Genomic DNA, 54824 nt, shown 5'->3' on the forward strand with positions numbered 1-54824 from the left:
CGCCTCGGCTTCGGCGCGCGACAGGTCGCCCACCAGCGCAATCACCACGTTGCCGGCGGCGTAGGCTTTCTGATGGAAGGCTCGCAACTGTGCCAGGGTGATCGGTGGAATGCTCTTCGCCGTGCCGTCGCTGGAGTGTGCGTACGGATGATCGCCGTACAAGCGGTTCATCAGCTCCAGGCTGGCGAGTTTGCCGGGGTTCTGTTTTTGGTATTCGAAGCCGGCGAGCATCTGGTTCTTGATGCGCGCAAACGAATCGGCGGGGAAGGTTGGCTTGCCGACGACTTCAGCGAACAGCTTCAAGGCAGGCGTACGTTTGTCCACGGCACTCAGGCTGCGCAAGGAGGCAAGCGCCATGTCTTTGTACGCGCCGTTGCTGAAGTCGGCGCCCAAACCTTCGAAGCCCTGAGCGATGGCGCCGACATCCTTACCGGCCACGCCTTCGTTGAGCATGGCGTTCGTCAGCAGTGCCAGGCCGGGTGCGTCGCCGTCCTGGCTGCTGCCGGCGGCGAAAATCAGGCGCATGTCGAACATCGGCAGTTCACGGGCTTCGACGAACAGCACCTTGGCGCCTTCGGCGGTGTTCCAGGTCTGCACGTTCAGCGAGCGATGGCTTGGGGCCTTGCCGTCGAGTTCTGCCAGCGATTGCAGTTTCTGGCTGGACTTGGCCTTGTCGAGGGCTTCGCTGGCTCTGGATTCGTCGGGTTTCGAAAAATAGAAAGCACCAGACCCGATCAGTGCGACAGCGATCAGGCCGATCAGGGCCAGACGTGATTTTTTACGCTCACTCATGAGTCGTCTCCTGTGGCAGTACATGGGCGACGCTGAGACGTTCGCGGGTGAAGTACAGCTTGGCGGCCTTCTGGATATCTTGCGGGGTCACGCTTTCCAGGTCGGCGAGCTCGGTGTCCATCAGTTTCCAGGACAGGCCGACGGTTTCCAGTTGGCCGATGGCGGTGGCCTGGCTGGTGATCGAGTCACGCTCAAAGACCAGACCGGCAATGACCTGCGCGCGCACCCGTTCCAGTTCTTCAGTGGACGGCGCGGTGGTTTTCAGTTGTTCGAGCAGTTTCCAGAGGCCGGCTTCAGTCTGGGCCATGGTTTTCTTCTTCTGGGTGTTCGGCGTGGCCGACAACGTGAACAGACTGTCGCCACGGGTGTAGGCGTCGTAGCTCGACGAGCCGCCGGACACCAGCTCTTCGCCGCGCTCCAGTTGGGTCGGGATGCGGCCGCTGTAGCCACCGTCGAGCAGGGCGGAAATCAAACGCAGGGCGCTCACCGAGCCTTTGTCTTCGGCGGTGGCGATGCTCGGTACGTTGAAGGCCAGCATCAGGCTCGGCAATTGGGTCTGCACATGCAGGGTGATCTGGCGTTCGCCGGGCTCAGCCAGTTCCAACGGGATTTTCGCCGGTGGCACGTCGCGCTTGGCAATCGGGCCGAAGTAGCGCTGGGCCAGGGCCTTGACTTCGTCCGGGGTCACATCGCCGACCACCACCAGAGTGGCGTTGTTCGGCACATACCAGGACTGGTACCAGTGGCGCAGTTCTTCGACCGTCATGCGATCGAGGTCGGCCATCCAGCCGATGGTCGGCGTGTGATAGCCGCTGGCGGGGTAGGCCATAGCCATGAAGCGTTCGTAGGCCTTGGACATCGGTTTGTCATCGGTACGCAGGCGCCGTTCTTCTTTGATCACCTCGATTTCGCGGGTGAACTCGTCGGCCGGCAGGCGCAGGTTGGCCATGCGGTCGGCTTCCAGTTCGAAGGCCACGCCGAGACGGTCGCGGGCCAGCACCTGGTAATACGCGGTGAAGTCGTCGCTGGTGAAGGCGTTCTCTTCGGCACCGAGGTCGCGCAGAATCAGCGAAGCTTCGCCGGGGCCGACTTTCTCGCTGCCCTTGAACATCATGTGTTCCAGCGCGTGGGACAACCCGGTCTGGCCCGGGGTCTCATAGCTGGAACCGACCTTGTACCAGATCTGGGAAACAACGACTGGCGCACGATGGTCTTCGCGCACGACAACCTTCAGGCCGTTGTCGAGGGTGAATTCGTGTGTCGGTTGTGGATCGGCAGCCAGGGCCGAGAGGGGCAGACAAACTGTGCTGAGCAGCAGGCCTGCAGCGCGGCGGGCTAGAGCATTCATTCGTTTTTAAACCTGTTGGGCTGCCCGCTTGGTCTTAGCGTCGGCGGGCGAGAGGGTGCTAGGATACTGATCCGTTTTACTGGCGGCCACGCCTATCAGGCCTTTGATCGGCTTGCAGGTTGTATGGGTTACCGGCAGAAGCTTTGAGTTTGTCAGCTAAACTCTGCGTTTTCGCCGACGATGCCGTTCCAGTCCTTCGTATTAGTCGACCTTTGAGGCGCCGTTGGCTCCTCGACAAAATGTTGCGCATGAACAAGCTGGATGAATCGCAGTCTGTTCAGCATCGAATTATTTATTTGCCGAGGCGCCTTTTGGCGCGTCGCTACCGTGAGATAGCCGTCCTCCATGTTTGGTTCCAATGACGACAAGAAGACCCCAGCTGCGGCTGGTGAGAAGAAAAGCCTGTTCGGATGGCTGCGCAAAAAGCCGCAGGAACCCGTTGTCGAACAGCCACAGCCACTTTCTGAGCCAACCCCGGCAGCGGTCATAGAGCAAGAGCCTGCGCCGATTGCCGGGCCGGTACTACAACCAGCGGCCGAGCTTGCACCTGAATCCGAAGTCGCGGCCCCATTGCCGCTGACGCCTGTTGCCGCGCCGTGGCTGACCTTGCCGGTAGCGGAAGAGCCGGTGGCGCTGGTCGAAGATGAGCAAGCGCCGCACATCACGCCACCGATCCCGGCCCCGATTACGTTTGCTCCGGAGCCGATTCGGGCACCAGTGGTTGAACCCGCAGCCGTTGCGCCCGTGTTGGTGGCCGAACCTGCGCCGGTGGTTCCAGAGCCTGTAGTGCCAGTATTTGTTGCTCCAGTTGCTCCAGTTGCTCCAGTTGCTCCAGTTGCTCCAGTTGCTCCAGTTGCTCAAGCGCCTGCGCCCGTCATCGCTCCAGTTGCCGCCACACCGGTTGCGCCCGTCGAAACTCCAGTCGAGCCTGTGCGTACCGAAGAGACCAAAGCCGGTTTCTTCGCCCGTCTCAAGCAAGGCCTGTCCAAGACCAGCGCCAGCATTGGCGAGGGCATGGCCAGCCTGTTCCTCGGCAAGAAGATCATCGATGACGAACTGCTCGAAGACATCGAAACCCGTCTGCTGACCGCCGATGTCGGCGTCGAAGCGACGTCGGTGATCATTCAGCGCCTGACTCAGAAAGTCGCCCGCAAGGAGCTGGCTGATGCCGATGCGCTGTACAAATCCCTGCAGGCCGAACTGGCAGCGATGCTCAAACCGGTCGAGCAGCCACTGAAAATCACCTCGCAGAACAAGCCGTTCGTGATTCTGGTGGTTGGCGTCAACGGTGCCGGCAAAACCACCACCATCGGCAAACTGGCGAAGAAGCTGCAACTGGAAGGCAAGAAAGTCATGCTTGCCGCCGGCGATACCTTTCGCGCCGCGGCAGTCGAGCAATTGCAGGTCTGGGGTGAGCGCAACAAGATTCCGGTGATCGCCCAGCACACCGGCGCCGACTCGGCTTCGGTGATCTTCGACGCCGTGCAGGCCGCCAAGGCCCGTGGCATCGACGTGCTGATCGCCGATACCGCCGGTCGCCTGCACACCAAAGACAATTTGATGGAAGAGTTGAAGAAGGTTCGTCGGGTGATCGGCAAGCTCGACGCCGACGCGCCTCATGAGGTGCTGCTGGTGCTCGACGCCGGTACCGGCCAGAACGCGATCAACCAGGCCAAGCAGTTCAACCAGACCGTCGAACTGACCGGCCTGGCGCTGACCAAACTCGACGGCACCGCCAAGGGCGGGGTGATTTTCGCCCTGGCCAAGCAGTTCGGCTTGCCGATCCGTTACATCGGCGTCGGTGAAGGCATTGACGATTTGCGTACTTTTGAAGCAGAACCCTTTGTCCAGGCATTGTTTGCCGAGCGGGAGCGTTCATGATTCGTTTCGAACAGGTCGGTAAACGCTACCCGAACGGTCACGTCGGCTTGCATGAGCTGAGCTTTCGAGTCCGTCGGGGCGAATTCTTGTTTGTCACCGGCCATTCCGGCGCCGGTAAAAGCACCTTGTTGCGGCTGTTGCTGGCCATGGAGCGTCCGACCACCGGCAAATTGCTGCTGGCCGGGCAAGACCTGAGCACCATCAGCAACGCGCAGATTCCGTTCCTGCGCCGGCAGATCGGCGTGGTGTTCCAGAACCACCAGTTGCTGTTCGATCGCACGGTGTTCAATAACGTCGCGCTGCCATTGCAGATCCTTGGCCTGTCCAAGGCCGAGGTCGCCAAGCGTGTGGACTCGGCCCTGGAGCGCGTGGCGCTCTCGGACAAGACCGATCTGTACCCGGGCGATCTGTCCACCGGTCAGCAGCAACGCGTCGGCATTGCCCGCGCCATCGTTCACCGTCCGGCCTTGCTGCTGGCGGATGAACCGACCGGTAACCTCGACCCGCGTCTGGCGGCCGAAATCATGGGCGTGTTCGAAGACATCAACCGCCTGGGCACCAGCGTGCTGATCGCCAGTCACGACCTGGCGCTGATTGCCCGCATGCGGCACCGCATGCTGACCCTGCAGCGCGGCCGATTGATTGGCGACGGGGAGGCCGGCGTATGAGTGCGACACGTAGCCCCAAGGTTTCCGAGCGCGTGGCCCCGAAGGCCGCCGATCCGCAACCGCAACAGAAGAAAAAGCGCGACGATGACGACGGCCCGGATTTCGCCACGCTGTTCCGCGCCTGGGTCGAAAGCCATCGCGCCAGTCTGCTGGACAGCCTGCGCCGCTTGGGCAAGCAACCGATCGGCAGCTTTTTCACCTGTATGGTGATGGCGGTTGCCCTGAGCTTGCCGATGGGGCTGTCACTTTTGCTGAGTAACGTCGAGCGTCTGGGCGGTTCCTGGCAACGTGCGGCGCAGATTTCCCTGTACCTGCAGCTTGAGGCCAGCCCTGCCGAGGGTGAGTCGTTGCGTGAGCAGATCAAAGGCATGCCGGGCGTAGCGGATGCCGAATACGTGGGTCGCGATCAGGCACTGGAAGAGTTCCAGCAGCAGTCCGGACTGGGCGAAGCCCTTAAGGAACTGCCGGAAAACCCGCTGCCGGGCGTGGTCCTGGTGACTCCGAAAGAGGTCGATAAGTCCGCGCTTGAAGCATTACGACAAAAACTTTCCGAGTTGCCGAAGGTACAACAGGCGCAACTTGATCTAGTCTGGGTCGAGCGTCTGGCAGCCATCCTCAAGCTGGGTGACCGTTTTGTCTTCGGTCTGACCGTGCTTTTGGTTTCTGCATTACTTTTGGTGATAGGCAATACCATTCGTCTTCATATTGAAAACCGCCGCACAGAGATAGAAGTGATTAAACTCGTCGGCGGCACTGACAGTTATGTGCGCAGGCCCTTTCTGTACATGGGCGCGCTTTATGGCTTTGGTGCAGGGATTCTTTCCTGGGGCGTATTGGCGTTCGGCCTGAACTGGTTGAACGACGCGGTGGTTGGACTGGCCGGTTTGTACGGCAGTGATTTTGCACTGGCCGGAGTGCCAGTTGCCGACGGTCTGTCGCTCTTGCTTGGCGCGGTGCTGTTGGGGTATATCGGTGCATGGATTGCAGTCGCACGCCACCTGCGGGAGCTTGCGCCAAAGTAATATCATTTTGCTCGTATTGACCTTTCAGCCTTTATGGGAACTTGTTTTTTGGTTTCCGGTCAATTTTCGCAGTGCTGAACTGCACGAGTTATGTAAGTCGGAGGTTTTTTCGTATGACCAATTCTTTGCAACCTGCATATGCTCTGGTCCCGGGTGCGAACCTGGAGGCCTATGTGCACACGGTGAACAGCATTCCATTGCTGACGCCGGAGCAGGAGCGTGAACTGGCCGAGAGTCTCTATTATGAGCAGGATCTGGGGGCGGCTCGGCAGATGGTGCTCGCCCACCTGCGTTTTGTCGTACACATTGCCCGTAGCTATTCCGGCTACGGCCTGGCCCAGGCTGACCTGATCCAGGAAGGCAACGTCGGCCTGATGAAAGCGGTCAAGCGTTTCAATCCGGAGATGGGTGTACGCCTGGTGTCCTTTGCGGTGCACTGGATCAAGGCGGAAATCCACGAGTTCATCCTGCGCAACTGGCGGATCGTCAAAGTCGCGACCACCAAGGCTCAGCGCAAGCTGTTCTTCAACCTGCGCAGCCAGAAGAAACGTCTGGCCTGGCTGAACAACGAGGAAGTCCATCGTGTGGCGGAAAGCCTCGGCGTAGAGCCGCGGGAAGTACGCGAGATGGAAAGTCGCCTGACCGGCCATGACATGGCCTTCGACCCGGCCGCGGAAGCGGACGACGACAGTGCCTTCCAATCGCCGGCCAACTATCTGGAAGACCACCGGTACGATCCGGCTCGTCAACTGGAAGACGCCGACTGGAGCGACAACTCCAACCACAACCTGCACGAAGCGCTTGAAGTGCTGGACGACCGCAGCCGTGACATCCTCTACCAGCGCTGGCTGGCAGAGGAAAAAGCCACGCTGCACGACCTGGCGCAGAAATACAACGTGTCGGCCGAGCGTATTCGTCAGCTCGAGAAGAGCGCGATGAACAAGCTCAAGTTGTCGATCGCCGCGTAACCGGCGCGAAGGCATAAAAAAACGCCCCGATCATTTGATCGGGGCGTTTTTGTTTCTGCCCATTTTTCAGCTTCACCTTGGCCCCTGTGGGAGCGGCGGTGCGGCGATCCGACTTGCCCGCGATGACGGCTGCTCATTCAACATTGATGTCGACTGATACTACGCCTTCGCGGGCAAGCCCGCTCCCACAGGGTTCTGTAGTGCCCGAAAAATCGTGAGCGGTTATTGAGCCCACGGCGCCCGGCGCGAATCGTTGAGGTCGAGCAGATAACTGTCACCGCCTAATTGATTCATCTGCTGGCGAATCCACCCGGCACGCCTTGCTACGTAAGAAGTCGGATGGCTGGCGCTCCACACCCGCGGGTTCGGCAGTACCGCCGCCAGCAAACTTGCCTGCTGTCGGGACAGCGAACCAGCGCCCACGCCAAAGTGATGCCGGGCCGCCGCTTCGGCGCCAAACACGCCTTCATCCCACTCAACGCTATTGAGGTACACCTCAAGAATTCGCTGCTTGGGCCAGAACACTTCGATCAACCCGGTAAACCAGGCTTCCAGGCCTTTACGCAGCCAGCTGCGGCCAGACCACAGAAACAGGTTTTTCGACACTTGCTGGCTCAGGGTGCTGGCGCCGCGAATCGAGCCGCCACGCTCGTTATGCTCAAACGCCGCTTGAATCGCGCTGAAATCAAAGCCCCAATGTTCGGGAAACTTCTGGTCTTCACCCGCAATCACCGCGACTTTCAGGTCGTCGGAGATTTCATTCCAAGGCTTCCAGGTGCGTTGCAGGTTGATGGGTTCGCCGTCGAACCAGGATTCGATCTTGCGCTCGACCATCAATGCCGTTCCCGGTGGCGGCACCACCCGAAACAGTAGAACCAGCAAAACACTGCCGACTGCGAACCAGAGCAGGGCCTTTGTGAGGCGGTGGAAAATTAACTGCAGCATAGAGATGGCTTGGCCGAACCCGTTGAGCCGGCCATTATACAGACCCTGTTGATCGAGTCTGACTGGAGTTCTTCATGCTGCGTGGCTTTCTGATGCTGGCCGCTTTCTTCGGCTTCACCGGCGTTGCCTTGGGCGCATTCGCCGCCCACGGCCTGAAAAGCCGCCTGACGCCGGAGTATTTGGCGATTTTCCACACGGGCGTCACTTATCAGCTGGTGCATACCCTGGCGTTACTGGGTGTGGCGCTGTTGGCGACACAGATTCCCGGTCGTCTGATTACCTGGGCCGGCGCGTCGTTTGCCATTGGCATTGTGTTGTTTTCCGGCAGCTTGTACCTGCTGACGATGACGGGCGTCAGCAAGCTCGGGATCGTTACACCTTTCGGTGGCCTGGCGTTTCTGGTCGGCTGGGTTTGCCTGGGGCTTGCCGCCTGGCGTTTGTAGGATCGGGTTTCAAGACGAATGGCTTGGGTCGGCCTGACTGATCGGGCTAGAATGCCTGCCCCTAAAAATGATGGCGGCATTCGGTATGCGCATTCAATTGAACGGCGAATCCCTTGAACTGCCCGACGGTGAAACCGTTGCGGCCCTGCTGACCCGTCTGGAACTGACCGGGCGCCGGGTGGCGGTCGAGCTCAATCTGGATATCGTCCCGCGCAGCCAGCACGCAGCAACCACTCTAAATGATGGTGACTCCGTAGAAGTCGTGCACGCCATCGGCGGCGGCTAGTCGCCGGGCCCGAGAGGCCACAGAATCATTGTGCAAGAACCTCACCCCAACAGAGGATTTCCCATGAGCATCGTTCGTAGCGACAAGCCCTTCGTCCTGGCCGGTCGTACTTACCAGTCGCGTTTGCTGGTAGGCACCGGCAAATACCGTGACATGGAAGAAACCCGCCTGGCCATCGAGGCTTCGGGTGCCGAGATCGTCACCTTCGCCGTGCGCCGGACCAACCTCGGCCAGAACCCGGGCGAACCGAACCTGCTCGAAGTCCTGTCGCCGGATCGCTACACCTTCCTGCCGAATACCGCCGGTTGCTTCGACGCTACTGAGGCTGTGCGCACCTGCCGCCTGGCCCGTGAGCTACTTGGCGGCCACAACCTGGTGAAGCTGGAAGTGCTGGCGGATCAGAAAACCCTGTTCCCCAACGTGATCGAAACCCTCAAGGCCGCCGAAGTGCTGGTCAAGGAAGGCTTCGACGTGATGGTGTACACCAGCGATGACCCGATCATTGCCCGTCAACTGGCGGAAATCGGCTGCATCGCGGTCATGCCGCTGGCTGGTCTGATCGGCACCGGCCTGGGGATCTGCAACCCCTACAACCTGCAGATCATCCTCGAAGAAGCGAAAATTCCGGTGCTGGTGGATGCCGGTGTCGGTACTGCGTCCGACGCCACCATCGCCATGGAGCTGGGCTGTGAAGCGGTGCTGATGAACTCGGCCATCGCCCATGCCCAGCAGCCGATCATGATGGCCGAAGCCATGAAACACGCCATCGTGGCAGGTCGTCTGGCCTACCTCGCCGGTCGTATGCCGAAAAAACTCTATGCCAGCGCCTCTTCGCCGCTGGATGGTCTGATCAAGTAAGAGCCATTGATGATTGAATCAAACGACACGCCTATCCAGCAGGAAGAAGGCGAAGAGCGCCAACACCGCCGCATCAAGAGTTTCGTGATGCGCGCCGGGCGCATGACCGAAGGCCAGCAACGTGGTCTGGAGCAGGGTGCTCCGCTGTTCGTACTGCCTTTGGCCGATGCACCGGTGGATTTCGATCAGGTGTTCGGTCGCTCCGCGCCACGCTCGCTGGAAATCGGTTTCGGCATGGGCCATTCGCTGCTGGAAATGGCCGCGGCTTCGCCGGAGCAGGATTTCATTGGCGTTGAGGTTCACCGTCCGGGTGTCGGCGCGCTGCTCAATGGCGTGCTGACTCAGGGCCTGACCAACCTGCGTGTCTACGATTGCGACGCGATCGAGGTGCTCAACCGTTGCATCGCCGACAACAGCCTCGACCGCCTGATGCTGTTTTTCCCGGACCCGTGGCACAAGAGTCGTCATCACAAGCGTCGTATCGTTCAGGCGTCGTTCGCTGAGCTGGTGCGCAGCAAGTTGAAGGTCGGCGGTGTGCTGCACATGGCCACCGACTGGGAACCGTACGCCGAGTACATGCTGGAAGTGATGAGCGTCGCCCCGGGCTATCGCAACCTCGCCGAAGACGGCAAATGCGTACCGCGCCCGGCCGAACGCCCGATCACCAAGTTCGAACGCCGCGGCGAACGTCTTGGGCATGGCGTGTGGGATCTGAAGTTCGAAAAACTGGCTTAAGTACGGCGCTGTAAAAACTGTGGGAGCGGGCTTGCCCGCGATAGCGGTCTAACAATCAACGCAGAGGTTGAATGTTATGGCCTCATCGCGGGCAAGTCGAATCGTCGCACCGCCGCTCCCACATTGTTTTGTGTGCTATTCGAATTTAGCGGCGGTCGGCTACGACGCCAATCAACACCAGCACCACCAACAACACCGGTGCCAGGCTGTAGTTGTTGAACTGGCTCAGGCCTTTAATGATCCATGGCGTGGCATAGATCAGCGCCACGCCGCTGCCGACCATGCACAGCAGGGCCATCAGCGGGATGCGCAAGGCGCCGGCGATGCTGCCCAGGCGTTGGTCGACCCAGCCCTTGAGGTAGGCGCCAAACAGCACCAGCAGGCAGCCCACCAGCGCCAGAGAGATTTCCGACAGGTTGCTACGGCTCCAGCGGGACACGGTGGCGAGCAGGTCGAGTACCAGATCCATTCGATTTCCTTATGTCAGAAAAGTCTGCAGCAAGTCATTGAGAAAGAGTTGTCCGCGCATCGTGGCCGCCAGACGTGACGGTTCGACCTGCAACAAGCCACTTTGTTCGGCCTCGCGGCGGCCTTCGGCAAGGCTTTCCAGGGGCATCCCGGTGCGCTCCGGATACAACCGTGCTTCGACGCCCTCGGTCAGGCGCAAGGCATTCATCAGGAACTCGAACGGCAGTTCTTCATTGGTCAGCGCCTTCTCGCCAGCCTTGAAGCTTTTGGCCGGGTTGAGGTAATCCTTCGGCAAACGGGTCTTCCAGGTGCGCACGATGCGCCCGTCCGGATGACTGAGCTTGCCGTGGGCACCGGCGCCGATGCCGATGAAGTCGCCGAAACTCCAGTAATTGAGGTTATGCCGCGCCGGACGGCCGGGCTGGGCATAGGCCGAAACTTCGTATTGCGCGTAACCGTGCTCGGCCAACAGCGCCTGACCGGCCTCTTGAATGTCCCACAGGGCGTCATCTTCCGGCAGCGTCGGCGGCTGGTTCCAGAACACCGTGTTCGGCTCCAGCGTCAGCTGATACCAGGACAGGTGCGTCGGCTTCAGGGCGATGGCCTGGCGCAGGTCGCTCAGAGCGTCGTCCAGAGACTGATCGGGCAAGCCGTGCATCAGGTCCAGGTTGAAGTTGTCGAAGCCAGCCTGACGGGCCATGCCGGCGGCCCGCACGGCTTCATCGCCGTTGTGAATCCGCCCCAGGGCCTTGAGCTTCTCTTCCTGGAAACTCTGGATACCGATCGACAGGCGATTGATGCCCAGCGCCCGGTAGGCACGGAATTTCTCCTGCTCGAACGTCCCGGGGTTGGCTTCCAGGGTGATTTCTATGTCGCTGGCAAACGGAATGCGTTGCTCGACACCCTTGAGCAAACGGCCCAACGCCTCAGCGCTGAACAGGCTCGGCGTACCGCCACCAAAGAAGATCGAGCTCAGCTCGCGACCATGGACCGCATGCAGGTCCTGATCGAGGTCGGCCAGTAAGGCGTCCACATACTCTTGTTCCGGCAGCACCGGGCTGGCGGTGTGGGAGTTGAAGTCGCAATAAGGGCATTTGCGTACACACCACGGGATGTGGATGTACAACGCCAGAGGCGGTAGCACTGGCAGGGCCGCCCGAGGCGATTGCGCGCCGCCGAAAATCAGCGGCGACGTGGAGGATTCAACGGTCATTTCAGGCCCAGACGCTGGCGCAGCAGATCCATTGCACGGGCGCGGTGACTGATCTGGTTCTTGTCGCTCGAGCTCAGCTCGGCGCTGGAGCACTCGCGTTCCGGCACCCAGAACAGCGGATCGTAGCCGAAACCGTGTTCACCACTGGCCTGGGTCAGGATGCGCCCATGCCACAGACCTTCGCAAAGGATTGGCAACGGATCATCGGCATGACGCACCAGCGCCAATACGCAGACGAATTGTGCGCTGCGCTCGGCTTGTGGCACGTCTTTCATGACGTCGAGCAGTTTGGCGTTGTTCGCCGCATCGCCCTTGCCATCAGCGTAACGGGCCGAATAGATACCCGGCGCACCGCCGAGGAAATCCACCGCCAGCCCCGAATCGTCGGCCAATGCCGGCAGACCGGAAATGCGCGAGGCATTGCGGGCCTTGAGAATGGCGTTTTCGACGAACGACAGGCCGGTTTCTTCAGGCTCGATGCTGCTGAACTCGCCGATCGAGCGCAAGTGCACCGACTCGCCGAGCATGGCCTGGAGTTCCTTGAGTTTGCCGGCGTTATGGCTGGCCAGTACGAGTTGCGTGAAATTCATCATTCGCCGGGGAAAAGCTCTTGGTTGAAATTGATGGTGTTGATTTTGTCGCCGGTCTGCACCTTGATTTCAAAGGTGCGGATTTCCTGCTGATCCACCGGATACTGGGCGATGTAGTAGACCGCGCCTGTTTCGGTGATTTGTTTGAACTTCAATGGGACGCTTTGGCTGGTGAGGTCTTTGACCGTCCCGCTGACTTGCGCCGTTTGCGGTTTGCCGTCCTTGAGTACCGAGACGTTGATCACACCCAGGTTTTTGCTGCGAGTCAGCTCGGCTGCCTTGGCGATGTCCGGTGTCAGATATGTCGAGTTGAAGGTGTTGTAGTGCACCGTCACGTCGCCGAAGGTTTCCTGGCGTTCGCCTTTGATGACATCGGCGGCCATGGCGGTGACGCTCAGGCAGGCAGTAAGTACAAACAGCGCTAGACGACCCATGATCATTCTCCTCGAAGTGTCGTGATTCAGACCGCGACCTTGTGGTCCGGCAGACCGGGGCTGCTGACGCGATAGATGCCGATCTCACCTAACAGATTAGGCCATAGCTTACTGGCCCACCCGTGTCGATGCTGTTGATCCACGGCAAGTCGATCAATGACCTTGGCTTCACGTTCGCGACACAGCGCTTCAAAGTCTTCGAAGGTGCAGAAGTGAATGTTTGGCGTGTTGTACCAGGTGTACGGCAGAAACTCCGAAACCGGCATCCGGCCCTTGCTCGCCAGGTACCAGCGGCAGCGCCAGTGGCCGAAGTTGGGGAAGGTGATGATGCACTGGCGACCGACCCGCAGCATTTCGTCGAGGATCTTGTCCGGGTAATGCACAGCTTGCAGGGCCTGGGTCATGACCACGATGTCGAAGCTGTTGCTGGCAAAGTTGCCCAGGCCCTTGTCCAGGTCCTGCTCGATGACGTTGATGCCCTTGGCCACGCACTCGGCAATGTTGTCCGGGTCGTTTTCCAGGCCATAACCGGTGACCTGCTTGTGGTCACGCAGCCAGGTCAGCAACTCGCCGTCACCGCAGCCGAGGTCGAGCACGCGGCTGCCGGCGGGGATCCATTCCTGGATGATTTCCAGATCGGCTCTCATGTCTTCCTCAAAGCGATATGCGGTTCATGTAATTGCTGAAGGCCTGCAAGTAACGCGGGATCGGAATCAGGAAGGCGTCGTGGCCTTGCGGAGCGTCGATCTCCAGGTAGCAGACGTCTTTCCTGGCCGCCATCAGCGCGTCCACCAGCTCCCGCGAGCGGGCAGGGGAGAAGCGCCAGTCGGTGGTGAAGGACATCACGCAGAACTTGGCCTGGGCGTTGGCGAAGGTTTTCGCCAGGTCATCGTCGAAATTCGCCGCCGGGTCGAAGTAATCCAGCGCCTTGGTCATCAGCAGGTAGGTGTTGGCGTCGAAACGTCCGGAAAACTCCTCGCCCTGATACCGCAGGTAGCTTTCGACCTGGAACTCGACGCTGTGGAAGTCGTAGTTGAGCTTTTCGCTCTTCAGGCCGCGACCGAATTTCTCGCCCATGGAATCGTCGGACAGGTAGGTGATGTGCCCGACCATCCGCGCCAGCATCAGCCCGCGCTTGGGGATCACCCCGTGCTCCTGGAACGAACCGCCGTGGAACTCCGGGTCGGTGAGGATCGCCTGGCGTGCGACTTCGTTGAACGCGATGTTCTGCGCCGACAGTTTCGGCGCCGAGGCGATGGCCAGGCAGTGCCGCACGCGGTCCGGGTAGGTGATGGTCCACTGCAAGGCCTGCATGCCGCCGAGGCTGCCGCCGATCACCGCTGCCCATTGGCTAATGCCGAGCAGGTCGGCGAGGCGTGCCTGGCTGTGCACCCAGTCTTCCACGGTCAGTACCGGGAAGTCGGCGCCGAACGGCCTGCCGGTTTCCGGATTGATGCTGCTGGGGCCGGTGGAACCGTTGCAACCGCCGAGGTTGTTCAGGCTGACCACGAAGAATTTGTGGGTGTCGATCGGTTTGCCGGGGCCGATGCAGCTGTCCCACCAACCGGGTTTGCGGTCATCGGGGCTGTGGAAACCGGCGGCGTGATGGTGACCGGACAAGGCATGGCAGATCAGCACGGCATTGCTCGCCGTGGCGTTCAGCGTGCCGTAGGTTTCATAGATCAGGTCATAAGCTGGCAGCGAACGGCCGCAGGCCAGGGCCAGGGGTTCACTGAAGTGCGCCAGTTGCGGCGTCACCAGACCAACAGAATCGGGGGGGAAGGCAGCTGGCATCGACCCTGCTCTCGTTGAAATGAGGCGTAAGTCTAAAGACCGCTGTGGCTAGCGGCAAGCAAAGGCCGGGCCTGATTGCTTTCCCGTCAGACCGAGGCGCGGCCATCGCGGGCAAGCCACGCTCCCACACGGCAATGCGTACCCTGTGGGAGCGTGGCTTGCCCGCGATGAACGATGACGCGGTCAACCTGCTGGACGCGTTAAATCCGGCAACTCCGGCAACTTCTTCGGCGAACAAATCCGCACCCGCTTCTGCCGGTTCAGCTCTCCGCTGATCAAGCTCACTTGACTCTTTGGAACGCCGAACGCCTTGGCCAGAAACGCCATCAGGTACGCATTGGCCTTGCCCTCGACCGGCGGTGCGGTCAGGCGGATCTTCAGGCGATCCCCGTGCAGCCCGCAGAAATCATCGCTGCGGGCCGCAGGTTGCAGGTGACATTCCAGAATCAGGTCATCACCGTCCCAGCGAAAGTAGCTCACCGGGTCAGATCAGCAGACGCAGGATTTGCGGCATCATGGTCAAGGCCGCGAGGTTGTTGATCACCAGCATGTCGATCAGCTTGAGCACCATGAATGCCAGGATTGGCGAGATATCCAGGCCGCCGAGGTTTGGCAGAATCTTGCGGAACGGTGCCAGGGCTGGCTCGCAGATCTGGTTCACCAGTTCGGCGCCGGGGTTGTGGCTGCCCGGTGCGACCCAGGACAGGATCACGCTGATGATCAAGGCATAGAAGAAGATATTCAGGAACAGCGCCGTTACGCCGATCAGCGACCAGATCAGCAATTGCAACGGATTGCCGGTGGTGCCGAAGGTCAGCAGCAGGGTCAGGGCCATCAGCGCCAGTTGTACGAGAATCGCCAGCACCAGCGAGGACATGTCCAGGCCGAACAGGCTCGGGATGATCCGGCGCAGTGGTTTGAGCAGTGGCTGGGTCGCTTTCACGGCGAACTGGCACAGCGGGTTGTAGAAGTTTGCGCGCACCAGTTGCAGCACGAAACGCAGCAGCACGATCAGCAGGTACAGGCTGCCGAGGGTTTGCAGCACGTAAATCGCTGCAGTGTTCAATCCAATCATGTAAGGCTCCTTATTTGCCCAGTTGTTCGGCCATCTCGGCCGAGCGGTGCGCGGCGGCGCCCAGTGCTTTTTCCACCAGGGCTTCGAAACCGCCGGCCTGGAACGACTTGATCGCCGCTTCCGTGGTGCCCGCAGGCGACGTCACGCGGCGACGCAGTTCAGCGGCGTCGACATCGCTGGCGACTGCCATGTGTGCAGCGCCCAGCGCGGTTTGCACGGTCAATTGTGCGGCGATTTCGGGTGGCAGGCCGAGCTTCACGCCTGCGGCGGTCATGGCTTCGATCAGCAGGAAGAAATAGGCCGGGCCGCTGCCGGAAACGGCGGTGACCGCGTCCAGCTGCTGTTCTTCGTCCAGCCACAAAGCAATGCCGACGGCCGACAGCAGCTCTTGCGCCTGCTGGCGTTGCTCGGTGCTCACTTGGGTCGTGGCATACAAACCGCTCACGCCCTGACGCACCAGAGCCGGGGTGTTGGGCATGCAGCGCACGATGGGTTGGGCGCCCAGCCAGTTGTTCATGCTGGCGCAGGTGATGCCGGCCGCAATCGACACCACCAGCTGATTCGGCTTGAGGTTTGGGCGGATGGCTTCGCAAACGGCTTTCATCGCCTGGGGTTTGACCGCCAGCACGATTACGTCCACGCCCTCGATGGCTTGGGCGTTGTCGGCAAACATTTCGATGCCGTGTTCGGCGTGCACGCGGGCGCGGGTTTCTTCACCCGGATCGCTGGCGCGGATCTGCGCGGCGTCCAGACCTTTGGCGCGCAGGCCGCCGATCAGGCTGGCGGCCATGTTGCCGGCTCCGATAAAGGCAATACGAGTCTTGCTCATGTCAGGTCCTTATAGAGAGGTGAGTCAGCCATGTTCATGGTCGACTGTAATCGCGGGCGCCAAACAGGGCCGTACCGATGCGGACCCAAGTGGCGCCCTGGGCGATGGCCGACTCGAGGTCGTGGCTCATGCCCATGGAGAGTGTGTCGAGTGGCAGGTTCAGGCTGGCCTGCAGGTGCTGCACGGCAGCAAAGGCGGCGTCCTGGGCGGCGCGATCTTCAGTCGGCTCGGGAATCGCCATCAAGCCGCGCAGTTTCAAACGCGGCAGCGCGCTGATGGCATTGGCCAGGGCGGGCAGGTCGGCCGGGGTGCAGCCGGATTTGCTGGCTTCACCACTGACGTTGACCTGGATGCAGATGTTCAAGGGTGGCAAATCGACGGGGCGTTGTTCGGACAGGCGTTGTGCGATTTTCAAACGATCCACGGAGTGCACCCAGTCGAAGTGCTCGGCGATAGCACGAGTCTTGTTCGATTGAATGGGGCCGATGAAGTGCCAGATCAAGGGCAGGTCGGCCAATTCGAGCTGTTTGCCCAAGGCTTCCTGCAAGTAGTTTTCGCCAAAGTCGCGGAGCCCGGCGGCATAGGCTTCACGCAGGGCCTCGGCGGGCTTGGTTTTGCTCACGGCCAGCAGCTGGATGCTGTTCTCATCGCGGTGGGCGGCTTTGGCTGCTGCCTGGATGCGTGAACTAACCTGAAGAATGTTGTCTGCTATCGTGGACATCAAGAGGCGCCAGCGGTCTGAAGGTTCGCGGCATTCTACTGGAATTGAGGAGCGCTATGGATATCACTGAGCTGCTGGCTTTCAGCGCCAAACAGGGCGCGTCCGACTTGCACCTGTCCGCCGGTCTGCCACCGATGATCCGTGTCGATGGCGATGTGCGACGCATCAATTTGCCAGCCCTGGACCACAAGGAAGTGCATGACCTGATCTACGACATCATGAACGACCTCCAGCGGGTGGACTTCGAGAAGCATCTTGAAACCGACTTTTCCTTCGAGGTGCCCGGCGTGGCGCGTTTTCGGGTCAATGCCTTCAACCAGAATCGTGGTGCGGGCGCGGTATTCCGGACCATTCCGTCGAAGGTCCTGAGCATGGACGACCTGGGCATGGGGGAAGTGTTTCGCAAGATTACCGAATCCCCCCGAGGTCTGGTGTTGGTGACCGGCCCGACCGGCTCCGGCAAGTCCACCACGCTGGCGGCGATGATCGATTACCTGAACAATCATCGCCATCACCACATCCTCACCATCGAAGACCCCATCGAGTTCGTCCACGAATCGCGCAAATGCCTGATCAATCAGCGTGAAGTCCATCGCGATACCCGCAGCTTCGCCACAGCCCTGCGCTCGGCCTTGCGTGAAGACCCGGACGTGATTCTGGTGGGGGAGATGCGTGACCTGGAGACCATTCGGCTGGCGTTGACCGCCGCAGAGACCGGCCACCTGGTGTTTGGCACGCTGCACACTACCTCGGCGGCGAAGACCATCGACCGGGTGGTGGACGTGTTTCCGGGTGACGAGAAGTCGATGGTGCGCTCGATGCTCTCCGAGTCGTTGCTGGCGGTGGTGTCCCAGACATTGATCAAGAAAATCGGCGGCGGGCGGGTTGCTGCCCACGAGATCATGCTCGGCACCTCGGCGATCCGTAACCTGATCCGTGAAGACAAGGTGGCGCAGATGTACTCGTCGATTCAAACCGGAGGGTCGCTGGGCATGCAGACGCTGGATACGTGTTTGAAGGATCTCGTGACCAAGGGCGTGATCAGTCGCGAGCATGCGCGGGAGAAGGCGCGGTCGCCGGATAATTTTTGAGGGTTGGAGCGCGACCTGTGGCGAGGGGGCTTGCCCCCGTTCGGCTGCGAAGCAGTCGCAAACTCGGGCGATGCGGTCTTTCTAGTAACGCTTGGTGGCAGGTTTTGGGGCCGCTCCGCGGCCCAACGGGGGCAAGCCCCCTCGCCACAATCGGATCAGCGCTGTACGACGCGCAGTTGATTCGGTTCTTTCGGCAGAACCCGCTTGGCAACCACGTAGTGGTTATCCCAATACGGCTTCTTCAGGGTGTCGATGCTCACCGACTTGCCACGGCGTGGGGCGTGGATGAAGCGGTCGTTGCCCAGGTAGATGGCAACGTGATTGACCCGACGGCTCTTGATATTGAAGAAAATCAGGTCGCCTGGCTTCAGATCATTGCGGTCGACTTTCTCGCCGTGACCGCTGGCCATGGCGTTGGAGGTACGTGGCAGGTCGAAGGTGGCGTCGTTGAACGCGTATTTCACCAGGCCGCTGCAATCGAAGCCTTTACTTGGGCTGCTGCCGCCCCAACGATAAGGCGTACCGAGGACGTTTACCGCGCGGCTCAACACGTTGCTGCTTTCCCTGGTCGCCATCGACGGGACTGGCTTGCCATTGGCACTGCTCAGATGGGGGGAGCGTTTTACGGCCTGATGGTTTTTGCTCGAAGGAGCAGAAGCATGGGATTTGGGGGTGTAACCATTAACGTTGGGAAGACGTTGCTCACGATTGGTGGCGTGGGCGGCCAGGGGCAATAATAGGCAAATGGTTAGCCATGTCTTGAAAAATGGACGCATTAGGCAAGGCTCGTATGGGTTGGCGCGCAACTTTATAACAGCTTTTTTGGCCCTTCCGAGGCCGTTGGTCGATTCAACCTTGGGGTCAACGGAACCAAATAAGCGAAAAAAGGACGCAATTGTCTGACACAAGTCAGGCGGTACAGGGCTTTGACGGAAGTGAAGGTAGCATTTGCCGTATGTCGGCTGCCTGTAAAAAAGTCACAAAGAATTCAAGAATATTTCTCTATCGCGTGAATCGAGGCTATCCATGAACACCTATCGACAACCCGTTTCACCGCAAGACACGCACAGCAAAGTAATCGGTTACCTGCTGTGGATTTTCGGTTTTACCGGGGCTCACCGCTTCTATTACGGCAAGCCGGTGACCGGGACGATCTGGTTTTTGACTTTGGGCTTGCTGGGTATTGGCTGGTTGATCGACGTGTTCCTGATCCCGGCCATGGATCGTGAAGCGGACCTGCGCTTTACCGCCGGACCTATCGAATACAACGTTGCATGGATCCTGCTGACATTCCTGGGGGTGTTCGGTGTGCACCGGATGTATCAGGGAAAGTGGATCAGCGGGTTGCTGTACCTGGTCACGGGCGGGTTGTTCTTTCTGGGAGTGTTGTATGACTTCTGGACGTTGAATGACCAGGTTTCGATTCGCAATGCGCAGAGCCGCTGATTAATTGTGGCGAGGGGGCTTGCCCCCGTTCGGCTGCGTAGCAGTCGCAAATCAGCAATGGAGTTCTATCTGAAGGAATCCGGTTGCCAATAATGGGGCCGCTTCGCAGCCCAACGGGGGCAAGCCCCCTCGCCACAGGTCTTACGCCTGGTGGCTGATCCGTCCGTCCACCAGGGTGTAACGCACCACGCCCGGCAGGCTGTGGCCAATGAACGGGCAGTTTTCGCCCTTGGACAGCCAGGTTTCACCGGCCACGGTAGAGGCCGCCGGGTCGAACAGCACGATATCCGCCGCACCACCCACCGCCAATTTACCCGCCGGCAGGCGCAACGCCTCGGCAGGGCCGGCGCTCAAGCGTGCAAGCAGGGTCGGCAGGTCGAGCAAACCGTCTTCCACCAAGGTCATCGCCAGCGGCAGCAGCAGTTCAACGCTGCTGATGCCTGGCTCAGTCGCGCCGAACGGTGCCAGTTTGGCATCGCGCTCGTGGGGCTGGTGATGGCTGGAGATGGCGGATACCACTCCGGACTTCACCGCTGCCCGCAGGCCGTCGCGGTCGGCGCGGGTGCGCAGCGGCGGCTGGACGTGATAGAGGCTGCTGAAATCGATCAGCGCTTCGTCGGTGAGGATCAACTGATACAGCGCCACGTCCGCCGTGACCTTCAGCCCGCGGGCCTGGGCCTGAGCGATCAGCGCTACGCCGCGCGCGCTGGTGAGCTGGCTGAAGTGCGCACGCACGCCGCTTTGCTCGACCAGCAGCAGATCCCGGGCCAGGGCCACGGTTTCGGCCGTTTCCGGAATGCCCGGCAAGCCGAGGAAACTCGCGGTCGGGCCTTCATGGGCGAGGCCACCTTCGGCCAAGTCATGATCCTGCGAGTTGAAAATCACCGTCAGGTCGAACGTCGCCGCGTATTCCAGCGCCCGGCACAGGGTGCGGGTATTGCGGAAACTCTCCAGACCGTTGCCGAAGGCCACGCAGCCTGCATCACGCAAGGCAACGAGCTCTGCAAGCTGCTCGCCGTCCAGGCCTTTGCTCAGGGCACCGATCGGGAACACTTTGGTGTTGCCGGCTTCGCGGGCGCGGTCGAGGATCAATTCAGCCACGGCCGAGGTGTCCAGCACCGGTCTGGTTTTTGGCGGGCAGCACAGGCTGGTCACGCCACCGGCGGCGGCCGCGCGGGTTTCGCTGGCGATCGAGCCTTTGCGGCTGTAGCCCGGCTCGCGCAGGGCGACGTTCAGGTCAACCAGGCCCGGGGCGGCCACCAGGCCCTTGGCGTCGATGGTGTCGACGGCAACAAAACCGGCTGGAGCGGCGCCCAGGGCGACGATCTTGCAGGCTTCAACGTGGATATCAGTCACTTGATCCAGGCCGCTGGCTGGATCGATAACGCGTGCGCCGAGAATGCTGAGCTTCACTGGGCGTTCTCCTGCTCGAATTGGCGCTGGGCTGTTTGCCCGCTCATGGCCATGGACAGCACGGCCATACGAATCGCGATCCCGTAGGTCACCTGATTGAGAATCACCGAGTGCGGGCCGTCGGCCACCGCCGACTCAATCTCCACCCCACGGTTGATCGGCCCCGGGTGCATCACGATGGCATCGGGTTTGGCGCCGGCCAGGCGCGCGGTGGTCAGGCCGAACAGGCGGTAGAATTCGCCTTCGCTCGGCAGCAGGCCCCCAGTCATGCGTTCACGCTGCAGGCGCAGCATGATCACCACGTCGACGTCTTTCAGGCCTTCGGTCATGTCGGTGTAGACCTTCACGCCGTATTGCTCGATGCCGATCGGCAGCAGGGTTTTCGGCGCGATCACGCGGATGTCCGGGCAGCCGAGGGTTTTCAGGGCCAGCATGTTCGAGCGCGCCACCCGCGAGTGCAGGATGTCGCCGACGATGGCCACCGAGAGGTTTTCGAAACCGCCCTTGTGCCGACGAATGGTGAGCATGTCGAGCATGCCCTGGGTCGGGTGCGCGTGACGGCCGTCGCCGCCGTTGATGATCGCCACTTGCGGGCAGACATGCTCGGCGATGAAGTGCGCCGCGCCGGAATCACCGTGACGCACGACGAACATGTCGGCGGCCATGGCTTCGAGGTTGCGCAGAGTGTCGAGCAGGGTTTCGCCTTTGCTCGCCGACGATGTGGACACGTTCAGGGTAATCACGTCGGCCGACAGCCGCTGGGCCGCCAGTTCGAAGGTGGTGCGGGTGCGGGTGGAGTTCTCGAAGAACACGTTGCACACGGTCTTGCCGCGCAACAACGGGACTTTCTTCACCGCCCGGGCGCCGACTTCGAGGAACGAGTCGGCGGTGTCGAGGATTTCCGTCAGCAGCTCGCGGCGCAAACCGTCGAGCGAGAGGAAGTGGCGCAGCTGGCCCTGATCATTGAGCTGCAGCGGGCGCTTGGTTTCTAGAGGCGTCATCGCGAGGGGGACTCTCAATAGGGCGAATTAAAGGGCGAGGTCTTGAAGTTCGAGCTTGAGTTCCGGGCCGGACAACTTCACCCGTTCATGGGCTGCCAGCGACAGCGTCGCGCCAACCACGTTCGGGCGGATCGGCAGCTCACCGGCGTCCAGGTCCAGCAGGCACACCAGCGTTACGCTGGCCGGGCGGCCGTAGTCGAACAGTTCGTTCATTGCGGCGCGGATGGTCCGACCGCTCATCAGCACGTCGTCGATCAGCACCAGATGCTGGCCTTCGATCTCGAAGGGCAGCGCCGAAGGGCGGACTTGCGGGTGCAGGCCGTTCTGGCTGAAGTCGTCGCGGTAGAAGGACACGTCCAGGGTGCCCAGAGGCGCGTCGCTGCCCAGCTCATCGAGCAACGCCTGAGCGACCCAGATGCCACCGGTCCGTATGCCGATGTAACGCGGTTCGCTGATGCCACGGTGTTCCAGATAAGCCTTGAGGCGGATCGCCATCTGGCTGATCAGTTCGGCGGGATTGGGCAGGCTCATGGTTTGCTCCTTCTTTGTCCCGAGCCGGATGCTGCTTGAGTGGTGGCTCGGGTTGTCGCTAAGGGAGACGCCGCAGCGGCTCTTCAGAATTAGGTGCGGTCAGGATTCAAACAGTGCGGTGTTCTCGTCGAGCCAGCCTTGCAACAGCAGGGCGGCGGCGATGGCATCGACCGGATTGTCGCGGTAACTGCCCTTCTGGCCGCCACGGACCAGGCGTTCACCCTTGGCCTCGAAGGTGGTCAGGCGCTCGTCGTGAGTATAGAAGGGCAGGTTGTAGCGGCCGTTCAGGCGTCGGGCGAACTTTTCGGCCCGCAGGCACATGTCGCTCGGTGTGCCGTCCATGTTCAGCGGCAGGCCGACCACCACGGCGTCGGGTTTCCACTCTTTGATCAGGGCTTCGACCTGATTCCAGTCGGGAATGCCGTTTTGTGCCTTCAAGGTGCACAGCTCGCGGGCCTGGCCGGTAATGACCTGTCCGACCGCCACGCCGATCTGTTTGGTGCCGTAGTCGAAACCCAGAATCAACCGCAGGGCCATCAGGCGTGCCCCGCCTGGCTGGTGAGCAGGCTGAGGTTGATACCCAGGTGCTTGGCTGCCGCTTCGAGACGCAACTCGCTGCTGGTGTTGAACAGGATGTTGGCGTCGAACGGGCAGGTCAGCCAGGCGTTGTCCGCCAGTTCGGCTTCCAGTTGCCCGGCTTCCCAACCGGCATAGCCGAGGGTGATCACACTTTTCGCGGGGCCGACGCCGTCGGCGATGGCGAACAGCACGTCCTGGGAGGTCGACAGCGACAGCTCGCTTTCCAGATCAACGGTGGCCTGGTAGGTTTTCCCCGACGGGTGCAGGACAAAGCCGCGATCGGTTTGCACCGGGCCGCCGATAAAAATCGGCACGTGCTGGCAGAGCACTGGCGGTTCGATATCGGGGCGCAATTGCTCGAGGATATCGGCCAGGTTCAGGTCCTGCGGACGGTTGACCACCAGCCCCATGGCACCATTGGCCGTGTGCTCGACGATATAGGTCAAGGTGTGCGCAAAGTTCGGGTCGGCCATGTGCGGCATGGCGATCAGGAAGTGATGCTTGAGGTAGCTGGGGCTGACGTTCTTCATGAGCGCTAGTGTGGCGTTGGAGGGGCGAACTGACAAGCTGAGGATGCACAGGAAATGCCCCGAATCCCAGCAAACAACCTGTTCCCTGTGGGAGCGGGCTTGCCCGCGATGACGGCGGCACATCCAAAATAGTAGCATCAGGCAGACCGCTATCGCGGGCAAGCCCGCTCCCACAGGGTTCTGTGGCGTTCAATTGCTCGAAAGCTGGTCCCCGCGCGCAAACTTCCAGGTGCGGATGATTTCCAGGCGGTCGATGTCCGACAGATCCCCGGTAAACGGTGCGAACGGCGCAGCCAGTCGCACGATGCGTTGAGCCGCTTGATCCAGCAGCGGTTGGCCGGAGGATTCCAGCACCAGCACTTCATACAGCGAGCCGTCGCGGTTGATCGAGACCATCAGGCGCAAGTTGCCATAAATCTGTTTGCGCCGGGCCTCGTCGGGGTAATTGAGGTTACCGATGCGCTCGACCTTCTTGCGCCATTCATCTTTGTACCAGGCCCCCTTGTCGCGCATGGTCGAAGCGGCGCTCAAACGGTGGATGCGCGGGCGCTTGGCGTACAGCTGTTGTTCATTGGCCAGTTCCGCTTCCAGGCTGGCGATGTCGCTGGACAGCTGCGAGCTGTCGAAGGTCGGTGCCTCGACCTTGGGCTTGGTCTCGGTCTTGACGTCTTCCTGCTTGGTCGCGGCTTTTTTCGGCTTCGGCGCGACAGTCGTCACGGCGGCCTTGGGTGCGGCTTCCTGCACTTGAGGCTTGGCAGTGGGTGGCGGAGTGACCTTCTGCACCTTGTTGTCCTGGAAGGGCGCGACCTCGGTGGTCTTGGGAATCGCCTTTTTCTCCAGGGTGCCGCTGCCTTGCTGATTCTCCTGGGCGAGGAAATCGGCCTTTTTCGGCTTGGTTTCACTTTTGAAGGTGGCGAGAGTGATTTCCAGCGTTTTACTGATTTGCTTGGGTTCGACCATGGTGAACCCGACGCCCAACAGCAAGGCCAGGTGAATCAGCGCCGCGAGAAACAGGGTAAAGCCGAGGCGATCGGCCGGGCGCACGCCACGATGGGCGAGTTCAGCGGGCAGATCGGACGGGAGTGTCATGACAAGAAAACCAACATCGCGTTTTTTACAAGCCGGCGATGATAACGCAATGTTGGTTGTTTCTTGGCTGTTCTCGATCAACGAGTCTTGAGCTTCTGATCGATGGCATCCATCAACTGGCCGCCAATGTCGGTGCCGAACGCGTTATCGATCTCGCGAATGCAGGTCGGGCTGGTGACGTTGATTTCAGTCAGGTGCTCACCGATCACGTCGAGACCGACGAACAGCAAGCCCTTTTCGCGCAAGGTCGGGCCGACTTGCGCGGCAATCCAGCGATCTTTTTCGGTCAGCGGCCGGGCTTCGCCACGGCCACCGGCGGCGAGGTTGCCACGGGTTTCGCCTGCTGCCGGAATTCGTGCAAGGCAATAATCCACCGGCTCGCCGTCGATCATCAGGATGCGCTTGTCGCCATCAACGATCGCCGGCAGGTAGCCCTGGATCATGATCTGCTGCTTGCCATGCAGGGTCAGGGTTTCGAGGATCACCGACAGGTTCGGGTGACCCGCGGTGTGACGGAAGATCGACGAGCCGCCCATGCCATCCAGCGGTTTGAGGATCACGTCACCGTGATGGTCGGCGAATTCACGCAACACGTCCGGGCGACGGCTGACGATGGTCGGCGGCGTGCACTGCGGGAATAGCGTGGCGAACAGCTTCTCGTTGCAGTCACGCAGGCTTTGCGGTTTGTTGACCACCAGCACGCCAGCGCGCTCGGCTTGCTCCAGCAGGTAAGTGGAGTAGACGAACTCCATGTCGAAAGGCGGGTCCTTGCGCATCAGGATCACGTCCAGATCGCTCAGCAGCGCGTCGCTTTCGGCGCCCAGTTCGAACCACTTGTGCGGGTCGGCGAAGACTTTCAGCGGACGCATCCGCGCGCGGGCCTCGCCCTCGGCCTGATACAAATCGCGCTGTTCCATATAGAACAGTTCCCAGCCACGCTTTTGCGCGGCCAGCAGCATGGCCAGCGAGCTATCCTTTTTATAGGAGATGCTGGCGATAGGATCCATGACAATCCCGACGCGAACGCTCATGGGGTTTTCCTCGAAATTGGGGTGAAAAGTGCGATGAAAAAGTGGCGTCAGAGTGGCGCTGAGTGGGTTCCCGGTCAAGGAAAAACCACCGCATAGGTCACCCGATAGATTGGAGGGGGAGACTGTGCTAAAAAGGCTGCCATATCGAGCTGGCCCTTGAGTATCAAGGGTTTCGAGCCACCGGTGAGCCGCAAACGGACAAATTGATTCACAAAGGCGACGGTAGAGCCCCTATGGAACAGCATTCCAGCGCCTTGAAGGTCATGGTGATCGATGATTCGAAAACGATTCGTCGCACCGCCGAAACGCTGTTGAAAAACGCAGGCTGTGAAGTCATCACCGCAATCGATGGTTTCGATGCCCTGGCCAAGATTGCCGACAATCATCCCGGCATCATCTTTGTCGACATCATGATGCCGCGTCTGGATGGTTATCAGACCTGCGCGTTGATCAAGAACAACAGTGCGTTCAAGTCCACGCCAGTGATTATGCTGTCGTCCAGGGACGGGTTGTTCGACAAGGCCAAGGGGCGGATCGTCGGTTCCGACCAGTTTTTGACCAAGCCTTTCAGCAAGGAAGAACTGCTGAACGCGATCCAGGCCCACGTACCGGGCTTTGCCGCCGTTTCGCCGCAGTAGGACACGCACAGTGACGCTCGGCCATGGGGCCTGGCGTCGACAAGAATGGGGAAGACCATGGCACGTATTCTGATCGTCGATGATTCGCCGACTGAAATGTACAAACTGACCGGCATGCTCGAAAAACACGGGCATGAAGTGTTGAAAGCCGAAAACGGCGCCGACGGCGTGGCCCTGGCTCGCCAGGAAAAACCCGATGCAGTGCTGATGGACATCGTCATGCCCGGCCTCAATGGTTTCCAGGCAACCCGTCAGTTGACCAAAGACCCGGAAACCGGGCACATCCCGGTGATCATCATCACCACCAAGGATCAGGAAACCGACAAAGTCTGGGGTACGCGCCAGGGCGCCAAGGACTACCTGACCAAACCGGTCGATGAAGAGACCCTGATCAAGACGCTGAACAACGTGCTGGCCGGTTGATCGCCCAGCCATGACCGAGTCGCTGACGGCCTTCGAACTGCTGCTGCAGATTGACCAGCGCTGTCGCCTGCTGGCGGCGGATCTGCCGTCCCAGCCGACTCGTCAGGACAGTTGGAGTGGCATCGGTTTTCGCCTCGGCGAGCACGGGTACGTCGCGCCCATGGGTGAAGTCAGCGAAGTCCTGCACGAGCCGCGTGTGACCCAATTGCCGGGAGTCAAACCCTGGGTCAAGGGCGTGGCGAACCTGCGGGGGCGACTGCTGCCGATCATGGACGTGTGTGGCTTTTTTTACGGTTATGAGGCCGGCCATGAACTGTCGGCCCTGCGCAAGCAGCGGCGGATATTGGTGGTGGAGCACAACGACGTGTTCGCCGGGTTGCTGGTCGATGAGGTCTTCGGCTTACAGCACTTTGCCCAGGACAGCCTGGAACCGGTGCCCATGGACGAGCTGCAGGGGCCGATCGCACCGTTCGTCAAAGGCCGGTTTCAGCGTGAGCAGAATTGGCAGGTGTTCAGCCCGTTTGCGTTGGCGCAGTCGCAAGGTTTCATGAACGTAGCACTGTAAACGCGGACCTTGTGGGAGCCGGGCTCGCCCGCGATGCAGACGACTCGGTCTAACTTCGAACCGCGTTGATGCAATCGCAGGCAAGCCAGCTCCCACAGGGACCTCGGCAAGCAAAAGGGTGTTGATTAACAGGCGAGGACCGATGATTAAAGCAAAAGCAGGTACGCCGGAAGGGTCGCGCAGCCGGTCGCAGATCATCGTGCTGTTTATCGCGCTGATCGTCTTCATCATGCTGCTGTTCGCCAACTTTGCGTACCTCAACACCCAGGCGAATTACGACAAACAGTACATCGGCCACGCCGGTGAGCTGCGCGTGCTGTCGCAACGCATCGCCAAGAACGCCACCGAAGCTGCCGCCGGCAAGGCCGCGGCATTCAAGTTGCTCAGCGATGCGCGCAACGACTTCGCCCTGCGTTGGGGCTATCTGAAGAAAGGCGATCCTTCCACCGGCCTGCCGCCGGCACCGTCCACCGTGCGCGCGGAAATGCGCGCGGTGCAGCTGGATTGGGAGCGGCTGCTGAAAAACACCGACGCCATTCTCACCAGCGAGCAGACCGTATTGTCCTTGCATCAAGTCGCCGCGACGCTGGCCGAAACCGTGCCGCAGTTGCAGGTCGAGTATGAAAAGGTCGTCGAAACCCTCCTGCAACGTGGCGCCCCGGCCGCTCAGGTGGCAATGGCCCAGCGTCAGTCGCTGCTGGCCGAGCGGATTCTCGGTGCAGTGAACACCGTGCTGTCGGGCGATGAAAACTCGCAGCAGGCCGCCGACGCCTTTGGTCGTGATGCAGCGCGTTTCGGTCAGGTGCTCAACGGCATGCTTCAAGGCAATGCGGCGCTGAAAATCAGCCAGGTCGAAGACCACGATGCGCGTGCCCGGTTGACCGACATTTCCGAACTGTTCGAATTCGTCTCGGGTTCGGTGGACGAAATCCTCGAAACCTCGCCCGAGCTGTTCAAGGTCCGGGAGTCGGCCAGCAACATTTTTACCCTGTCGCAAACCCTGCTCGATGAAGCCTCGCACTTGGCCAGCCGTTTCGAAAACCTCGCCGGCGGGCGCAATACCGACACCATCGGTGGCTATGTACTGGGCTTGCTGGCGCTAATGTCGATCATCCTCATTGGCCTGGTGATGGTGCGCGAAACCAACCGTCAGCTGCGCGAAACCGCCGAAAAGAACGAGCGCAACCAGAACGCGATCATGCGCCTGCTGGACGAAATCGAAGACCTGGCCGACGGCGACTTGACCGTGACCGCCTCGGTGACCGAAGACTTCACCGGGACCATCGCCGACTCGATCAACTATTCCGTCGACCAACTGCGCGATCTGGTAGCGACCATCAACCTCACCGCCGGCCAGGTCGCCGCCGCCGTGCAGGAAACCCAGGCCACCGCGATGCACTTGGCCCAGGCCTCGGAGCATCAGGCGCAGCAGATTTCCGAAGCCTCCATGGCGATCAACGACATGGCCGAGTCCATTGATCAGGTCTCGGCCAATGCCGCCGAATCCTCGGCGGTGGCCGAACGCTCGGTGGAAATTGCCAACAAGGGCAACGAAGTGGTGCACAACACCATCCACGGCATGGACAACATTCGCGAACAAATCCAGGACACCGCCAAACGCATCAAGCGCCTCGGCGAGTCTTCACAGGAAATCGGCGACATTGTGAGCCTGATCGATGACATTGCCGATCAGACCAACATCCTCGCCCTCAACGCGGCCATTCAGGCGTCCATGGCCGGTGACGCCGGGCGCGGTTTTGCGGTGGTGGCCGACGAAGTACAACGGCTGGCCGAGCGCTCGTCCGCGGCGACCCGGCAGATCGAAACACTGGTGCGGGCAATTCAGACCGACACCAACGAAGCGGTGATTTCCATGGAACAGACCACCACCGAAGTGGTGCGCGGCGCGCGCCTGGCGCAGGATGCCGGAGTGGCCCTGGAAGAAATCGAAGGCGTATCGAAGACCCTCGCGGCATTGATCCAGAGCATTTCCAACGCCGCGCAGCAACAGACGTCTTCGGCCGGCCAGATTTCCCTGACGATGAACGTGATCCAGCAGATCACCACGCAAACTTCGTCCGGCTCCACCGCCACCGCCGAGAGCATTGGCAACTTGGCGAAAATGGCCAGCCAGCTGCGGCGTTCGGTGTCCGGTTTCACCTTGCCGGCCAAGCCTGCGCAGGCTGCGGACAACGCTTGAACCGCCTCAGGGCGTATGCATTTGATTGGAGTAGTTATGGGTGATCGGCACGACTATGTGGCCCTCGAATGGGTCAAAGGCGAGATTGCCGAAACGCTGAAGCAGGCTCATCAGGCGATCGAAACCCTGATCGACGACCCGCAGGCGACGCAGGCGCTGAGTGACTGCCTGGCCTGTGTCCATCAGGTGCACGGCAGTTTGCAGATGGTCGAGTTCTACGGCGCGGCGCTGCTCGCCGAAGAGATCGAGCAACTGACCAGCGCCTTGCAGCAGAACCGCGTCAGCCATCGCGATGAGGCCATCCGTCTGCTGCTGCATGCCTTGGGGCAACTGCCAACTTACCTCGACCGGGTGCAAGGCGCACGGCGTGACTTGCCGCTGGTGGTGTTGCCGCTGATCAACGACCTGCGCAGTGCCCGTGGTGAAAGCCTGTTGTCGGAAACCAGCCTGTTCAGCCCGCAACTTCCTGAACTGCCGCCTCTGAGCGAAGAAGCCCTGGCGCTGCTGGAGCCGTCCGATTTGCCGAATGTGCTGCGCAAGTTGCGGCAAATGCTGCAGATGGCGCTGGTCGGCTTGCTGCGCGAGCAGGATGACGAAACCCACTTGGCTTATCTGGCCAGGGTTTTTACACGCCTTGAAGGGCTGTGCGGCAATGCGCCCCTTAGCCCGTTATGGCACGTCGCTTCGGCGCTGGTCGAAGGCATGCGCAATGGTTCGATCGCCAACAGCCCCGCGTTGCGCAGCCTGTTCAAGGACGCCGACAAAGAACTCAAGCGTCTGCTCGAACAAGGCATGCCCGCGATCAATCAACCGGCACCGCCAGAGCTGCTCAAGAGTTTATTGTTCTATATTGCCAAGGCCGAACACCCCACCGGGCAGATGCTGACCATGAAAGATCGCTACTCACTGGACGACGCGCTACCCGACAGTGCGATGGTCGATGAAGAACGGGCAAGGCTGGCCGGCCCTGATCGCGATGCCATGCGTTCGGTATTGGCGGCGTTGTGCGAAGAGCTGGTGCGGGTCAAGGAGCGCCTGGACCTGTTCGTGCGCAGCGACCGCCAACACACCTCGGACCTCGAAAGCCTGCTGGCGCCCCTGCGGCAAATCGCCGACACCCTGGCGGTGCTCGGTTTCGGTCAGCCGCGCAAGGTCATCATCGATCAACTGGCGGTGGTGCTGAGCCTCGTCCAGGGCCATCGCGAACCCAACGACGCGACCCTCATGGACGTCGCCGGGGCCTTGCTCTATGTCGAAGCGACCCTGGCCGGCATGGTCGGCACCGTGGAGCCGGAAAGCCAGGAAGACAGCCGTCTGCCGACCACCGACCTGACGCAGATCCACCAGATCGTGATCAAGGAAGCGCGCATCTGCCTGCAACAGGCCAAGGACATGATCGTCGACTACATCGAAGCCGACTGGGACCGTCAGTATCTGCAACCGTTGCCGGCGTTGCTAACGCAAGTGCGCGGGGCGCTGGCGATGATTCCGTTGGCCCGCGCAGCGAGCCTGGTCGAGGCCTGTAACGGTTTCATCCGCGAGCATCTATTGGTGGACCCGGGCCAGCCCGGCTGGCAGCAACTGGACAGCCTGGCCGACGTCATCACCAGCATCGAGTATTACCTGGAGCGCCTCAGCGACGACCCCGAAGCGCCCGGTGAGCAACTGCTCGACGTCGCGGAAAAAGGTCTGGCCGCACTCGGTTTCTTCCCCAGCGAACAGCATGTGCCGATGCTTGAGGATGTGCTCAGTCCCAGTGAAGCCCTGGTCATGCAAGACATGCAGGAGCTGGATGACCCTGAGATCGTTCAGTCTCTGGCCGATGTGTTGGCCAGCCCAGTGTCGTCGGTCAATCCACCCGCACTGACCACACCAGGCAGTCTATTGCCGCCGCCCGCCGATGAAGAACCGGTGGACGATGAGCTGCGGGAAGTCTTCCTCGAAGAAACCGACGAGGTTCTGGAAATCCTCCAGGAGTATCTGCCGCGCTGGTCGGCCAATCCCGCCAGCACATCGGCTTTGAGTGAGTTACGTCGCGCCTTCCACACGCTCAAAGGCAGTGGCCGAATGGTCCGTGCGCTGGTGCTGGGCGAGCTGGCCTGGGCGGTGGAAAACCTGCTCAACCGCGTGCTTGAACACAGCGTTGCACCTGGGCCTGCAGTGCAGCAACTGGTGGGCGAAGCGCTGACATTGCTACCGGAACTGGTGGCCGAGTTCGCCGCCCATGCCCAGCGCCAGCGCAACGATGTCGACCAATTGGCTGCCCGCGCCCATGCCCTTGCCAAAGGCGATAAGCCGCTGTCCGATGAGGACGCGCAGGATGTCGCGGCGCTCGATCCACTGTTGCTGGAGATCTTCCGCAACGAAGCTGAAACCCACTTGAACAGCCTCAATCGCTTCCTCGATCAAGCCGCCGAGCACGTACCGCTTCAGGCCAGTGACGAGTTGCAGCGGGCCTTGCACACCCTCAAAGGCAGTGCCTCGATGGCCGGCGTGCTGCCGATTGCTGAGCTGGCGGCGTCGCTGGATCAATTGGCCCGGGAGTACAAGGCGCACCGGATTGCCCTCGACCTGGACGAAGTTGAATTGCTGCTGGAGGCCGAAGGTTTGTTCCGCCTGGGGCTGCGACAGCTCAAGAGCGACCCGCTGGCCGACATTCCCGGCGCCCGTTCGTTGAGCGAGCGCACCCAGGCATTGCTGGCCGAGCGTCTGCAAAGCCTGTCGAGCGCGCCCAATACGGGGCTGCGGATCAAGCGCGATCCGCAACTGATCAACAACTTCCTTGCCCAGGGCATGGACATCCTGCTGGACGCCGAAAGCCTGTTGCAGCGCTGGCAGCAGCATCCCGGCGAACGTCAGGAGCTCAGCGCGCTGCTGGACGAATTGACCACCCTGGGCGAAGGCGCGCACCTGGCCGATCTGCACCCGGTGGACGAGCTCTGTGAAGCCTTGCTCGATCTCTACGGCGCTGTGGAAGAAAGCAGCCTGGCGGTCAGCGACAGGTTTTTCCATGAGGCGCAAAGTGCCCACGAAGCGCTGATCAACATGCTCGACGAACTGGCCGCCGGCCAGGAAGTCACCGCGCAACCGCAGCGGGTGCGGGCCTTGCGCGGCTTGCTCGATGAGAGTCTCGACCCATCCTCCATGGGCCTGATTCGCAGTGATGGCAGCCGCACCCTGAGCATTCGGGAGCTGGGCAGCGCCACGGCCGAGCTGGAGCAGGCCGCGACTGAGGTGGAGCTGGACGACGAAATCGTTTCGATCTTTCTTGAGGAAGCGGTGGATATCCTCGAAAGCGCCGGCCAGGCCTTGCAACGCTGGTTGAACGATCCGGATAACGCCGCACCGCTATTGTCCTTGCAGCGCGACTTGCACACCCTCAAGGGCGGTGCGCGGATGGCCGAGGTCGAGCCGGTCGGTGATCTGGCCCATGAGCTGGAAAGCCTTTACGAAGGCCTGGTGGACCGCCGTTACAGCTACAGCGAAGCGCTGGCGCAGTTGCTGCAACAGAGCCATGACCGACTGGCCGAGTTCCTCGAACAGTTGCAGCACAACCGTCCGTTGGGCGACCCGGGCGAATTGATCGAGGCCATTCGTGAGTTTCGTCTGGGCAATGCCGGCAGCGCCGAGGTGATCGAGCCGGCGGCCAGCAACGATTCGGCGGGGCATGATCCCGAGCTTCTGGAAATCTTCCTGGAAGAAGGTTTCGACATCATCGAAAACTCCGGTGCGGCGCTGCTGCGCTGGCAGGCCGAGCCTTCGAATCGCCAGGAAGTGGAAACCCTGTTGCGCGACCTGCACACCCTCAAGGGTGGCGCGCGAATGGTGGAAATCGCGCCGATTGGCGACCTGGCCCATGAGCTGGAATTCCTCTATGAAGGCTTGTCCGCTGGCGTGCTGCAACCGACTGCGGCGCTGTTCACCTTGTTGCAGAGCAGCCATGACCGACTGGCGCAGATGCTCGACGCCACTCGCGCCGGTCAGCCACTGCCACCGGCCGATCGGCTGATCGAGGCGATCAAGAATTTCAGCCATCCGGCGCTGCCCGAAACACTGGCACCGGTGGCGATGCCGGCCGCGCCCAAAGCCGAGTCAGCCACGCTGCAACCCGAAGGCGCCGACACGGTCAAGGTCTCGGCGGAGTTGCTCGACGACCTGGTGAACCTGGCCGGGGAGACTTCGATCTTCCGCGGCCGTATCGAACAACAGGTCAACGATGCACGTGTAGCCCTGAGTGAGATGGAAACCACCATCGAGCGTATGCGCGACCAGTTGCGCCGCCTCGATACTGAAACCCAGGGGCGGATTCTCAGCCGTCAGCAAGTCGAGGCCGAGCGCCTGGGTTATGAAGAGTTCGACCCGCTGGAGATGGACCGTCACTCGCAGTTGCAACAGCTGTCGCGGGCATTGTTCGAGTCTGCCTCCGACCTGCTCGACCTCAAGGAAACCCTCGATCGGCGTAATCAGGATGCGGAAAACCTGCTGCAACAGCAGGGCCGCATCAACACCGAATTACAGGAAGGCCTGATGCGCACGCGCATGGTGCCGTTCGAGCGAATGCTGCCGCGTTTGAAGCGCATCGTCCGTCAGGTTTCCAGCGAGCTGGGCAAGGATGTGGACTTCGTCGTTGGCAACGCCGAAGGCGAGATGGACCGCAACGTCCTTGAACGCATGGCCGCGCCGCTGGAACACATGCTGCGCAACGCCGTCGACCATGGGCTGGAATCGACCGAGGTGCGGATCGCGGCCGGTAAACCGGCTCAAGGCAAGATCACCCTCGACTTGTCCCGAGAGGGCGGCGACATCATTTTCGACATCCGCGACGACGGTGCCGGCGTGCCGCTGGACGCCGTGCGGCGCAAGGCGATCAAACGCGGGCTGCTCGCCCCGGACAGCGACGTCAGCGATCACGACGTGCTGCAATTCATCCTGCAACCGGGGTTCTCCACCGCCGAGAAAATCACCCAGATCTCCGGGCGTGGCGTCGGCATGGACGTGGTTCACGAAGAAGTCCGGCAGCTCGGCGGCACCATGAGCATCGACTCGACTTCGGGGCAGGGCGTGCATTTCCGGATTCGCCTGCCGTTCACCGTGTCGGTCAACCGCGCGCTGATGGTGCAGTGCGGGGAGGATCAATATGCGATCCCGCTGAACACCATCGACGGCATCGTTCGGGTGTTGCCCAACGAACTCGAAGGGCATTACCGGCTCGATCCACCGACCTACGAATACGCTGGGCAATGCTATGAGTTGTGCTACCTCGGCGAACTGCTGAAAACCAGTGCCCGCCCGAAACTGCTGGGTCAGAGCCTGCCGTTGCCGGTGTTGCTGGTGCAGTGCAACGAACGGCACGTCGCGGTGCAGGTGGACGCCATGGCCGGCACCCGGGAAATCGTGGTCAAAAGCCTCGGCCCGCAGTTCGCCGCAGTGCAGGGGTTGTCCGGCGCGACGATTCTGGGCGATGGTCGGGTGGTGCTGATTCTCGACTTGCTGGCGCCGATCCGCGGGATGCAAACGCGGGTGCCGCAACGGCCGGTGACACAAGACGTTGAGCCCGAGGCGCAACGACCGTTGTTGGTGCTGGTAGTCGACGATTCGGTCACCGTGCGCAAGGTCACCAGCCGTCTGCTGGAGCGTCACGGCATGAACGTGCTGACCGCCAAGGACGGTGTCGACGCCATGCTGCTGCTGGAAGAACACAGGCCCGACCTGATGCTGCTGGACATCGAGATGCCACGCATGGACGGCTTCGAAGTGGCGACCCGGGTGCGCGCCGACGAACGCTTGCAGCATCTGCCGATCATCATGATCACCTCCCGCACCGGTCAAAAACACCGCGACCGCGCTATGGCCATCGGCGTCAACGACTACCTCGGCAAGCCGTACCAGGAATCGGTGCTGCTCGACAGCATCGCCCGGTGGAGCAAAACCCATGCATGAACACCGCTCCAGCAATCTCACGGGGTTGCTGCTGCCTTTGGCCGACCGCAACCTGATCCTGCCCAACGTCGCTGTCGCCGAACTCATCGATTACCAACCCGGCACCTTCGACCTCGACACCCCACCGTGGTACCTGGGGCGGGTGACGTGGCGGGAACGGCAGATTCCGTTACTCAGTTTTGAGTCGGCATGTGGCAGCAAAGTGGTGATCGGGGAACGGGCACGGATCGTCATCCTCAACGCCCTTGGCGGGCGGCCTGAGCTGAAGTTCATAGCGCTGCTGGTGCAGGGGATTCCGCGCTCTTACAAACTCGACAGCCAGTTGAGCTATGTGGATGTGCCGTTGTGTTCGCTGGAGAAGGCGGCGGTGCAGGTGGGGGAGCAAGTGGCCAAGGTGCCTGACTTGCTCGCGCTGGAGGAACTGCTTGTAAGTGCGGGTCTGGTCTGACCGGACCCTGTGGCGAGGGGGCTTGTCGGAACGCCGCATCGCCCCGTTCGGCTGCGCAGCAGTCGTAAAACCATTGTTCTCGGTTTACCTGATACAGCTCGGTTGCAGGTTTTGGGGCTGCTTCGCAACCCAACGGGGGCAAGCCCCCTCGCCACAGGGGGGTTGTGCGCTAAACCCCGGCCCGAGCCTTCATCTGCAACGACTCATGATGATCCAGCACCCGCTCCACCAACAACTGCACGCCATCCGCCAAACGGCTGAGCGCCAAGGCTACAGAGCGGCGTGAGCCTTCCACATCGTCCGCGAGGTCAGCAGCAATGGCGCTGATGGACAGCAGGTCTTCGGAGGCATTGGCCAGAAGGGCTTCGGTGTCGATGTCGGGGGCGACGGTGAAAAGCTGGGATTTACGGCGTTTGGCCGGTTTTTCGTGAGGTGACGGGAAGTAATGGGGGAAGGCGCGGTCGGCGGCTTCCTTCATTTTTTGTGTTTCGAGGGAGGCTTGGGAATCGGTCCCGGATTCTGGCGGGTTGGGAGTAGCTTTGAACATTGTGCATCTCCAGTAATGAGTTTCAGCTGCTCCATCGGTTCCAAGCGAAGGGGTGGCAGCTGTACGCAGGTTGGAACCCGAGGTGGAGAAAACCCGGCAGACCCGAAGGTCTCCCGCGTACAGCCGCCATAACGGAATACACACATTAAAGGTGCGCAAGCATACGTCATGAGGGGCGCTTTTGCGCCTTCTACACCTCGGGGTTCCAAACCCGGTCGCTGAGGTTGGCAGCGACACACAAACGATAAAGATCAACGCAAAACCGCACCAGTCAGCGGGTTCCGGCGTTGCTGTAGGCAGCGACGCAAGGTTGTGTAGCCTCTCACCGTTCCTGCGGACAAACTTTTAAACACAAAACCCCAGGCTATCGGACCTCGCCACAAGGGTGGTTGAAGATTCCCAAAAAGGGACCTATCGTTCCTTTTTTGGGACTTATCGGTCGTTGCCGTGAAAAACCTGTCATTGAGCGAAGCTTTGTTCACCACCACCCAGCAAAAAGTGCTGGGCCTGCTGTTCGGTAAACCCGACCGAAGTTTTTACGCCAACGAGATCGCCCGCTGGGCTCAAGTGGGTAAAGGCAGCCTCATGCGCGAGCTGGATCGGTTGCAGCGGGCAGGCGTGCTGACCATGACCCGTCAGGGCAACCAGACCCACTATCAAGCCAATCCCGACTGCCCGATCTATGCCGAACTGCTGGGCATCGCCCGCAAAACCTTTGGCATTGCCGAACCTTTGCGTCAGGCGCTCCACCCCTTTGCCGAACAGATCATTTGGGCATTTGTGTACGGCTCTATCGCCAAGGATCAGGCAAACGCATCCAGTGACATTGATCTCATGCTGATCGGTGAAGGCCTGCACTACAGTGAAGTGATGGAGCGGCTCATGCCTATGGAAGAACAACTGGGCCGCACTCTCAACCCGACGCTCTACACCCCTGAAGACTGGGCCGCAAAACTGGCGGCTGAAAACAGCTTTGTCGTGCGGGTAGTGCAACAGGACAAGATCAACCTGTTGGGTGAAAACCCTTTGGAGTCCAAGGATGGGCAGCAACGAGAATCTGGAAAACCTGTTACGTAGCGGTGGACTGAAAGCTGAGCCACCGGATCGCAAGGAGTGCGAAGGGCTGATGCGTTCGGCTGTGGATCGATTGAAAGACGCGCAAACGTCTTCGCTTTCCTTCGCGAGTCGTTTCGACCTGGCGTACAACGCTGCCCATGCCCTTGCACTGACGGCTCTTCGCTTGTGCGGCTACCGTTCAGACAAACGCTATCTGGTGTTTCAGTGCCTGGTTCATACCGCTGATATTGGCAAAGTACAGGTTCGGCTATTCGCCCTGTGTCATGAGCGACGAAACCTGGCGGAGTACGAAGGCTATATGGATGAAGATCCGGCGTTGTTGGCGCAGCTATTGGAAAGCACCGAGCAGCTGCAGATGCGCGTGCAGCAGCAGATGACCTGACTGTAATGCACCGTCATTGGAAACTGCGGGGATTGTTCTGGCCCCTTCGCGGGCAAGCCCGCTCCCACAGGTATTGTGGGTGACTCAGGATTTGAGCACGACACGAACACTGTGGGAGCGGGCTTACCCGCGATGAGGCCGGTACTGGCAACAGGGATCCTCTGTCGATTATTACCCTGACCGTAACGATCCAACACGCTGCTTGATTGATGCTCCGCCCCCAACCCTCCTAAGGTGACCCCACGACAGCGAACCCGTGGAGTGGTCATGACAACAACAATATCCCCCGACTCGCGATGGACGCGGCGGCGCAGCGAAAAGCGGCGGCGTCTCGAATTGGTGAAGGGGCTTGCCGACGGTGTGGTGCTGCCCACCGACAAAATAGTCGCCGCGCTGGAGGCGTTGATTCTGCCTGGCGACCGTGTGGTGCTGGAGGGCAATAACCAGAAGCAGGCGGACTTCCTGTCCCGCTCCCTGGCCAAGGCCGATCCGGGCAAGCTGCATGACCTGCACATGATCATGCCCAGCGTCGGGCGCTCCGAGCACCTGGATCTGTTTGAACGCGGCATTGCCCGCAAGCTCGAATTCTCGTTCGCCGGCACCCAAAGCCTGCGCATCAGCCAATTGCTCGAAGACGGTTTGCTGGAAATCGGCGCGATCCACACCTACATCGAGCTCTATGCGCGGCTGGTGGTGGACCTGATTCCCAACGTCGTGCTTTCGGCCGGTTTCATGGCCGACCGCGCCGGCAACATCTACACCGGCCCGAGCACCGAAGACACGCCCGCGTTGATCGAACCGGCGGCCTTCAGTGACGGCATCGTCATCGTTCAGGTCAACCAATTGGTGGATGACGTCAGCGAACTACCCCGCGTGGATATCCCCGCGTCCTGGGTCGATTTCGTGGTGGTGGCCGACAAGCCGTTCTACATCGAGCCGTTGTTCACCCGCGACCCACGCCACATCAAGCCTGTGCACGTGTTGATGGCGATGATGGCGATCCGCGGGATCTACGAAAAACACAACGTCCAGTCGCTGAACCACGGCATCGGCTTCAACACCGCCGCCATCGAACTGATCCTGCCGACCTACGGCGAATCCCTCGGTTTGAAAGGCAAGATCTGCCGCAACTGGACGCTCAATCCTCACCCAACCCTGATCCCGGCCATCGAAAGCGGCTGGGTCGAAAGCGTGCATTGTTTCGGCACCGAACTGGGCATGGAAAACTACATCGCCGCCCGGCCTGATGTGTTCTTCACCGGCCGCGACGGCTCCCTGCGCTCCAACCGGATGTTCAGTCAGCTCGCCGGGCAATACGCGGTGGACCTGTTCATCGGCGCGACCCTGCAAGTCGATGGCGACGGTCATTCCTCCACCGTGACTCGCGGTCGCCTGGCCGGTTTCGGTGGCGCGCCGAACATGGGGCACGACCCGCGCGGTCGTCGTCACGGCACGCCGGCCTGGCTCGACATGCGTCACACCGACGTCGCCGAGCCGATGCTCGAACGCGGCAAGAAACTCGTGGTGCAGATGGTCGAGACCTTTCAGGAGGGCGGCAAACCGACCTTCGTCGAAACCCTCGACGCGGTGGAGGTGGCGAAGAAAAGCGGCATGCCGCTGGCGCCGATCATGATCTATGGCGACGACGTCACCCACCTGCTCACCGAAGAAGGCATCGCCTACTTGTACAAGGCCCGTTCCCTCGAAGAGCGTCAGGCGATGATCGCCGCCGTGGCCGGCGTAACCGCCATCGGCCTGCGCCACAACCCGAAAGACACCGCCCGCATGCGCCGCGAAGGCCTGATCGCCTTGCCCGAAGACCTCGGCATCCGCCGTACCGACGCCACTCGCGAACTGCTCGCAGCGAAAAGCGTGGCCGATCTGGTGGAGTGGTCCGGTGGCCTCTACAACCCGCCCGCCAAGTTCAGGAGCTGGTAATGCACGCATTCAACCTGCAACCGAAAACGTTAACCCTGGCTGAACGGTTGGCGGACCTGGCAGTGGACGCGCTGATCGACGAAGCAGACCTGTCGCCGAAGCCGGCACTGGTGGACCGTCGCGGCAATGGCGCGCACACCGATTTGCACCTCGGGCTGATGCATGCTTCGGCGTTGTCCCTGTGGCCGGCGTTCAAGGCAATGGCGGGCGCGGCCATCGAGTTCGGCGAAGTCGGTTTACTGCTGCGCGAAACCGTTGGGCGGATTGGGCGTGAAGGCGAGCAAGCGATGCTCGCCACCACCAACGGTGTGAACACCCATCGTGGGGCGATCTGGGCGTTGGGGCTTTTGGTCACTGCCGCCGCGCTGGAACCTGAATCCTGTACCGCAAGCTCAATCGCTTTGCGCGCTGCACGCCTGGCCTTGCTCGACGACCGTTACTCACCGCGTCCCTTAAGCCACGGTGCCCAGGTTGCCCAGCGTTACGGCGCACGCGGGGCCCGTGAAGAGGCGCAGCTTGGTTTCCCGGCGGTGCTGCAACGTGGTTTGCCGCAGCTCAAACGCAGCCGCGCTGCCGGCCATGGCGAACAGAACGCCCGGCTCGATGCTCTGCTGGCGATCATGACGACACTGGCCGACACCTGCGTCCTTTACCGTGCAGGCGAACAAGGCCTGCACACCATGCAACTCGGTGCTCAGGCCGTACTCGACGCCGGCGGCAGCGCGAGCCTCGCCGGTCGCCGCCGTTTACATGAGCTGGACCAACAATTAATCGCGTTGAATGCCTCGCCCGGCGGCGCTGCGGACTTGCTCGCAGCCTGCCTGTTTATCGACCGTATCGAGTCGCACGATGGCATCTTCCAGGGAGCGTTTTGATGGAAACCTTATCCTTTGAATTTCCCGCCGGGCAGCCGCCTCGGGGCAGGGCGCTGGTGGGTTGTGTGGGCTCGGGCGATCTGGAAGTGCTGATCGAGCCGGGGCTGGCGGGCAAGTTGACGATCCAGGTGCAGACCTCGGTCAATGGCAGTGAACAACGCTGGCAGCATCTGTTCGCGCGGATGTTCGATGGCCAGACACCGCCCGCGATGGCGATCGATATCCACGATTTCGGCGCCACCCCCGGCGTGGTGCGCTTGCGTCTGGAACAGGGCTTTGAGGAGATCGGCCATGACTGATAGCGCAGCCTTGTTGAATAAACACAGCTTCGTCGAACTCGGTGCGCGGCAACGCGCCAAGGCCTTGCTCGACGCGGGCACCTTCCGCGAACTGCTCGACCCGTTTCAGCGCGTCATGTCGCCCTGGCTGTCGCGCCAGGGCGTGGTGCCGCAAGCCGATGACGGCGTGGTGATCGCCAAGGGCAGCCTCGGCGGTTTACCGGTGGTGATCGCGGCCATCGAAGGCGCGTTTCAGGGCGGTAGCCTGGGTGAAGTCGGCGGGGCGAAGATTGCCGGTGCGCTGGAGCTGGCCGCCGAGGACAACCGCAAAGGCATTGCCACTCGCGCCGTGTTGCTGCTGGAAACCGGCGGCGTGCGTTTGCAGGAAGCCAATCTCGGGCTGGCGGCGATTGCCGATATTCATGCGGCGATCGTCGATCTGCGCCAGTACCAACCGGTAATCAGCGTGGTCGCCGGCAGCGTCGGCTGTTTTGGTGGGATGTCGATTGCCGCCGGGTTGTGCAGTTATTTGCTGGTGACTCAGGAAGCGCGCCTTGGCCTCAACGGCCCGCAGGTGATCGAGCAGGAAGCCGGGCTTGAGGAATACGACTCCCGTGATCGCCCGTTTATCTGGAGCCTGACGGGCGGCGAGCAACGGTTCGCCAGTGGCCTGGTGGACCGCTATGTCGAGGACGATGTGGCGCAGATTCAGCAACTGGTCGGCGAATTGCTCAAGCAAGGTTTGCCGGACCAACAACGTAGCTGTCAGGCCGAATGGTTCTTGCAACGACTGGCCCGTCTGGACGCCGAACCGCAAATCGAGCCGGCGACGGTTCGCGATCTGTATCAAGGAGAGCGCTCATGAGTTCGTATTCCCTGAGGGGCCTGAACTGGTTCAACGCTTTGAGTGCTGGCGCGAAATCGGTCGAGGGTTTGCCGGCTTCGCTGAAAGTCGCCGATGGTTTATTGGGTGATCAACCTGTGCGTTTTATCGCGGTGGTGGCCGACCCCGACAACCGCTTCGTCCGTGCCCGCAATGGCGAGGTTGGTCTGCTGGAAGGTTGGGGCCTGGCCAAAGCGGTGGATGAGGTGATCGAAGCCGATCGGGATAAGTCGCACAAACGGGCGTTGATCGCCATCGTCGATGTGCCGAGCCAGGCTTACGGTCGGCGCGAAGAAGCCCTCGGCATTCATCAGGCTCTGGCCGGTGCCGCAGACAGTTATGCCCGCGCCCGACTGGCCGGCCATGCGGTGATCGGTTTGCTGGTGGGCAAGGCGATGTCCGGGGCGTTTCTGGCTCACGGGTATCAGGCCAATCGACTGATCGCGTTGCGCGACCCGGGGGTGATGGTGCATGCGATGGGCAAGGCTTCGGCGGCGCGGGTCACATTGCGCAGCGTCGAAGAACTTGAAGCCCTGGCCGCCAGCGTGCCGCCGATGGCCTATGACATCGACAGCTATGCCAGCCTGGGCTTGCTCTGGGAAACCTTGTCGGTGGAGCAGATCGAGCAGCCGACGACGGCGGATCTGGCTCGCGTGACGGAGTGCCTGAGCCAGGCGGTTGGCGATGTCGCCGCCAACGGTCGCGATCTGAGCAGCCGCCTGGGGGCGAGTAACCGCGCCGCGTCGAGCAAGGTTCGCCAACTGCTGAGAGCGCAGTGGTGAACACGTTTCTGGCCCACGACCTGCTGTGGGGGATGACCCCGGAGCAGTTGCCGGCGGATGCGCCTGGGTGGGTGGTCGAGTCGATCAGCGCGGGTCAGCCGGTGGTGGTTCGGCGCGCGATCACCGTGCCGGGTCAAATCGCGGTCGGGGTGCGTGGGCGCTTGCGCGAACAGCGTTATGCAACGTCGATGGCGATCGCTGCGATCTCGCATCGAGTACGTCCGGAAGACCTCTGTCATGTCGAGACAACTCGCGACCTGCCGACCCTGCGAGCGCTGGCGCAACTGCGGCCGATGCTCGACGCCTGTGGTTGGGTGTGGGGTGTCAGCGGCAGCGCCGGGTTTGAATTGGCCAGTGGTTTTGCGGCGCTCCATGAGCGCAGCGATCTCGACTTGATCCTGCGTACCCCACAGCCGCTGAGCCGATCTCAAGCGCAGGCGTTGGTGATGCTGATGGGCACCGCTGAGTGTTTGGTGGACATGCAATTGCAGACACCGAATGGCGCTGTCGCCTTGCGCGAATGGGCGGGTCCGTCGCAACGGGTTCTACTCAAGAACGCCCATGAAGCGTGTCTGGTTTCCGATCCCTGGAACTCGCAGGAGCAAGCAGCGTGAGCAGTTTGCTGGTGTTCCCCGGCCAGGGCGCGCAGCAACCGGGCATGCTCCATCGTTTGCCTCGGGAAACGCTGATCGAGGCGAGCGAGGTGCTGGGTGAGGATGTTTTGTTGCTTGATACTGCCGAGGCGTTGCAGTCGACGAGGGCGGTTCAGCTGTGCCTGCTGATTGCCGGTGTTGCCGCTTCGCGTCAGTTATTAATGGCGCCGGATTATGTGGCCGGATTGTCCATCGGTGCCTACCCGGCAGCGGTGGTCGCGGGTGCCTTGAGCCTCAGTGATGCGCTGCATCTGGTCAGCCTGCGCGGTGAGCTGATGCAACAGGCTTATCCTCAGGGCTATGGCATGACCGCGATCATCGGTCTGGAGTTGGCCACGGTGGAAGGGTTGCTGGCGCAGGTTCACAGTGTTGATACACCGGTTTACCTGGCCAATATCAACGCCGATAACCAGGTGGTGATTGCTGGCAGTGATTCAGCGATGAAAGCAGTTGCCGATCTGGCGCGCAGTCGTGGCGCCGGTCTGGCCAAGCGTCTGGCGGTCAGCGTGCCGTCCCATTGCCCGCTGCTGGAAACACCGGCGAAAACTCTGGCAGCAGCCTTCGCCAAGGTGCAATTGAACACGCCGGCCCTGGGTTACCTGAGTGGCAGTCGCGCCCGGCCTGTTATCAATCCCGAGGCGTTACGCGACGACCTGGCGTTCAACATGTGCCGTGTCGTCGATTGGCGTGGCACGGTGCAAAGCGCTTACGAGCGCGGCGTGCGTTTACAGATCGAACTGCCACCCGGCGCGGTGTTGACCGGGCTGGCGCGCCGGGTGTTTGAGCAGGGCACCGTGATTGCCTACGACGGTGCACGGCTCGATACCTTGCAGGCGCTGTTACGTGAGGAGGGAGGCCGCCAACCCTAGACCACCGACTCAGGTTGCGAATGACAAAAACAACAATTCAGACGATGCACTTTGAGGACTACAACAATGATTATTTACGGTGTGGCGCTGTTGGCGATCTGTACGTTGGCAGGGGTGATCATGGGTGACATGCTCGGCGTGTTGCTGGGTGTGAAGTCCAACGTCGGTGGGGTCGGGATCGCGATGATCCTGCTGATTTGCGCGCGGTTGTGGATGCAAAAGCGCGGCGGCATGACCAAGGATTGCGAGATGGGCGTCGGCTTCTGGGGCGCCATGTACATTCCGGTGGTGGTGGCGATGGCAGCACAGCAGAACGTCGTGACTGCGCTGCACGGCGGCCCGGTGGCGGTGCTGGCGGCAATCGGTTCAGTGGTGATCTGCGGTTGCACCATTGCCCTGATCAGCCGGAGCCACAAAGGCGAACCCTTGCCCGATGAGCCGGCGGAAGTCACCCCGGTCGGCACGCCAGTAGGAGGTCGCTGATATGTGGGAACTCATTGAGAAAGGCCTGGTAAATAACAGTCTGGTCACGGCGTTCGCGTTCGTTGGCGTCATCATGTGGGTGTCGGTGATTCTGTCCAAACGCCTGACGTTCGGCCGGATTCACGGCTCGGCGATAGCCATCGTCATCGGCCTGGTGCTGGCCTGGGTCGGCGGCACCCTGACCGGCGGGCAAAAAGGCCTGGCGGATTTGTCACTGTTTTCCGGCATCGGTTTGATGGGCGGCGCCATGCTGCGTGACTTCGCCATCGTCGCCACGGCGTTCGAGGTGCAGGCCACCGAAGCGAAAAAGGCCGGGATGATTGGCGTTATCGCGTTGCTGCTGGGCACGATTCTGCCGTTCATTGTCGGGGCAAGCATTGCCTGGGTGTTCGGTTATCGCGATGCGATCAGCATGACCACCATTGGCGCGGGTGCGGTGACGTACATCGTCGGGCCGGTGACGGGGGCTGCGATTGGAGCCTCATCCGATGTAATGGCGCTGTCGATTGCCACCGGGTTGATCAAGGCGATTCTGGTGATGGTCGGCACGCCGGTGGCGGCGCGCTGGATGGGCCTGGATAACCCGCGCTCGGCGATGGTATTTGGCGGCTTGGCCGGGACTGTCAGCGGTGTGACTGCCGGGTTGGCGGCGACGGATCGGCGACTGGTGCCCTATGGTGCGCTGACCGCGACGTTCCACACCGGGCTTGGATGCTTGCTTGGGCCATCGTTGCTGTACTTCATTGTTCGCGGGATTGTGGGTTAGGTTCAGAGCTTGAGTCGTCTGACCTGACGTCATCGCGGGCAAGCCCGCTCCCACAAGGACAGCGCATTTCCTGTGGGAGCGTGGCTTGCCCGCGATGCAGGCGCCGCGGTCTGTCAGGCCTGCCGATTGGCATACATCCGACACTCCGCCAACAGCGCCAGCAGATTCGGGTCGCGCTCCTTGGCCTTGAGAAACACCACGCCAATGTGCTGTTGCAACCGGTACTTTTCCTGCAATGGAATCAGCTTCACCCGGTTCTCATACACCGCTGCAATCCGCCCCGGCAGCAACGCATAACCCACCCCCGAGCTGACCATGCTCAGCAGGGTGAAGATGTCGTTGACCTGCATCGCCACTTTCGGTTCAAACCCCGCCTGCTTGAACACCCGAATACCGTCCTGGTGCGTGGCGAAGCCTTGGGTCAAGGTGATGAACGTTTCGTCACGGACCTCGGCCAGATCGACTTCGGCCCTTTGGGCAAAGGGCGAGTCCGCCGGGGTGGCGAGGAAGATGTCATCGGAAAACAGCGGGATCTGCTCGCAGTCCGGGTCGTTGACGCTGTCGTCCAGCGACACCAGGATCGCGTCGACTTCCATGTTCTTGAGCTTGTACAACAGGTCGATGTTCGAGCCCAGGATCAGGTCGATATTGAGTTCGCTGCGGCGGATTTTCAGGCCCATGATCAGCTGCGGCACGGTTTTCACGGTCAGCGAATACAGCGAGCCGAGTTTGAAACGTTCGGCGGAGAATCCGGCGGCTTCACGGGTCAGGCGCACGGTTTCGAGCACGTCCTGAATCAGCTTCTGTGCCCGCTCTTCCAGCACATAAGCGCTTTCCAACGGGGTCAGGTTGCGCCCTTCGTGCTTGAATAGCGGGCAACGCAAGGCGCTTTCCAGTGAGTGGATGGCGCGATGGACGCTGACGTTGCTGGTCTGCAACTCGACCGCAGCGCGGGCCAGGTTGCCGGTGCGCATGAAGGCCAGGAACACCTCGAGTTTTTTCAGGGTCAACTCTTCATCGATCAACATGGGCCAAACTCTTTTTGGAATGACCTGATTGTGCCCAATTGGCTAACGTTTGGCTTGATGGTTTTCGTAGGGGGCATTGTGTTCTGAAACATTGCGCTTTTAACCTTGAGGCCTGAGCCTTGCGCGCGGCGTTAATGAACGTAGAGGTGAGCAACACATGTATCACGGGGAAAGATTGAACGCCTGGACGCATTTGGTCGGGGCTGTCGCAGCATTTGTCGGGGGCGTGTGGCTGCTGGTGATCGCCAGTATGGACGGCAGCCCGTGGAAGATCGTCAGCGTGGCGATTTACGCGTTTACCCTGTTGGTGCTCTACAGCGCTTCGACCGTTTACCACAGCGTGCGTGGGCGCAAGAAAGCGATCATGCAGAAGGTCGATCACTTTTCGATCTACCTGCTGATCGCCGGCAGTTACACGCCGTTCTGCCTGGTGACCCTGCGCGGGCCATGGGGCTGGACACTGTTCGGGATTGTCTGGGGGCTGGCGCTGATCGGCATCCTGCAAGAAATCAAACCACGCTCGGAGGCGCGGATTCTGTCGATCGTGATTTATGCGGTGATGGGCTGGATCGTATTGGTGGCGGTCAAGCCGTTGCTGGCGGCACTGGGCCCTGTCGGCTTTACCTTGCTGGCGTCGGGCGGGGTGCTCTACACCGTAGGAATTATCTTTTTCGCCCTCGACCATCGTCTGCGCCATGCCCATGGGATCTGGCATCTGTTCGTGATCGCCGGGAGTTTGCTGCACTTTGTGGCGATTTGGTTTTACGTTCTGTAGGAGCGAGGCTGTCCGCGAAAGCTTCGCTCCTACGGGCGAAGGTGGCCTAGAAGTCACCCCACAACTGTTGCGCCACCGCCAATGCCACCACCGGCGCGGTTTCGGTGCGCAGCACGCGCGGGCCGAGGCGGGCGGCGTGGAAACCACCCGCCTTGGCTTGCTCGACTTCAACGTCGGACAAGCCGCCTTCCGGGCCGATCAGGAACGCCAGGCTTGAAGGTTTGGCGTGACTCACCAACGGCTCGGCCACCGGGTGCAGCACCAGTTTCAATTCGGCCGCCGTCTGCTTCAACCAGTCGGCCAACAGTAAAGGCGGATGAATCACCGGCACCCGTGAGCGCCCGCACTGCTCGCAAGCGCTGATCGCCACCTGACGCCAGTGCATCAGGCGTTTGTCGGCGCGTTCGTCCTTAAGGCGGACTTCGCAGCGGTCGGTGAAAATCGGCGTGATTTCGGTGACGCCCAGTTCGGTGGCTTTCTGAATCGCCCAGTCCATCCGTTCGCCACGGGACAAACCCTGGCCGAGATGGACCGCCAGCGACGAGTCGATCTGCCCAGTGAAACTTTCATCGATTTGCACCACCACGCGCTTCTTGCCGACTTCCACCAGCGTGCCGCGAAACTCATGGCCCGAGCCGTCGAACAATTGCACCGCATCACCCTCGGCCATGCGCAGCACACGGCTGATGTAATGCGCCTGGGCTTCGGGCAACTCGTGTTCGCCGGTGCTCAAAGGGGCGTCGATAAAGAAGCGGGACAGTCTCATCAATGGTCTCTGTAAAAGTGTGGAAGTCTGGCGGCCCCATCGCGGGCAAGTCGGGTCGCCGCATCGCCGCTCCCACAGGGTTTTCGCCGATCCTGTGGGAGCGGGCTTGCCCGCGATGAGGGTAGTCCGGTCACCGCTGAAGCTTAGGTGAAATCAATCAGCCCGGATCACGATAGCCCGGATGAAAGTCCTTCGGCACCGCCACGCTGATGGTGTCACGGGTGGCGATGTCGATGCCTTCGCTGGCCACTTCGGCCAGAAAATCGATCTGCTCCGGGGTAATCACGTAAGGCGGCAGGAAATACACCACGCTGCCCAACGGCCTCAGTAAAGCACCTCGTTGCAGCGCATGCTGGAAAACGGTCAAACCACGACGTTCCTGCCACGGGTAAGCAGTCTTGCTGGCCTTGTCCTTGACCATCTCGATCGCCAGGACCATGCCGGTCTGGCGCACTTCGGCAACGTTCGGATGATCGGCCAGGTGCGCGGTGGAGGAGGCCATGCGCTGGGCCAGGGCCTTGTTGTTCTCGATGACGTTGTCTTCTTCGAAGATATCCAGCGTCGCCAATGCCGCCGCGCAGGCCAGCGGATTGCCGGTGTAGCTGTGGGAATGCAGGAAGGCGCGCAGGGTTGGGTAGTCGTCGTAGAACGCGCTGTAGACCTCATCGGTGGTCAGGCAGGCCGCCAACGGCAGGTAACCGCCGGTCAGGGCCTTGGACAGGCAGAGGAAGTCCGGGCGGATGCCGGCCTGTTCGCAGGCGAACATCGTGCCGGTGCGGCCGAAGCCGACGGCGATTTCATCGTGGATCAGGTGCACGCCGTAACGGTCGCAGGCGTCGCGCAGCAGCTTGAGGTACACCGGGTGATACATGCGCATGCCGCCGGCGCCCTGAATCAGCGGCTCCAGAATCACGGCGGCCACGGTATCGTGGTGGTCGGCCAGCGTTTGCTCCATGGCGGCGAACATAGTGCGCGAGTGTTCTTCCCAGCTCATGCCCTCGGGTCGCAGGTAGCAATCGGGGCTGGGCACCTTGATGGTGTCCATCAGCAGGGCTTTGTAGGTTTCGGTAAACAGCGGCACGTCGCCCACCGCCATCGCCGCCATAGTCTCGCCGTGGTAACCGTTGGTGAGGGTAACGAAGCGCTTCTTGTTCGGCTGGCCGCGGTTGAGCCAGTAGTGAAAGCTCATTTTCAGCGCGATTTCGATACACGACGAACCGTTATCGCCATAGAAGCACCGGGTCAGGCCGTCGGGTGTCATGTTCACCAGACGTTCCGACAATTCGATCACCGGCTGATGGCTGAAACCGGCGAGGATCACGTGTTCCAGCTGATCGACCTGATCCTTGATGCGCTGGTTGATCCGCGGGTTAGCGTGGCCGAATACGTTGACCCACCAGGAGCTGACGGCGTCGAGGTAGCGTTTGCCTTCGAAGTCCTCAAGCCACACGCCTTCACCGCGCTTGATCGGGATCAGCGGCAGCTGTTCGTGGTCTTTCATCTGGGTGCAGGGATGCCACAACACGGCGAGATCGCGTTCCATCCACTGTTTATTCAGGCCCATTTTCTGTCTCCTCGAGGCTACCCGTGACGTAGGCGGGTAAACAATCGCGCAAGCCTATGCAATGCGCGTCACCGGGACAACCCATTGTGTCGATTGAGCTACTTTGTATTGGACGATAGACGTTGCTGGCGGCGTTTTGATGGCTGACGTATTCTTCGCGGCTCTTTGAGTCGTCTGACTCGTAAAACCGCTATTTCCTCGTGTATTTCCGGAGTTCGCTGAATGTCTGCTGGTTGGCTGCGCGCCTGTGCGCTGGTGATGTTGGGGCTGTTCAGCGTTTCGGCGCTGGCCAAGGATAAAACGGCGATCGTGGTCGGCGGCGGGCTTTCGGGCCTCACCGCGGCGTACGAACTGCAGAGCAAAGGCTGGCAGGTGACTCTGCTGGAAGCCAAACCGACCCTGGGCGGTCGTTCCGGCATGGCCACCAGTGAGTGGATCGGCAACGACAAGACCCAACCGGTTTTGAACAAGTACATCTCGACGTTCAAGCTGAGCACCACGCCAGCCCCTGAGTTCGTGCGGACCCCGGGTTACCTGATCGACGGTGAATACTTCAGCGCCGCCGATCTGGCGACTAAACAGCCGGCCACCAGCGACGCGCTGAAACGCTACGAAAAGACTCTGGATGACCTGGCGCGCTCGATCGAAGACCCGCAAAACCCGGCCGCCAACAGCACGCTGTTCGCCCTGGACCAGATCAACGTGGCCAACTGGCTCGATCGCCTGAATCTGCCAGCCACTGCGCGTCAGTTGGTGAATCAGGAAATTCGTACCCGTTACGACGAACCTTCGCGCCTGTCGCTGCTGTATTTCGCTCAACAGAGCCGCGTCTACCGTGGCGTTGCCGACCGTGACCTGCGTGCCTCGCGCCTGCCCGGCGGCAGCCCGGTGCTGGCCCAGGCCTTCGTCAAACAACTGAAAACCATCAAGACTGCTTCCCCGGTTTCGTCCATTACCCAGGACAAGGACGGCGTGACCGTCAAGGTCGGCAGTGTCGGCTATCAGGCGGACTACGTCGTGCTGGCCGTGCCGTTGCGCGCACTGAGCAAGATCCAGATGACTCCGGCGCTGGACGCCCAGCACATGGGCGCCATCAAGGGCACCAACTACGGCTGGCGTGACCAGATCATGCTGAAGTTCAAGACGCCAGTGTGGGAAAGCAAGGCGCGCATGTCTGGCGAGATCTACAGCAACGCCGGTCTGGGCATGTTGTGGATCGAGCCGGCCTTGAAAGGCGGCGCCAACGTGGTGATCAACATTTCCGGCGACAACGCACGGGTGATGCAAGCTTTCGGCGACAAGCAGATGGCCGATCAGGTACTGATTCGTCTGCACACCTTTTATCCACAGGCTCGCGGTTCGTTCACCGGTTATGAAATCCGCCGCTACAGCACCGACCCATCGATGGGCGGCGCTTACCTGGCCTTCGGTCCGGGGCAGATCAGCAAATACTGGCGCCTGTGGGAGCGTCCGCTGCAGCGTGTAGCCTTTGCCGGTGAACACACTGACACCTTGTACCCAGGCACCCTGGAAGGCGCCTTGCGCACCGGTCAGCGTGCAGCCAGTCAGGTTGAAGACCTGGCAGCGGGCAAGTCGTTTGAACCGGCGAAGGTTGTTCCAGCGGCGACCGCTGCGGCGGCAGGCGCGGTGGTGGCGAAGAAAGGCAACTTCTTCAGCAACCTGTTCGGTGGTTCGTCCGATAAAGCGGTCGACAAAGCAGAACCGGCCAAGGTTGAAGCGAAAGCTGAAGAGACCAAGCCTGGCTTCTTCTCGCGGATGTTCGGTGGCGGTTCCGACAAAGCTCCGGCCAAGGCGCCAGAACCCGTGACACCTGTTGCTCCGGCACCCGCTCCAGTCGCTGCGCCGGCCCCGGCACCCGCACCGGTTGAGGCACCGAAGCCTGTGGTGCCGGTGAAGGCCGAGCCTGCCAGGAAAGCACCGGTCAAAGCACCTGTGAAAAAGCCTGCTGCCAAAACCGAGGCCAAAAAGGCTCCGGCCAAGGCGACGGCGAAAAAGGCTGCGCCGGTGAAGAAACCAGCGACCAGCCCCGCTGCGACTACTACTGCAGCGACTGAAACCAAGACGCAGTAAGTCTTGGGGTCAAAGAAAAGCGCGGCAGAGATGCCGCGCTTTTTTTATATGTTTTTTTGGCACTAAGTTAGATCGACAATATGGACTTCGTCGCCTTGGTAGTCGCTGATATAGGCTCGGTTGTGCTGATCAAGAACCATGTCATACGGTTCGACAGCGCGAGGGATGGGAACTCTGCCAACTATCTCATAGGTGTTGGTATTAATTTCCACGACCTCTTTACTGGTTTGATCAACGGCATAAGCGTTCTTTTCGCCGAAGACTATTTTTCCTTCGCAAGTCACAAAGTCGAAATGTCGGGTGCTCGATGACTCCGTGTCCAGTACCGTCAGTTTTCGAGCGTCCAGACACACGATATATACCTTTCTACCGTCGGGACTGACGGTAACCGTCGACGGATATTGTTCGGTTTTGATGATGTTGACGATTTCGAAAGTCTTGCTGCTGATGACCGTGAGCGCGTCCTCATAAGCGCCGGCAGGGGGGTTGGTACTGGAAATGTAAAGGCGCGAATCGTCCGGGCTGATATCCACACTTATGGACGGAGAGGGTAAGCCTTGTACTCTGCTCACCGCATACAGGCGGGTATCAATAATTGCCAACCACTCTTTATTCTGTCGAACGGTGACGTAAACATGTTTCCCGTCTCGACTCACGACGACTCCGCTAGGGTGTCTACCCACCATGATGTTACCCACCGCATATGTGTCGGTATCAATAACCGAAACCGAACTTGAACCGTAGTTGGTCACGTAGGCTCTTTTTCCCTCATGGCCAAGGGCGATGTTTCGGGGATACTGCTCTACGGCGATGGTGCGGATGACCTTTTTGTTCCGGGTGTCGATGACGGACACAGTGCCCGAGATGTAATTGCAAACAAAAACCCGTGATCCGTCGGCGCTGATGGCTATCCCTCGTGGCCCTTCCCCTACGGCTATCGAATTGGATTGATTGGGCGTTATCACGGGGGATGAACCCGAATTGTGACTCATGGTAGAACTCCTGTTCAGACGCTCGGACTAAGGTCCGAGTTCAAGTCCATCAATGACCTGTAATGTTGGCTACTGTCAGATATGACAGTTCTGACGAGTGGCAAAGGCACTTGAAAGCGACGAAGGGGGACGGCGGCTGAAGGTTTTTTCCTTCGGTTAACACTCTCTTAACCTCTCGCCCCCAAGGTCTTGATCGTATTTCTCGATATTTCAGAGCGAAATTTTCCGCTTTAATTCGATAGATAACTCGATAGTCTTGGGCGCAGTTCTTACAGGATTTGGGCAATGCAGCTACGTAACTCTTCTTCCCGCTACGGTTGGGTCAGCATCTTTATGCACTGGGGTGTGGCGTTGGTCGTCTTCGGCCTGTTTGCGTTAGGGTTGTGGATGGTCGGTCTCGACTACTACAGCACCTGGCGTAAAGACGCGCCGGATCTGCACAAAAGCATTGGTCTGGTGTTATTTGTCGTCATGTTGCTGCGCGTAGTGTGGCGCTTCATCAGCCCACCGCCGCCGCTCTTGCCGAGCTATAGCCGCATGACCCGTCTTGGCGCCAAGTTCGGCCATTCCTTCCTTTATCTCAGTCTGTTCGCTGTGATGATTGCCGGTTACCTGATTTCCACCGCAGACGGTGTCGGGATTCCGGTGTTTGGCCTGTTTGAAGTTCCTGCACTGGTTTCCGGACTACCGGACCAGGCAGACACCGCGGGTGTGATTCATTTGTACCTGGCCTGGCTGCTGGTAATTTTTTCCGGTTTCCATGCGTTGGCAGCATTGAAACACCATTTTATCGATCGTGATGCGACCCTGGCGAGAATGCTGGGGCGTAAAGCCTGATGTTCAACCTCGACTCCAAAGGAATAGAAAGCATGTTGAAAAAGACGCTCGCCGCTCTGGCAATCGGTTCTGCTCTACTGTCGGCTAACGTGATGGCGGCCGACTATGTGGTCGACAAAGAAGGTCAGCACGCCTTCGTTGACTTCAAGATCAGCCACTTGGGTTACAGCTACATCGTCGGTACCTTCAAGGATATCGACGGCAAGTTCAGCTTCGACGCTGCCAAGCCTGAAGACAGCAAGATCGAGTTCAATGTGCGCACCGCCAGCGTGTTCACCAACCACGCCGAACGCGACAAGCACATCGCCAGCGCTGATTTCCTGAACGTGGGCAAATTCGCCGACGCGAAGTTCGTCTCCACCAGCGTCAAACCTACCGGCAAAAACGCCGCAGGCAAAGACACGGCCGACGTGACCGGCAACCTGACTCTGCTGGGCGTGACCAAGCCAATCGTGGTTAAAGCCACGTTCCTGGGTGAAGGCAAGGATCCATGGGGCGGCTACCGTGCCGGCTTCGAAGGCACCACCAGCATCAAGCGTTCCGATTTCGGCAAGCAGAAAGACCTGGGCCCAGCGTCTGACGCGGTCGAGCTGTACGTTACGTTTGAAGGTGTGAAAGCGAAGTGAATTTCGCTGCTTGAACAAAAACGCCCCTGATCTCGCGATCCGGGGCGTTTTTTATGGTCTGCCAGAATCCATGCGGACGGTGCCGAGCCACTGTGGGAGCGGGCAAGCCTGCTCCCACAGGGTTCTTCGCCAGCATAAAAAAATGCCCCTGATCTTTCGATCCGGGGCATTTTTCATGGCGTTGAGAAACTCAGCGGTTGCGGGTCAGCAATGCTGGTTTTTCGCCGCGCGGACGGCCTGGCAGTTGATCCAGTTGCTCAGGGGTCGGGAAGCGATCGCTTTTCGACTCCTTGTGAATGATCTTCGGTGCCGGGCTCCGCGGGTTCTGCACGGCCGGTTCCGAACGAGGCTGGTCGTCACGGGCCGGACGGCGATTGCGGGACTCTTCACGACGGGCCTGGCCGTCACGTGGAGCGCCATTGCGTGGGCCGCTGCGCTTGGCCGGTGGAGTGCCGGTGGTTGCGCCGCTGCTGCTGCGCGGACCGTTCTGGCGACCTTGTGGCTGACCGGTGCGTGGAGCACCAGCGCCTTGTGCCGGTGCGCCCGGACGGCGGCCACGGCCCTGAGCCGGTTTAGCTTGAGGCACGTAATCGACGCGGTTACCGAAGTTATCGATA

At 60.7% G+C, this 54824-nt stretch carries 58 protein-coding genes (2 of these 58 cut by a window edge); 31 read left to right on the forward strand and 27 right to left on the reverse strand.

Going from position 1 to position 54824, the window contains the following annotated elements; genetic code table 11:
- Both J3D54_RS10135 and J3D54_RS10140 read right to left on the reverse strand, forming a co-directional pair.
- A protein-coding gene (locus J3D54_RS10135) for a pitrilysin family protein (protein WP_253417788.1) crosses the window boundary here: on the reverse strand, positions 1–792 show its 5' portion. It extends 699 nt beyond the left edge of the window; only the first 792 of its 1491 coding nucleotides appear in the window; its start codon is at positions 790–792; its stop codon lies off the left edge, out of view.
- Positions 785–2140: a pitrilysin family protein gene (locus tag J3D54_RS10140; protein ID WP_253417789.1), complete on the reverse strand. Its 1356-nt coding sequence runs from the start codon at positions 2138–2140 to the stop codon at positions 785–787. The genes J3D54_RS10135 and J3D54_RS10140 overlap by 8 nt, the downstream gene beginning before the upstream one ends.
- 345 nt (positions 2141–2485) lie before the next feature.
- Between J3D54_RS10140 and ftsY the strand changes: the two genes are divergently transcribed.
- The 4 genes from ftsY to rpoH all read left to right on the forward strand — a co-directional run bounded on the left by ftsY (position 2486) and on the right by rpoH (position 6679).
- Positions 2486–4021: a signal recognition particle-docking protein FtsY gene (gene ftsY, locus J3D54_RS10145; RefSeq protein ID WP_253417791.1), complete on the forward strand. Its 1536-nt coding sequence runs from the start codon at positions 2486–2488 to the stop codon at positions 4019–4021.
- On the forward strand, positions 4018–4689 hold the full coding sequence (gene ftsE, locus J3D54_RS10150; protein ID WP_007897888.1) for a cell division ATP-binding protein FtsE: 672 nt from the start codon (positions 4018–4020) through the stop codon (positions 4687–4689). The genes ftsY and ftsE overlap by 4 nt, the downstream gene beginning before the upstream one ends.
- A complete protein-coding gene (ftsX, locus tag J3D54_RS10155; RefSeq protein WP_253417793.1) occupies positions 4686–5711 on the forward strand; it encodes a permease-like cell division protein FtsX in 1026 nt (341 codons plus the stop codon). Before ftsE ends, ftsX begins: the two co-directional genes overlap by 4 nt.
- 113 nt (positions 5712–5824) lie before the next feature.
- A complete protein-coding gene (gene rpoH, locus J3D54_RS10160) occupies positions 5825–6679 on the forward strand; it encodes an RNA polymerase sigma factor RpoH (RefSeq protein WP_007897890.1) in 855 nt (284 codons plus the stop codon).
- A gap of 222 nt (positions 6680–6901) precedes the next feature.
- Here the strand turns inward: rpoH and mtgA are convergent, their stop codons facing one another.
- Positions 6902–7624 (reverse strand): monofunctional biosynthetic peptidoglycan transglycosylase, encoded by a 723-nt coding sequence (gene mtgA, locus J3D54_RS10165; RefSeq protein WP_253417795.1) that lies wholly within the window; start codon positions 7622–7624, stop codon positions 6902–6904.
- 74 nt (positions 7625–7698) lie between these two features.
- On the opposite strand from mtgA, the gene J3D54_RS10170 reads away from it, so the two are divergent.
- The 4 genes from J3D54_RS10170 (at position 7699) to trmB (ending at position 9946) form a co-directional block, all read left to right on the forward strand.
- Positions 7699–8067: a DUF423 domain-containing protein gene (locus J3D54_RS10170; protein ID WP_253417797.1), complete on the forward strand. Its 369-nt coding sequence runs from the start codon at positions 7699–7701 to the stop codon at positions 8065–8067.
- Between the two features lie 85 nt (positions 8068–8152).
- Positions 8153–8353 carry a sulfur carrier protein ThiS gene (thiS, locus tag J3D54_RS10175; protein ID WP_253417800.1) on the forward strand — a complete coding sequence of 67 codons (201 nt, stop codon included), beginning with the start codon at positions 8153–8155 and terminating at the stop codon, positions 8351–8353.
- A gap of 63 nt (positions 8354–8416) precedes the next feature.
- Positions 8417–9211 (forward strand): thiazole synthase, encoded by a 795-nt coding sequence (locus J3D54_RS10180; RefSeq protein ID WP_007897902.1) that lies wholly within the window; start codon positions 8417–8419, stop codon positions 9209–9211.
- Between the two features lie 9 nt (positions 9212–9220).
- Entirely contained in the window at positions 9221–9946 is a 726-nt protein-coding gene (gene trmB, locus J3D54_RS10185; RefSeq protein WP_253417802.1) for a tRNA (guanosine(46)-N7)-methyltransferase TrmB, read from the forward strand.
- A gap of 145 nt (positions 9947–10091) precedes the next feature.
- On the opposite strand, the gene J3D54_RS10190 is transcribed toward trmB, so the two are convergent.
- The 10 genes from J3D54_RS10190 to J3D54_RS10235 form a co-directional block, all read right to left on the reverse strand.
- The gene (locus tag J3D54_RS10190; protein ID WP_253417804.1) at positions 10092–10415 is read right to left on the reverse strand and encodes a DUF3392 family protein; all 324 of its coding nucleotides are present in this window, start codon (positions 10413–10415) and stop codon (positions 10092–10094) included.
- 9 nt (positions 10416–10424) lie between these two features.
- Entirely contained in the window at positions 10425–11627 is a 1203-nt protein-coding gene (gene hemW / locus J3D54_RS10195; protein ID WP_253417806.1) for a radical SAM family heme chaperone HemW, read from the reverse strand.
- Positions 11624–12220, reverse strand: coding sequence for an RdgB/HAM1 family non-canonical purine NTP pyrophosphatase (rdgB, locus tag J3D54_RS10200; protein ID WP_253417808.1), 597 nt, complete (start codon positions 12218–12220; stop codon positions 11624–11626). Before rdgB ends, hemW begins: the two co-directional genes overlap by 4 nt.
- Positions 12217–12651, reverse strand: coding sequence for a DUF4426 domain-containing protein (locus J3D54_RS10205; RefSeq protein ID WP_253417810.1), 435 nt, complete (start codon positions 12649–12651; stop codon positions 12217–12219). The genes rdgB and J3D54_RS10205 overlap by 4 nt, the downstream gene beginning before the upstream one ends.
- 26 nt (positions 12652–12677) lie before the next feature.
- Entirely contained in the window at positions 12678–13298 is a 621-nt protein-coding gene (gene metW / locus J3D54_RS10210) for a methionine biosynthesis protein MetW (RefSeq protein ID WP_007939351.1), read from the reverse strand.
- A gap of 7 nt (positions 13299–13305) precedes the next feature.
- Positions 13306–14445, reverse strand: coding sequence for a homoserine O-acetyltransferase (locus tag J3D54_RS10215; RefSeq protein ID WP_253417812.1), 1140 nt, complete (start codon positions 14443–14445; stop codon positions 13306–13308).
- 183 nt (positions 14446–14628) lie between these two features.
- Positions 14629–14925, reverse strand: coding sequence for a DUF167 domain-containing protein (locus J3D54_RS10220; protein ID WP_253417815.1), 297 nt, complete (start codon positions 14923–14925; stop codon positions 14629–14631).
- Positions 14926–14929: 4 nt separating this feature from the next.
- Positions 14930–15520 carry a YggT family protein gene (locus J3D54_RS10225; RefSeq protein ID WP_019580613.1) on the reverse strand — a complete coding sequence of 197 codons (591 nt, stop codon included), beginning with the start codon at positions 15518–15520 and terminating at the stop codon, positions 14930–14932.
- 10 nt (positions 15521–15530) lie between these two features.
- Positions 15531–16349, reverse strand: a complete 819-nt coding sequence (gene proC / locus J3D54_RS10230) for a pyrroline-5-carboxylate reductase (RefSeq protein WP_253417818.1) — start codon at positions 16347–16349, stop codon at positions 15531–15533.
- 34 nt (positions 16350–16383) lie between these two features.
- The gene (locus J3D54_RS10235; RefSeq protein WP_253417821.1) at positions 16384–17070 is read right to left on the reverse strand and encodes a YggS family pyridoxal phosphate-dependent enzyme; all 687 of its coding nucleotides are present in this window, start codon (positions 17068–17070) and stop codon (positions 16384–16386) included.
- A 56-nt stretch (positions 17071–17126) separates the two neighbouring features.
- On the opposite strand from J3D54_RS10235, the gene J3D54_RS10240 reads away from it, so the two are divergent.
- A complete protein-coding gene (locus tag J3D54_RS10240; protein WP_253417823.1) occupies positions 17127–18161 on the forward strand; it encodes a type IV pilus twitching motility protein PilT in 1035 nt (344 codons plus the stop codon).
- 155 nt (positions 18162–18316) lie between these two features.
- Here J3D54_RS10240 and J3D54_RS10245 read toward each other — a convergent pair whose 3' ends face one another.
- Positions 18317–18937 carry a C40 family peptidase gene (locus J3D54_RS10245; RefSeq protein WP_253417825.1) on the reverse strand — a complete coding sequence of 207 codons (621 nt, stop codon included), beginning with the start codon at positions 18935–18937 and terminating at the stop codon, positions 18317–18319.
- Positions 18938–19187: 250 nt separating this feature from the next.
- Between J3D54_RS10245 and J3D54_RS10250 the strand changes: the two genes are divergently transcribed.
- Complete coding sequence (locus J3D54_RS10250; protein ID WP_253417827.1) at positions 19188–19607, forward strand: TM2 domain-containing protein; 420 nt, start codon at positions 19188–19190, stop codon at positions 19605–19607.
- Positions 19608–19748: 141 nt separating this feature from the next.
- Here the strand turns inward: J3D54_RS10250 and J3D54_RS10255 are convergent, their stop codons facing one another.
- The 7 genes from J3D54_RS10255 to gshB all read right to left on the reverse strand — a co-directional run bounded on the left by J3D54_RS10255 (position 19749) and on the right by gshB (position 25781).
- Positions 19749–21020, reverse strand: a complete 1272-nt coding sequence (locus J3D54_RS10255; protein WP_253417828.1) for a dihydroorotase — start codon at positions 21018–21020, stop codon at positions 19749–19751.
- Positions 21017–22021, reverse strand: coding sequence for an aspartate carbamoyltransferase catalytic subunit (locus J3D54_RS10260; RefSeq protein ID WP_007939362.1), 1005 nt, complete (start codon positions 22019–22021; stop codon positions 21017–21019). The genes J3D54_RS10255 and J3D54_RS10260 overlap by 4 nt, the downstream gene beginning before the upstream one ends.
- 27 nt (positions 22022–22048) lie before the next feature.
- Positions 22049–22552 carry a bifunctional pyr operon transcriptional regulator/uracil phosphoribosyltransferase PyrR gene (pyrR, locus tag J3D54_RS10265; RefSeq protein WP_253417829.1) on the reverse strand — a complete coding sequence of 168 codons (504 nt, stop codon included), beginning with the start codon at positions 22550–22552 and terminating at the stop codon, positions 22049–22051.
- A 99-nt stretch (positions 22553–22651) separates the two neighbouring features.
- The gene (gene ruvX / locus J3D54_RS10270; RefSeq protein WP_007897947.1) at positions 22652–23089 is read right to left on the reverse strand and encodes a Holliday junction resolvase RuvX; all 438 of its coding nucleotides are present in this window, start codon (positions 23087–23089) and stop codon (positions 22652–22654) included.
- Positions 23089–23661 (reverse strand): YqgE/AlgH family protein, encoded by a 573-nt coding sequence (locus J3D54_RS10275; RefSeq protein WP_253417830.1) that lies wholly within the window; start codon positions 23659–23661, stop codon positions 23089–23091. Before J3D54_RS10275 ends, ruvX begins: the two co-directional genes overlap by 1 nt.
- A 189-nt stretch (positions 23662–23850) precedes the next feature.
- Positions 23851–24750 carry an energy transducer TonB gene (locus J3D54_RS10280; RefSeq protein WP_253417831.1) on the reverse strand — a complete coding sequence of 300 codons (900 nt, stop codon included), beginning with the start codon at positions 24748–24750 and terminating at the stop codon, positions 23851–23853.
- A gap of 77 nt (positions 24751–24827) precedes the next feature.
- A complete protein-coding gene (gene gshB / locus J3D54_RS10285) occupies positions 24828–25781 on the reverse strand; it encodes a glutathione synthase (protein WP_253417832.1) in 954 nt (317 codons plus the stop codon).
- Positions 25782–26014: 233 nt separating this feature from the next.
- Between gshB and pilG the strand changes: the two genes are divergently transcribed.
- The 6 genes from pilG to J3D54_RS10315 all read left to right on the forward strand — a co-directional run bounded on the left by pilG (position 26015) and on the right by J3D54_RS10315 (position 35995).
- Positions 26015–26419 carry a twitching motility response regulator PilG gene (gene pilG, locus J3D54_RS10290; RefSeq protein WP_253417834.1) on the forward strand — a complete coding sequence of 135 codons (405 nt, stop codon included), beginning with the start codon at positions 26015–26017 and terminating at the stop codon, positions 26417–26419.
- Positions 26420–26476: 57 nt separating this feature from the next.
- Positions 26477–26842, forward strand: a complete 366-nt coding sequence (gene pilH, locus J3D54_RS10295) for a twitching motility response regulator PilH (RefSeq protein WP_008068134.1) — start codon at positions 26477–26479, stop codon at positions 26840–26842.
- A gap of 10 nt (positions 26843–26852) precedes the next feature.
- Positions 26853–27407 carry a chemotaxis protein CheW gene (locus J3D54_RS10300; protein ID WP_253417837.1) on the forward strand — a complete coding sequence of 185 codons (555 nt, stop codon included), beginning with the start codon at positions 26853–26855 and terminating at the stop codon, positions 27405–27407.
- 142 nt (positions 27408–27549) lie between these two features.
- Positions 27550–29607 carry a methyl-accepting chemotaxis protein gene (locus J3D54_RS10305; protein WP_253417838.1) on the forward strand — a complete coding sequence of 686 codons (2058 nt, stop codon included), beginning with the start codon at positions 27550–27552 and terminating at the stop codon, positions 29605–29607.
- Positions 29608–29643: 36 nt separating this feature from the next.
- Positions 29644–35547 carry an Hpt domain-containing protein gene (locus J3D54_RS10310; protein ID WP_253417839.1) on the forward strand — a complete coding sequence of 1968 codons (5904 nt, stop codon included), beginning with the start codon at positions 29644–29646 and terminating at the stop codon, positions 35545–35547.
- Positions 35540–35995 carry a chemotaxis protein CheW gene (locus J3D54_RS10315; RefSeq protein ID WP_253417840.1) on the forward strand — a complete coding sequence of 152 codons (456 nt, stop codon included), beginning with the start codon at positions 35540–35542 and terminating at the stop codon, positions 35993–35995. Before J3D54_RS10310 ends, J3D54_RS10315 begins: the two co-directional genes overlap by 8 nt.
- A 169-nt stretch (positions 35996–36164) precedes the next feature.
- Here the strand turns inward: J3D54_RS10315 and J3D54_RS10320 are convergent, their stop codons facing one another.
- The gene (locus tag J3D54_RS10320) at positions 36165–36542 is read right to left on the reverse strand and encodes a DUF6124 family protein (RefSeq protein ID WP_253417841.1); all 378 of its coding nucleotides are present in this window, start codon (positions 36540–36542) and stop codon (positions 36165–36167) included.
- A 447-nt stretch (positions 36543–36989) separates the two neighbouring features.
- Here J3D54_RS10320 and J3D54_RS10325 point away from each other — a divergent pair, with 447 nt between their 5' ends.
- The 11 genes from J3D54_RS10325 (at position 36990) to madM (ending at position 45528) form a co-directional block, all read left to right on the forward strand.
- Entirely contained in the window at positions 36990–37619 is a 630-nt protein-coding gene (locus J3D54_RS10325; RefSeq protein ID WP_253417842.1) for a nucleotidyltransferase domain-containing protein, read from the forward strand.
- On the forward strand, positions 37582–38001 hold the full coding sequence (locus J3D54_RS10330) for a hypothetical protein (protein WP_253417843.1): 420 nt from the start codon (positions 37582–37584) through the stop codon (positions 37999–38001). The genes J3D54_RS10325 and J3D54_RS10330 overlap by 38 nt, the downstream gene beginning before the upstream one ends.
- A gap of 267 nt (positions 38002–38268) precedes the next feature.
- Positions 38269–39939 (forward strand): malonate decarboxylase subunit alpha, encoded by a 1671-nt coding sequence (gene mdcA, locus J3D54_RS10335; RefSeq protein ID WP_253417845.1) that lies wholly within the window; start codon positions 38269–38271, stop codon positions 39937–39939.
- Entirely contained in the window at positions 39939–40814 is an 876-nt protein-coding gene (locus tag J3D54_RS10340) for a triphosphoribosyl-dephospho-CoA synthase (RefSeq protein ID WP_253417847.1), read from the forward strand. The genes mdcA and J3D54_RS10340 overlap by 1 nt, the downstream gene beginning before the upstream one ends.
- Positions 40814–41113, forward strand: coding sequence for a malonate decarboxylase subunit delta (locus J3D54_RS10345; protein WP_007941972.1), 300 nt, complete (start codon positions 40814–40816; stop codon positions 41111–41113). Before J3D54_RS10340 ends, J3D54_RS10345 begins: the two co-directional genes overlap by 1 nt.
- The gene (locus J3D54_RS10350) at positions 41106–41957 is read left to right on the forward strand and encodes a biotin-independent malonate decarboxylase subunit beta (protein ID WP_253417849.1); all 852 of its coding nucleotides are present in this window, start codon (positions 41106–41108) and stop codon (positions 41955–41957) included. Before J3D54_RS10345 ends, J3D54_RS10350 begins: the two co-directional genes overlap by 8 nt.
- Positions 41954–42757, forward strand: coding sequence for a biotin-independent malonate decarboxylase subunit gamma (gene mdcE / locus J3D54_RS10355; protein WP_253417850.1), 804 nt, complete (start codon positions 41954–41956; stop codon positions 42755–42757). Before J3D54_RS10350 ends, mdcE begins: the two co-directional genes overlap by 4 nt.
- The gene (locus J3D54_RS10360; protein WP_253417852.1) at positions 42751–43371 is read left to right on the forward strand and encodes a malonate decarboxylase holo-ACP synthase; all 621 of its coding nucleotides are present in this window, start codon (positions 42751–42753) and stop codon (positions 43369–43371) included. The genes mdcE and J3D54_RS10360 overlap by 7 nt, the downstream gene beginning before the upstream one ends.
- The gene (mdcH, locus tag J3D54_RS10365; RefSeq protein WP_253417854.1) at positions 43368–44279 is read left to right on the forward strand and encodes a malonate decarboxylase subunit epsilon; all 912 of its coding nucleotides are present in this window, start codon (positions 43368–43370) and stop codon (positions 44277–44279) included. Before J3D54_RS10360 ends, mdcH begins: the two co-directional genes overlap by 4 nt.
- A gap of 66 nt (positions 44280–44345) precedes the next feature.
- A complete protein-coding gene (madL, locus tag J3D54_RS10370) occupies positions 44346–44762 on the forward strand; it encodes a malonate transporter subunit MadL (RefSeq protein WP_253417856.1) in 417 nt (138 codons plus the stop codon).
- Between the two features lies 1 nt (position 44763).
- Positions 44764–45528, forward strand: a complete 765-nt coding sequence (gene madM, locus J3D54_RS10375) for a malonate transporter subunit MadM (protein WP_253417858.1) — start codon at positions 44764–44766, stop codon at positions 45526–45528.
- A gap of 113 nt (positions 45529–45641) precedes the next feature.
- Here the strand turns inward: madM and J3D54_RS10380 are convergent, their stop codons facing one another.
- Positions 45642–46556: a LysR substrate-binding domain-containing protein gene (locus tag J3D54_RS10380; RefSeq protein ID WP_253417860.1), complete on the reverse strand. Its 915-nt coding sequence runs from the start codon at positions 46554–46556 to the stop codon at positions 45642–45644.
- 157 nt (positions 46557–46713) lie between these two features.
- On the opposite strand from J3D54_RS10380, the gene J3D54_RS10385 reads away from it, so the two are divergent.
- A complete protein-coding gene (locus tag J3D54_RS10385) occupies positions 46714–47331 on the forward strand; it encodes a hemolysin III family protein (RefSeq protein WP_253417862.1) in 618 nt (205 codons plus the stop codon).
- 46 nt (positions 47332–47377) lie between these two features.
- On the opposite strand, the gene J3D54_RS10390 is transcribed toward J3D54_RS10385, so the two are convergent.
- The gene (locus J3D54_RS10390; protein ID WP_253417864.1) at positions 47378–48097 is read right to left on the reverse strand and encodes a 16S rRNA (uracil(1498)-N(3))-methyltransferase; all 720 of its coding nucleotides are present in this window, start codon (positions 48095–48097) and stop codon (positions 47378–47380) included.
- A 157-nt stretch (positions 48098–48254) separates the two neighbouring features.
- Positions 48255–49661, reverse strand: coding sequence for an adenosylmethionine--8-amino-7-oxononanoate transaminase (locus J3D54_RS10395; protein WP_253417866.1), 1407 nt, complete (start codon positions 49659–49661; stop codon positions 48255–48257).
- Between the two features lie 222 nt (positions 49662–49883).
- Here J3D54_RS10395 and J3D54_RS10400 point away from each other — a divergent pair, with 222 nt between their 5' ends.
- A complete protein-coding gene (locus J3D54_RS10400; RefSeq protein WP_253417868.1) occupies positions 49884–51752 on the forward strand; it encodes a flavin monoamine oxidase family protein in 1869 nt (622 codons plus the stop codon).
- A gap of 62 nt (positions 51753–51814) precedes the next feature.
- On the opposite strand, the gene J3D54_RS10405 is transcribed toward J3D54_RS10400, so the two are convergent.
- Complete coding sequence (locus tag J3D54_RS10405) at positions 51815–52744, reverse strand: YncE family protein (RefSeq protein WP_253417869.1); 930 nt, start codon at positions 52742–52744, stop codon at positions 51815–51817.
- Between the two features lie 285 nt (positions 52745–53029).
- Between J3D54_RS10405 and J3D54_RS10410 the strand changes: the two genes are divergently transcribed.
- Positions 53030–53581 carry a cytochrome b gene (locus J3D54_RS10410; protein WP_253417870.1) on the forward strand — a complete coding sequence of 184 codons (552 nt, stop codon included), beginning with the start codon at positions 53030–53032 and terminating at the stop codon, positions 53579–53581.
- Positions 53582–53613: 32 nt separating this feature from the next.
- Positions 53614–54207, forward strand: a complete 594-nt coding sequence (locus tag J3D54_RS10415; RefSeq protein WP_253417871.1) for a YceI family protein — start codon at positions 53614–53616, stop codon at positions 54205–54207.
- Between the two features lie 190 nt (positions 54208–54397).
- Here J3D54_RS10415 and J3D54_RS10420 read toward each other — a convergent pair whose 3' ends face one another.
- Positions 54398–54824 carry the 3' portion of a DEAD/DEAH box helicase gene (locus J3D54_RS10420; protein WP_253417872.1) on the reverse strand. It continues 1430 nt past the right edge of the window, so 427 of the gene's 1857 nt are visible here — the last part of the coding sequence; its start codon lies off the right edge, out of view — the gene reads right to left on this strand; its stop codon occupies positions 54398–54400.

It is taken from the genome of Pseudomonas sp. GGS8, from assembly GCF_024168645.1.
GTDB lineage: Bacteria > Pseudomonadota > Gammaproteobacteria > Pseudomonadales > Pseudomonadaceae > Aquipseudomonas.

What these genes read in the sequence shown, in the direction of transcription:
- mdcA (WP_253417845.1), top strand. Translation starts at nt 38,269, where the DNA reads ATGACAACAACAATATCCCCCGACTCGCGATGGACGCGGCGGCGCAGC.
- J3D54_RS10385 (WP_253417862.1), top strand. Translation starts at nt 46,714, where the DNA reads ATGTATCACGGGGAAAGATTGAACGCCTGGACGCATTTGGTCGGGGCT.
- hemW (WP_253417806.1), bottom strand. Translation starts at nt 11,627, where the DNA reads ATGACCGTTGAATCCTCCACGTCGCCGCTGATTTTCGGCGGCGCGCAA.
- J3D54_RS10415 (WP_253417871.1), top strand. Translation starts at nt 53,614, where the DNA reads ATGTTGAAAAAGACGCTCGCCGCTCTGGCAATCGGTTCTGCTCTACTG.
- madL (WP_253417856.1), top strand. Translation starts at nt 44,346, where the DNA reads ATGATTATTTACGGTGTGGCGCTGTTGGCGATCTGTACGTTGGCAGGG.
- ftsE (WP_007897888.1), top strand. Translation starts at nt 4,018, where the DNA reads ATGATTCGTTTCGAACAGGTCGGTAAACGCTACCCGAACGGTCACGTC.
- madM (WP_253417858.1), top strand. Translation starts at nt 44,764, where the DNA reads ATGTGGGAACTCATTGAGAAAGGCCTGGTAAATAACAGTCTGGTCACG.
- ftsY (WP_253417791.1), top strand. Translation starts at nt 2,486, where the DNA reads ATGTTTGGTTCCAATGACGACAAGAAGACCCCAGCTGCGGCTGGTGAG.
- J3D54_RS10410 (WP_253417870.1), top strand. Translation starts at nt 53,030, where the DNA reads ATGCAGCTACGTAACTCTTCTTCCCGCTACGGTTGGGTCAGCATCTTT.
- J3D54_RS10215 (WP_253417812.1), bottom strand. Translation starts at nt 14,445, where the DNA reads ATGCCAGCTGCCTTCCCCCCCGATTCTGTTGGTCTGGTGACGCCGCAA.
- J3D54_RS10345 (WP_007941972.1), top strand. Translation starts at nt 40,814, where the DNA reads ATGGAAACCTTATCCTTTGAATTTCCCGCCGGGCAGCCGCCTCGGGGC.
- ruvX (WP_007897947.1), bottom strand. Translation starts at nt 23,089, where the DNA reads ATGGCCCTGCGGTTGATTCTGGGTTTCGACTACGGCACCAAACAGATC.
- ftsX (WP_253417793.1), top strand. Translation starts at nt 4,686, where the DNA reads ATGAGTGCGACACGTAGCCCCAAGGTTTCCGAGCGCGTGGCCCCGAAG.
- J3D54_RS10205 (WP_253417810.1), bottom strand. Translation starts at nt 12,651, where the DNA reads ATGGGTCGTCTAGCGCTGTTTGTACTTACTGCCTGCCTGAGCGTCACC.
- J3D54_RS10190 (WP_253417804.1), bottom strand. Translation starts at nt 10,415, where the DNA reads ATGGATCTGGTACTCGACCTGCTCGCCACCGTGTCCCGCTGGAGCCGT.
- J3D54_RS10240 (WP_253417823.1), top strand. Translation starts at nt 17,127, where the DNA reads ATGGATATCACTGAGCTGCTGGCTTTCAGCGCCAAACAGGGCGCGTCC.
- J3D54_RS10235 (WP_253417821.1), bottom strand. Translation starts at nt 17,070, where the DNA reads ATGTCCACGATAGCAGACAACATTCTTCAGGTTAGTTCACGCATCCAG.
- J3D54_RS10275 (WP_253417830.1), bottom strand. Translation starts at nt 23,661, where the DNA reads ATGAAGAACGTCAGCCCCAGCTACCTCAAGCATCACTTCCTGATCGCC.
- trmB (WP_253417802.1), top strand. Translation starts at nt 9,221, where the DNA reads ATGATTGAATCAAACGACACGCCTATCCAGCAGGAAGAAGGCGAAGAG.
- J3D54_RS10405 (WP_253417869.1), bottom strand. Translation starts at nt 52,744, where the DNA reads ATGAGTCACAATTCGGGTTCATCCCCCGTGATAACGCCCAATCAATCC.
- J3D54_RS10330 (WP_253417843.1), top strand. Translation starts at nt 37,582, where the DNA reads ATGGGCAGCAACGAGAATCTGGAAAACCTGTTACGTAGCGGTGGACTG.
- J3D54_RS10390 (WP_253417864.1), bottom strand. Translation starts at nt 48,097, where the DNA reads ATGAGACTGTCCCGCTTCTTTATCGACGCCCCTTTGAGCACCGGCGAA.
- J3D54_RS10170 (WP_253417797.1), top strand. Translation starts at nt 7,699, where the DNA reads ATGCTGCGTGGCTTTCTGATGCTGGCCGCTTTCTTCGGCTTCACCGGC.
- J3D54_RS10300 (WP_253417837.1), top strand. Translation starts at nt 26,853, where the DNA reads ATGACCGAGTCGCTGACGGCCTTCGAACTGCTGCTGCAGATTGACCAG.
- rpoH (WP_007897890.1), top strand. Translation starts at nt 5,825, where the DNA reads ATGACCAATTCTTTGCAACCTGCATATGCTCTGGTCCCGGGTGCGAAC.
- J3D54_RS10350 (WP_253417849.1), top strand. Translation starts at nt 41,106, where the DNA reads ATGACTGATAGCGCAGCCTTGTTGAATAAACACAGCTTCGTCGAACTC.
- rdgB (WP_253417808.1), bottom strand. Translation starts at nt 12,220, where the DNA reads ATGATGAATTTCACGCAACTCGTACTGGCCAGCCATAACGCCGGCAAA.
- pyrR (WP_253417829.1), bottom strand. Translation starts at nt 22,552, where the DNA reads ATGAGCCTGCCCAATCCCGCCGAACTGATCAGCCAGATGGCGATCCGC.
- proC (WP_253417818.1), bottom strand. Translation starts at nt 16,349, where the DNA reads ATGAGCAAGACTCGTATTGCCTTTATCGGAGCCGGCAACATGGCCGCC.
- thiS (WP_253417800.1), top strand. Translation starts at nt 8,153, where the DNA reads ATGCGCATTCAATTGAACGGCGAATCCCTTGAACTGCCCGACGGTGAA.
- J3D54_RS10280 (WP_253417831.1), bottom strand. Translation starts at nt 24,750, where the DNA reads ATGACACTCCCGTCCGATCTGCCCGCTGAACTCGCCCATCGTGGCGTG.
- J3D54_RS10340 (WP_253417847.1), top strand. Translation starts at nt 39,939, where the DNA reads ATGCACGCATTCAACCTGCAACCGAAAACGTTAACCCTGGCTGAACGG.
- J3D54_RS10315 (WP_253417840.1), top strand. Translation starts at nt 35,540, where the DNA reads ATGCATGAACACCGCTCCAGCAATCTCACGGGGTTGCTGCTGCCTTTG.
- mtgA (WP_253417795.1), bottom strand. Translation starts at nt 7,624, where the DNA reads ATGCTGCAGTTAATTTTCCACCGCCTCACAAAGGCCCTGCTCTGGTTC.
- J3D54_RS10225 (WP_019580613.1), bottom strand. Translation starts at nt 15,520, where the DNA reads ATGATTGGATTGAACACTGCAGCGATTTACGTGCTGCAAACCCTCGGC.
- J3D54_RS10380 (WP_253417860.1), bottom strand. Translation starts at nt 46,556, where the DNA reads ATGTTGATCGATGAAGAGTTGACCCTGAAAAAACTCGAGGTGTTCCTG.
- J3D54_RS10250 (WP_253417827.1), top strand. Translation starts at nt 19,188, where the DNA reads ATGAACACCTATCGACAACCCGTTTCACCGCAAGACACGCACAGCAAA.
- J3D54_RS10395 (WP_253417866.1), bottom strand. Translation starts at nt 49,661, where the DNA reads ATGGGCCTGAATAAACAGTGGATGGAACGCGATCTCGCCGTGTTGTGG.
- J3D54_RS10180 (WP_007897902.1), top strand. Translation starts at nt 8,417, where the DNA reads ATGAGCATCGTTCGTAGCGACAAGCCCTTCGTCCTGGCCGGTCGTACT.
- J3D54_RS10140 (WP_253417789.1), bottom strand. Translation starts at nt 2,140, where the DNA reads ATGAATGCTCTAGCCCGCCGCGCTGCAGGCCTGCTGCTCAGCACAGTT.
- J3D54_RS10400 (WP_253417868.1), top strand. Translation starts at nt 49,884, where the DNA reads ATGTCTGCTGGTTGGCTGCGCGCCTGTGCGCTGGTGATGTTGGGGCTG.
- pilG (WP_253417834.1), top strand. Translation starts at nt 26,015, where the DNA reads ATGGAACAGCATTCCAGCGCCTTGAAGGTCATGGTGATCGATGATTCG.
- metW (WP_007939351.1), bottom strand. Translation starts at nt 13,298, where the DNA reads ATGAGAGCCGATCTGGAAATCATCCAGGAATGGATCCCCGCCGGCAGC.
- mdcE (WP_253417850.1), top strand. Translation starts at nt 41,954, where the DNA reads ATGAGTTCGTATTCCCTGAGGGGCCTGAACTGGTTCAACGCTTTGAGT.
- J3D54_RS10260 (WP_007939362.1), bottom strand. Translation starts at nt 22,021, where the DNA reads ATGACGCCTCTAGAAACCAAGCGCCCGCTGCAGCTCAATGATCAGGGC.
- J3D54_RS10305 (WP_253417838.1), top strand. Translation starts at nt 27,550, where the DNA reads ATGATTAAAGCAAAAGCAGGTACGCCGGAAGGGTCGCGCAGCCGGTCG.
- gshB (WP_253417832.1), bottom strand. Translation starts at nt 25,781, where the DNA reads ATGAGCGTTCGCGTCGGGATTGTCATGGATCCTATCGCCAGCATCTCC.
- J3D54_RS10320 (WP_253417841.1), bottom strand. Translation starts at nt 36,542, where the DNA reads ATGTTCAAAGCTACTCCCAACCCGCCAGAATCCGGGACCGATTCCCAA.
- J3D54_RS10245 (WP_253417825.1), bottom strand. Translation starts at nt 18,937, where the DNA reads ATGCGTCCATTTTTCAAGACATGGCTAACCATTTGCCTATTATTGCCC.
- J3D54_RS10310 (WP_253417839.1), top strand. Translation starts at nt 29,644, where the DNA reads ATGGGTGATCGGCACGACTATGTGGCCCTCGAATGGGTCAAAGGCGAG.
- pilH (WP_008068134.1), top strand. Translation starts at nt 26,477, where the DNA reads ATGGCACGTATTCTGATCGTCGATGATTCGCCGACTGAAATGTACAAA.